We start from the raw sequence: 57,671 nt of genomic DNA, 5'->3' as shown, positions 1-57,671 counted from the left end.
TCACCGCCATCTTGAATACGGTGACATTGATACCAAGATAAGCGCCATGAAAGCATCCGAAGCAGATATCCTCATCGTTCCCGGTTACACCAATTCCGGGCCAGACCACTGGCAATCCCGCTGGCAACAGAAGCTTGGCAGCGCGCGTCGCGTTGAGCAGGCCGAATGGTCGAAGCCCGTGCGTGAAGACTGGATCAGCAGGCTGGTGGAAGACGTCAATGCCTGCACGAAACCGGTTGTGCTGGTGGCGCATTCGCTTGGCGTACCAACCGTGGTGCATGCCATTCCGGAAATTAGCCACAAGGTTGCCGGCGCATTTCTGGTGGCACCGCCAGATGTCACCAACCCGACCATCCGGCCAAAACATCTGATGACCTTTGGTCCCTACCCGCGCGAACCGTTCCCGTTTCCGGCAATGACCATTGCCAGCCGCAACGACCCGTTCGGCACCTATGAGCATGCTGACGAGATTGCCGCTGCATGGGGCTCATTGCTGGTCGATGCCGGCATGTCCGGCCACATCAACACCGAATCTGGCCACGGCCCATGGCCGGAAGGCACCATGGTTTTTGCCCAGTTTCTCAGCCGTTTGAAGAACCCTGAAACCAGCGAGCACTAAAAACCGGCATTTTTTCCTGAACCATTCGGCCATTCAAGCGTTTCTTCTATGTGTTTAATTAACTTGGAGGAAACGCAAATGGACTGGAACCGTGTTGAAGGAAACTGGAAACAGGTTAAGGGCAAGATCAAGGAACAGTGGGGCAAACTCACTGATGACGACCTCGATCAGATCGCCGGTAAACGTGACCAGCTTGAAGGCAAGTTGCAGGAACGTTACGGCCTCGCCAAGGATCGCGCCAAGACCGATGTAGATGATTGGTATGGCCGCCAGACCTGGCATTGAAAACCACAAGTCCGCAAAAGTTTTGGTTCAAACACCAAGACCATGCCGTCAAAGAGTTCAGCCCCCGTTTTCGGGCGGCGCGTAGTTGACGGTAAATAGACGGACACGTGCCTAGACATCAACGCTATGCCTTGAATAATAAAAGCCTAGACGATTGATGACACACTCAAAGCCCCGCTTATGCGGGGCTTTTTTTTATGAGGCGATCATATTGGCGGCCGGCAGGCGGTTTGCGGTGATATCCCGCATGGTGCCGATTGACCGTATCGGCACATTGTCTGTATCCATGATCATGCGTCCGGTCACATGGATCCAGCGCAGCGTGCCATCTGTATTGTTCAGCGGATACTCGGTTTCGAAGTAGTCACCGGCAATCAACGCATCATAAATCTCCTTGGCCACCCTCTCCCTGGTGTCCACATCGATCTTTTGCAAAATGCCCTCAATGGGTACCCCGGCCCTGCCATGGCAGGGTAAAAATTCAAAGAAATCTGCACAAACATAATCCAACGTGACGAGATTTTCGATTACATCCCACGTGTAATAACCGGTCTTCTCGTCCTGCATTTCAAGCCTTTGCGATGCCACGCCATCCTCCTGCGCGCATATTTCGATTCTAAGCCTACCGGACACAAATTGGTTGAGTAAGGACAGGCACTATAGTTTTTGACTATAATTTTAACGGACAACAATTTGTGGTAGTGGCGCTGGTAGGCTCGTAAGCGCGCCAATCACGAAATGGTTCCAATGTTTTTTTTAAAACGTCAGTTTTTTTGATGGGGCGGGAGATGGCAATTTTGAACGCGTCGCCCAAGTGCCGCTTGGCACAGGCGAAATTTAGTATGTTTAATAGATATCGTTTGGCTCAACCGCGTCGCAACTTACCGACGTGGCGCTCCGCTGCGTTTCTCCAGAGTTTAAAAAGACAGTCGTCCCATATTGTTCGCAACAGCAATCGCCAGCAGCACACCAACGTCTCAAAAATTTTCCAAAACCGGCGCGAAAATACAACCTAGCGAGAAAAATCAGCGCGAAAAATTAAAAAATCGAAAAATATTTCGATATTTTATCTCTATCCAATCAATGACTTCGGGGTGGTTTTGAACTAAATCGGGTAAGTTGATTGCATAACCTTAGATTTAATCCTATATTGTGTTATCGACCATTGCTTGTGACGCCGGTCCAGAGCTTTTGCTCCCGTCGGATTTCCTCTCAAAATATCGATCCAATCCTGCGAGGTTTCGCAGGAACAACAACGATTGCTATGAAAGGAAATCGTTATGAACACTGGCACCGTAAAGTGGTTCAACGCAACCAAGGGCTTCGGCTTCATTCAGCCTGACGATGGCGCGACCGACGTTTTCGTACACATCTCTGCCGTAGAGCGCGCTGGCCTCAGCTCGCTTACAGACGGTCAGAAGATCCGCTACGAACTGGTTCAGGACCGCCGTTCTGGCAAGAACTCTGCCGATAACCTTCAGGCGGCATAAATTTGTCATTTGCTCCGCCGACCACGGATGTACTGGCGGCATGAGTAGATGACAGTGAGAGGTCGGGTTTGCGCCCGGCCTTTATTTTTTTTAAGACATGGGAGATTCTCATGCTGAAAGTTCCCTATCGCTGCGGCGATAAAATCGTCCTCAAAACACGCACACGCGGCAGTGTCCAACCCCATGGGACTGGCGAAGTCGTTGCAGTGTTGCCCGAAACTCAGGGCGTCATCCGATACCGGATACGTATTGATGGCGAAAATTTTGACCGCAGTATTGGCCAGGACGACATCGACAACGACGCATCGTCCCGCGGCACTCCGAAGTCCAAGACCCCGACATCCCGCGGCGATACCAACGCCAGCTGGATTGATCTGACTGCGGTCAGAACAAAAAAATAGTCCACCACGTACAGATAAGGAGATATTTTGCAGGTCATCGTTAGAGAAAACAACGTCGAACAGGCACTTCGTGTCCTGAAGAAAAAATTGCAGCGCGAAGGCGTTTTCCGCGAAATGCGTGCCCGTAGCGCCTATGAAAAACCGTCCGAAAAAAGAAATCGGGAACAGGCCGAAGCCGTTCGCCGTCACCGCAAACTGCAGCGGAAAAAATTGCAGCGCGAGGGTTTGCTCCCCGCCCCTAAAAAAGCTGTGCACACACGCTGAGCATTGGTTGCCCCTTCACGAAAGGAGGTCGTCATGACGATTAATAAAGAACCAATCTTAAAAACCGGCAGAGCATCTGCACAGGATAAAGCCTCAGCAACCGATCAAGCCGCACGGCAGATCATTGCGACGGATGAAGCCAAACGGGCCAAAAAGACGGAACGCTTGCGCTTGTTGCGCGAGGCACAGGAATCCGCAACGCCTGTAGAGCTGCCCACAGCGACAAAGCGCAAATCGCGCGCAAAGGCCTGACAAGGTCCTTGATGTGTTGCCTGACGATTGGCGGCTCTAAAAAGACATGACGGGCGCAGCAACTGCGCCTGAACACACAGTAGCGCATCGGGTCACATCAGATACCCGGTCGCTTCTCTCCCCAGAACAAACTCCCCTGGAAAACACAACGCCTTTGACACAGCACGAACAGCCGTGTGCTCGAGAAGGTGCGGCTGCTGCTGGCAAATGCGAGTGTGATGCTGAGCATCACATCGTGTCGCAGTATCGCGTGCCTTCCCCTAAAAGTCGCGTGCATGCAGCGCCAAGGAACGGCGCCCTCCGTGCAGAGCACAGCTTGCTCCCTGACCAAGTCAGCCATCGCTCTTGCGAGCATCGCTGCTATTTTTAAGCTTGTGTGAGACCCACGCGCACGCGGGTGGGTCAGCGGCGCCCTGAAAACGTCACAGTTCATTCAGCGACCGTTCACGCGGATGGGCGCTAATCTCAATCACCACACAGGGAGTGTTTGAGATGCGTAAGTTACTTTTACGTGCAGGTATTATTCTCACCGCATTTATTGGCGGCGGCGCAAATGCGATGCCGATCATGCAGCCATCTGCGCCAGTGGCGTCAATTGTCCAAAAAGTCGACTATGCTTGCGGGCGAGGCTATTACCTGACGCCCCGCGGTTATTGCCGACCCTATGAACCGCGGCGTTACGAGCGCGAATGGGACCGTCGAAGCGATTGGAACCCTCGTCGCGAGTGGCGTGAACACCAAGCCCGTCGCGAATGGCGCGAGCATAGACGGTGGGAAGAGCGCGGTGATTGGCGCCGCGAACGCGAATATCGCCAGTGGCAATGGTAGACAGTGTTAGGCCCGCTTTTTCGGCGGGCCTTTTCTTCTTCCTGGGTAAAAAGAGCGCCTAGCCATCCATGTTCACAAGAACGAATTCGCGCTTATCTCCTCGCTTGATGGAAGCAGATCGGGAGGCTGCCATCCAAGCATTTGGCAATGCACGCGCGCAATCGAAACCAAATTTCTAATCGTCATTCCATTACAGCGCACAGAGCATACCAGCCAAAACCAAGACAAATCGAGGCTGCAGAAAACGGCAAATCTGCGCACAGGTTTTTGATTTAATTTAGAAATGGCGGAAGAGGTGGGATTCGAACCCACGGTAGGCTCGCACCTACGCCGGTTTTCAAGACCGGTGCCTTAAACCGCTCGGCCACTCTTCCTTAATTTCGATCTGGCGGTGGGCCGTCACGCAATGTGACAACAGCACCCAAATCAAGCGGTGGCTGGCTTTATAGCGGTTCGGTTCGCCGCGTCAACGTGCAGAAGCAACTAAAAACACCCACCCACATAAATAGCGTGCAAAAGCTGAATTGCAACTTTACGCCACCGGCCAATGTGCCATCATGCTGCGCCATGCGGGTGCACCGACACAGTTGATTTCAACCCAAGAGACACCCTGCCCCTGATTGTTATTATCTATAACGATTTCAGCACATTATTTAATTTTATGAAATTAAAAATTTAAATGATATTCAGCGTGCAGCCGTAAGACATCATCGATAAAATGACCGCGCGGCAATTAAGACAGAGTTAAACCAAAACTGGCAGATTGCCCGGATGCAATGATTGCATGAAGCCCAGGATATGAATTTCCAATATCGTTCACCTCCTGCAATGTCTTTGCATATGACTTTGATTGTAAAAGAAAAATCACACAGAGGCTGAAAATCCTTACGGAGCACATCATTCGGCGGTGTGAAAGTGGTGGCAGGTTCGGTTGACAATAAATCGTATGCTGAATGACATTCTGGATGCGCTTCCTCTACCGACCATTCGCGTTAAAACGAATGGAACCGTCCTCTTTTGCAACAAAGTCTGCGGCGATTTTCTGCAGGACCCGGCCACTCTGACAGGCAGCAGTCTCATTGCGCTTGTCCATGCCGACGACCAGGATGCCGTGCGTGATGCGCTGGTAAAGGCGGCCACCGGCAAGCCTACACAGATCGAAGTGCGCATTGAGCAGGACGGCAGCCCCCTGCACTACGCACTGCTTTCCTTTCGGGACGATCCGTTTCCCGAGGAACCGGCGATCCTCGTGCAGGCCACAGACATTACAGCCCAGAAGCTGCTGGAGCTTGATCTTGCCTCGCGTGAAAGCCGCTGGAACAGCGCGCTGATCAATTCAGAAAGCGGTGTATGGGACCAGGACATGTCGACCGGCGTGTTTTACGGGTCCGATACATGGCGGTCCATTCGCGGCATGGCGCCGGATGACCCGATCGAGACCAATCACGAACGTTGGCTTGAGCTTATTCACCCCGACGATCGTGACCGGGTGATCTTTTCCATTGAGCGGCAAAATGCCGGCGATCCGGAATTTGCGGTGTTCGAATACCGTGAGAAACACAAGGATGGTCACTGGGTGTGGATCGAGTGCCGTGGTGCGGCTGTCGACCGTGATGCCGATGGCAATCCGATCCGCATCGTCGGTATCGACAATGATATCTCCACCCGCAAGGCGGCTGAATTCGCGCTGGAGAAAATGTCCCGCCGTTTGAAGCTGGCGCTGGAAGCCTCGCACATCGGTGTGTTCGAGGTGGATTTCGAAACGCGACAGACCACCTGGGATGACCGCATGTATTCGATCTTCAATGTATCGAAGGATCAGGACATCGTCATTGATGGTGTCTGGGAAAAGATGGTGCATCCGGAAGACCTGCCGCGCGTGCAGAAAAACGTCGAGTTTCACGTTGCAAGATTGACGGCCTTTTCCGACGAATACCGCATCATCATGCCCGACGGAAAACTGCGCTACATCCGCGCAAGAACCTTGCCGTTCATCGACAATTCCGGTCACGCCCGCATGGTTGGCGCCAACTGGGATGTCACCGACGATATCGTTTTACAGCGGGAGCTGGAACGCGCCAAGAACCTGGCAGAAGCCAGAAACCTTGAATTAGAAGAAGCCAAAAACAGCATCGAATACAATGCGATGCATGATTATCTTACAGAGTTACCTAATCGGCGGTATCTGGATGACACCCTGCGTCGCATGGCGGCGGAATGTGCGCGTGATGGTCAGGGCATCGGCATTTTGCATATTGATCTTGACCGTTTCAAACAGGTCAACGACACATTTGGCCATCGGGCTGGCGATATGCTGTTGCAGAATGTGGCCCAGCTTCTGCGCAAGAATGTGCGCGGTGCAGATTTTGTGGCCCGCATTGGCGGCGACGAATTTGTGTTCGTCTCTCGCTACACCGGCACCTCCAAGAAGTTCTCCGCCCTTGCCGACCGCCTGATCAAGGAACTGCGCAAACCCATGCACCATGACGGCCACGAATTTCGGTGTGGTGCCAGCATCGGCATTGCCTGTGAAAGCGGCCGGGATATCGACCCCAAGCAGTTGCTGCTCAACGCCGATATTGCGCTCTACAATGCCAAGAAACGTGGCCGTAACCGCTACGACTTCTTCTCGTCGGACACACAGGACATCCTCATCAACACCAAACGTGTGTCGGACGAGATCCTGCTGGGTCTGGAGCGCAGCGAGTTCATTCCCTATTACCAGCTGCAGTTTGACGCCAAGACACTCGACATCATCGGTGCCGAGACACTGGCGCGCTGGAAGCACCCGACCGAAGGCATTTTAACACCGGACCGTTTCCTGGCCATTGCCGAGGATCTGGATGCCGTTACCGCCATTGACGAGATGATGCTGGAAAAGGCAGTCAGCGATTTCAACATCTGGCAGAAGACGGGTTTGCCGATCCCCAAAGTGTCGGTCAACGTGTCCTCACGGCGTCTGCATGATCCGTTGCTGACCAAATCGCTGAAGTCGCTGGATATCAAACCAGGCACAGTGTCATTCGAACTTCTCGAATCCATCTTCCTGGATGACAGCGACCAGACGGTACTGGACAACCTCGCCCGCCTGCGCAAGCTGGGCATTGCCATTGAGGTGGATGACTTTGGAACCGGCCACGCGTCTATCATCAGCCTGTTGCGCATCGGCCCTGATGCACTGAAAATCGATCGGGAGCTGGTGAGGCTTTTGCCGCAGTCCAACGAGCAGCGCAAATTGCTGAGTTCCATCCTGGAAATCGGCCGCTCGCTTAACATCAGAGTCATTGCCGAAGGTGTTGAAACACAAGCACATATTCGCATCCTGCGCGATCTTGGCTGCGATTACCTGCAAGGTTATGCACTGTGCCGTCCGATACCTGCGGAAATGGTCGAAGCCTTTGTAACCGGCCAGTCCTGGCGGCAAGACAACGGCAATGGCAGCGTCCACAACAAGTTCAGTGAAATTCTGGCTGCCAATAAAAAGAAAGCCGGCGACTATCGCTAAGAGCGTTATAGGCGAAACATGTTCGCCCTAAACGCTCTAGCTTTTTGACCTTAGCGCAATTCCGGACGCGAAACCGGGGTCCACTTTCTCTGGAATTGCTTTAGTCGCCGGCCCAATGTTTCAATCAATCAACTTGAGGATCAGGCCTGGCTGATCTGCTCGGCTGCTTCAATCAGCAGGCTCTGCATCTTTGCAGTCAATTCGCTGTCGCTGACCTTCACGCCTGCCGCGTCGAAATCACCACGCACCTTGCGGAACACGTCTGCGTCGCCTGCCTCTTCAAAATCGGCAGCGACAACTTCCTTTGCGTAAGCATCAGCATCAGCCTTGCCAAGCAGGCCAGCGGCCCACAGGCCCAGCAGCTTGTTTCTGCGAGCTTCAGCCTTGAATCTCAGTTCCTCATCATGAGCGAACTTGTTTTCGAATGCCTTATCGCGATCACCGAGGGCCATGTCATAATCTCCCAAATCTATTCACATTTACCGAAAGCTGAAAGTTCAGCCTGTTGTCCATAAATCAAAAGCATTGCCGGACTGCAATGCAAAGTTTCACGACAGACCGCGATGAAACGAAAAGGATGTATTGTTGCCTTTCGCCACACCATGCGGCCTTGCGCAACAGACATGGGAACGGCCAATCTGAAACGCCAGACCCCCACGTAAATTTATGTTTTTACCATCCGCACCTTACGTAAGAAAAACAGAGTCAACAAAATGGAATTACGCTTTGATTCAACATCAATAGTCATTTTTTCTAATTTATGTTAAATTGGCGAAATGGCTTTCGACGCGATAATTCACAACACACAAATGTGTCGTTTAAAAACAGCTGCGCTGTCGTGAACACGCTTTGCGGCGGCGCCGGCCTTGCCTCATTCACGCGGCAATAACATATATGTATGCCGGACGTGACTATTGCTATATTCATTGAACCAACACAGGACACAGGAGGTTTCATTCACAAGCGACAACGAATTGACGCGGAGAACCCATCCTACAGATTGTTAAAGTCCATCTTTTCCGATATGGGACCGCTTCAAAGAATGAAACACAACGCCATGCGCATGGCGCCAACACGAGATCTCATATTATGAACCGTCGCCGCCGTATTTACGAAGGCAAGGCAAAGATCCTTTATGAAGGACCAGAGCCAGGTACGCTGATTCAGTTCTTTAAGGACGATGCAACCGCCTTTAACAAGAAAAAACACGAAGTTATCGACGGTAAGGGTGTTCTAAACAACCGTATCTCCGAATACGTGTTTACGCATCTGAACAAGATCGGCATCCCCACCCACTTCATCCGCCGCCTCAACATGCGCGAACAGCTGATCAAGGAAGTGGAAATGATTCCACTCGAGATCGTTGTACGCAACGTTGCTGCCGGTTCTCTGTCCAAGCGTCTGGGCATTGATGAAGGCATCGTGCTGCCACGCTCGATCATCGAATTCTATTACAAGTCGGATGAGCTTGAAGACCCGATGGTGTCTGAAGAGCACATCACCGCTTTTGGCTGGGCCAACCCTGCCGAGCTTGATGACATCATGGCTCTTGCCATTCGCGTCAACGACTTCCTGTCGGGCCTGTTCCTGGGCGTCGGCATCCAGCTCGTCGATTTCAAGATCGAATGCGGTCGCCTTTATGAAGGCGACATGATGCGCATTATCCTGGCCGATGAAATCTCGCCGGACAGCTGCCGTTTGTGGGATATCGAAACCCAGGAAAAAATGGACAAGGACCGGTTCCGTCGCGATATGGGCGGCCTTCTCGAAGCCTATTCCGAAGTGGCTCGCCGCTTGGGCATCATCAATGAAAACGAACCGATCCGCGGCACCGGCCCGGTCCTCGTAAAATAAGCACATCAGGAGAACTATCAGGTGATCAAGGCACGGGTGACTGTTACGCTGAAAAATGGCGTTCTCGATCCACAGGGCAAGGCAATTGAAGGCGCACTGGGAAGCCTCGGCTTCGAAGGCGTTGGACAGGTTCGTCAGGGCAAGGTTTTCGATCTGGAGATCGACAGCACTGATGGAGCCAAGGCAGAGGCCGATATCAAGGCTATGTGCGAAAAGCTCCTCGCAAACACAGTGATCGAAAACTACTCTATCGCTATCCTCTGACAGCAGGAGCCGCTCAATGAAATCGGCAGTCGTTCAGCTTCCCGGCCTCAATCGTGATCGTGACATGATTGCGGCCCTGACAAAAATCTCCGGCAAGGAGCCGATCACCATCTGGCAGACGGAAACGGAAATTCCCGATGTCGACCTGATCGTTATCCCCGGCGGTTTCTCCTATGGTGACTATCTGCGCTGTGGCGCCATCGCGGCCCGTATGCCAGTGATGCGCGCCATTCGCGAAAAGGCAGAACAAGGCGTCAAGGTTCTTGGCGTGTGCAACGGCTTCCAGATTCTGGTTGAAGCCGAAATGCTGCCGGGCGCGTTGATGCGCAATTCCTCGCTGAAGTTCGTTTGCCGCGAAGTGAAGCTGGAAGTCGTCAACAGCGACACGGATTTCACCCGCGCCTATTCGCAGGGCCAGATCCTGCGTTGCCCGGTTGCCCACCATGATGGCAACTACTTCGCGGAAGCATCCGAGATCGCGTCCATGGAAGACAAGGGCCAGATCGTGTTCCGTTATGCCGAGGGTACCAACCCCAACGGTTCGCTGAACGACATTGCCGGCATCATCAACGAGCGTGGCAATGTTCTCGGCATGATGCCTCATCCGGAAAACCTGATTGAAGCGGCCCATGGCGGCAATGATGGCAGAGGCCTGTTTGCTTCCGCCCTCAACGTTATCGCGGCCTGATCATATCCAGACCATCAAACCGGCACTGAGTGCCGGTTTTTTTCTCTTCTCATCAAGGTTGCACCCATGACCCGCCTGCCCCTTCGCTATGCTCTGAGTTTTGCCAGCGTTACGGCAGCCATGGTCGCATTAAGCGCCTGCCAGTCTGAACGAAGCACTCCGGCCCCTGCAAGCCAAGCAGCCCTGCCGACCATGGAGCGCGTTGCGCTTGGTGCCAATGCCTGCTGGTTCAAAAGCGGTGATCCGGCGTTCAAGGCGTATCGCCTTGCACCGGAGCTGAATTCCTTCTCCGGCCGTCCACGCATTTTGCTGGTACCACGCAACAGCCCGGAATCCCGGCCAATGCTGGTTGTCGAAGCTGAAGGCTCGCCCGCCAAGCTTCAGGCCTATGGCCCCGTCATGAACGAGGCCCATGCTTCGCGTGTTGCCACAGACGTCAAGCGCTGGGCAGCGGGCGGCAAAGGCTGCTCATAATAAGAAAACCCAGCTGCACAGGTTGGGAAAAAGGATGCAGTGGGCCTGCCCATTGGCTTATCGTCCATATGTATTGGCTTCCGGGACGAAAAACCGATTGATGGCAGTAAACGTGTTGCATGCCTCCCGAAGACTAGCCCGGGCGACATGCGTGGATAATGCTGTTCACGGAAAATACGGCGCTGCGTGCAGCGGCTTGATGCTGCTGGCGTCCACATTCCTGTACTTGTCACAAAAATCCGATAAGTCGCGCTGAACCTGGCGCGTCACAGGCTGATCAGTCAGATGACATGAGCCCTAGGGAATTCTGTGAAAAGCACAGGAATGAGAGACCAGATTGTACCGATTGTTGACCTGTAATGTGTATATCCATTCAATGACAATCACACCAGAAAGCGGGATTTTGCGCTTTCATTGCGCGCCTGCGACCGGCTGATGCCAATATCAAGCAACTGCTCATCGGTCAGTTCTCTCAAAGCAAGGCGGCCGGCCCGCTTGATGTGCCATGTGCGGATGGCAGCCAGAAAACGGCCAAATACATGGTTTGGCGCAGCAATTGTCAGTGGTGCGGGATCAACCATGTCGCCATCGTCACGGAAGACATATTCCCGCGTATAGCTGTCAGGGTACATTGTATCTATTGTTGATAGGTATTGATCCATCTTGCGCATAATTGCACCTGTTCACCTTTAATTGTTCGGGGTCATTCTCTGCGACAATAAATACAATTGACTCACACACAGGTACAATGTTTAAATTGTCACCATGACAAATTGGCTCCCCAATCTCTCCACAGGCACCGGCCCGCTTTACATGCGTCTGGCCGACCATATCGAAACCGCCATTTCGAATGGCGAGCTGGCGGCGGGCACAAAACTGCCACCGCAAAGAAATCTCGCTTATGATCTGGGCGTTACCATTGGCACCGTCAGCCGCGCCTATTCTCTGGTGCATGAGCGTGGTCTCGTCAGTGGCGAGGTTGGGCGTGGGACCTATGTGAACAGCCGCCACACCCCGACACCGTCTGTCCATATTGGGCAGGCCGCCAACACATCAAATGCTGCCGTCTCGGCTGCCGAGACGAAACAACTTTCCAAGCTGGACACCACGGCAGCGCCGACGGTTGGGCAAGGTGTGCTGATTGAGCGCCATCTATCCGACATCATGGCGGAGCGTTCCGCGCAGGTTGCCAGTTATGCCCGCGACTTTCCGGAGGAATGGTCGGTCGCCGGTGCACGCTGGTTGGCGCAAAATGGCTGGACCCCAAGCCCTGAGAACATCGTGCCGACGATTGGCGCACATGCCGCGGTGATGGGTATCATCGGTGCCGTCACCTCCCCGGGCGATCGTATTGCCTTTGAGCACCTGACCTACTCGCAGATCAGCCGCAGCGCCGCGCTTGCCGGACGACGTATTGCGCTGGTGGACTCTGACGAAAACGGCATCATACCCGAAGATTTCGAACGGGTCTGTGCGCAGCAGCACCCGAAGATGATCTTCCTGATGTCGTCGGGCCAGAACCCGACCTCCACCACGTTGCCGTTGGAGCGCCGCAAGGCCATTGCCGACATTGCCCACAGGCACAATGTCTGGATCATTGAAGACAATCTTTATGGCGCCATGTGCCGTGATGACATTCCGCTGATTGCCCAACTGGCGCCGGAACAGACATTTCTGGTGGGCAGCCTGTCCAAGTCGGTTGCCGCCGGTGTTCGCGGCGGCTGGGTTGCCTGTCCGCCGCACTTCGGCACACGGGTGCGCACCGCCCACAAGATGATGACGGGCGGCCTGCCCTTTCTACTGGCCGAGCTCTGCGCCCGGCTGGTGCTGAGCGGTGATGCCCATCGCATCCGCCAGGACTGTATTGCCGAGGTCAATGCGCGTGAGCAGATGGTTCGGCAGATCTTTTCCGGTCTGGAGTTCAACTCCAATCCCGACATTGCCTTTGTGTGGCTGAAATTGCCCGAACCCTGGCTTTCCGGCACGTTCCGTAACGCAGCCCGCAAGGAAGGCATTCTCATTGACGATGAGGACGAGTTCAAAGCCGGACGATCGGAGAAGGTCTACCACCGGGTGCGCATCAGCTTTTCTGCGCCCAATACCCGCGAAGAGCTGGCCCGCCACCTGCACACCCTGCGTCGCCTGCTGGACAATGGTTCTGTGAGTTATGACAGTATGGCCTGAGGCCGGATGACGGGTGCTGCCCTGCAGTACAAACTTGGGTATTTCGAGCCCTTTGCGCTTCACGACCGTTTGCTGAAAATCCGCTCATCCCAAGGGGCAAATACCCCGGGTGAAGCGAAGCTGGCGTGTGCATGGCTGGAAGAACTTTTACAAAACTCAGAGGTCTGAAACGGGTATTTGGGCTTGAGAGTCTTTTCGGCAACAGTACCGAGAATTAGAAATTCGCTCCCTTTACCTTCCGTTAAAATATGTCACGTTCCCGTGAAACCTTGTCTGGGAACGATTCGTATGGGCAGTCAGCAATTTGCAGATGCCAAGGCAATGATTGCCAAGGTTCTTACCTCCTGTGCTCTTCTTCTGCCTCTGGCTTCCATTGCCGATGCCGCTGAGGGCAACATTTTCGATGAATTGCGCTTTGGTGCAACGACATCAGTGTCCAGCAGCCATAATGGTGAAGACGGCGTCTTTCCGGCCCTGACCGTCTATTTCGACCCGTTTGACAGTGCGACGGCCGCCACATTTTCTGACAAGCTGCTGCGCCCACGTGTGCATTTGGGCGGTGAAATCGGCACTGAAGGGTCTGCCAACACCGTTTATGGCGGCATCAACTGGACGCTGGACCTAAATGAAAAGATCTTTCTCGACCTAGGCTTTGGCGGCCTCTGGCACGATGGCAACTTAAGAAACACCGGCTCTGAAACCGGCGCGCAGCTTGGCTGTCGTTTCCTGTTCCGCGAATATGCGGCCGTCGGTTACCGCATCAATCAGAACTGGAACATCTCCACGCAGATTGAACATGCCTCCCATGCCAATCTCTGCGACGGCCCGAATGACGGCATTACCCGCGCCGGCCTGATGCTGGGTTACAGATTTTAACAACAGCGGCCATAGTAGAAGGCCACCTTCTTTCTCAACGTCATCCTAGGGCTTGTCCCTAGGATCTGATCACGTTGCGATCGTCGTTGAGGGCGTGGATTGTCGGGACAAGCCCTGACATGACGAAGGTCGATTGAAAACGCTGTCTTTCAGACGCAGACACGCCCTGCGGGCGGCTGCCATCTATAATTGCCCTGTCCAAAACTCTGCATTTGGTGGCTAATCGATACATTTTCCTGTCGCACCAGACTGTATCTTGCGCTAAAGAACCGGAAACTTCCTACCGGCTCGAACCTCGTGAGACCTATGGCTATTCCTAATCACATCCAGATCACCCCGGAACTCGTTGCATCGCATGGCCTCAAGCCCGATGAATACCAGCGCATCCTCGAATTGATCGGACGCGAACCAACCTTTACCGAGCTTGGCATTTTCTCGGCAATGTGGAACGAGCACTGCTCTTACAAGTCCTCCAAGAAGTGGTTGAAGACGCTGCCAACCACAGGCCCGCGCGTTATTCAGGGTCCGGGCGAAAACGCCGGCGTTGTCGACATTGATGATGGCGACTGTGTTGTCTTCAAGATGGAAAGCCACAACCACCCATCTTACATCGAGCCTTATCAGGGTGCAGCCACCGGTGTTGGCGGCATTCTGCGTGACGTGTTCACCATGGGTGCTCGTCCGGTTGCCGCCATGAACGCGCTGCGTTTTGGTGCCCCTGACCATCCCAAGACCCGCCATCTGGTGTCCGGCGTTGTTGCCGGCGTTGGTGGTTACGGTAACTCCTTCGGCGTGCCAACGGTTGGCGGCGAAGTCGAGTTTGACGCCCGTTACAACGGCAACATTCTGGTCAACGCTTTTGCGGCTGGCCTTGCCAAGTCTGATGCCATCTTCCTGTCGGAAGCCAAGGGCGTTGGCCTGCCTGTCGTTTACCTCGGTGCCAAGACCGGCCGTGACGGCGTGGGTGGTGCGACCATGGCATCGGCAGAGTTTGACGAATCCATCGAAGAAAAGCGCCCGACCGTTCAGGTTGGCGACCCCTTCACTGAAAAGTGCCTGCTGGAAGCCTGCCTTGAGCTGATGAAGACCGGCGCGGTTATCGCCATTCAGGACATGGGTGCTGCGGGTCTGACCTGCTCGGCCGTGGAAATGGGTGCCAAGGGCAATCTGGGCATCGAGCTCATTCTCGACCAGGTGCCTGTGCGCGAAGAAAACATGACCGCCTATGAGATGATGCTGTCCGAAAGCCAGGAACGCATGTTGATGGTTCTGGAGCCTTCCAAGGAAGAAGTTGCCAAGGCAATCTTCATCAAGTGGGGTCTGGACTTTGCCATCGTTGGCAAGACCACTGATGACCTGCGTTTCCGCATCATTCACAGCGGCGAAGAAGTGGCCAACCTGCCGATCAAGGAACTGGGCGATGAGGCTCCGGAATATGATCGTCCATGGACACCGGCCAAGGTTCCGGCTCCACTTGCTGCCAATGACGTGCCACAGGCCGATATTGCCGATGCGCTGGTCAAGCTGGTCGGTTCGCCAAACGGCTCTTCCCGTCGCTGGGTTTACGAGCAGTATGACACACTGATCCAGGGCAACTCGCTGCAGCTTCCTGGCGGTGACGCTGGCGTTGTGCGCGTGGAAGGCCATTACAGCAAGGCACTGGCCTTCTCGTCTGACGTAACGCCACGTTACGTTGAGGCAGATCCGTTTGAAGGCGGCAAGCAGGCTGTTGCAGAATGCTGGCGCAACATCACCGCCACTGGCGCTTTGCCACTGGCCGCCACCGACAACCTGAACTTCGGCAACCCGGAAAAGCCTGAAATCATGAGTCAGCTGGTTCATGCCATCAAGGGCATTGGCGAAGCCTGCACCGTGCTGGAGTTTCCGATCGTTTCCGGTAACGTGTCGCTTTATAACGAGACCAACGGTCAGGCGATCCTGCCAACCCCGACCATCGGTGGCGTTGGCCTGCTCAGCGACTGGGCAAAGATGGCCCGCATCCGTTTTGCCGCGGAAGGCGAAGCCATTCTGCTGGCCGGCGCACCAAAGGGCTGGGGCACGCATATTGCGCAGTCCACCTACATGCGCGACATTCATGACCGTATTGACGGCCCTGCTCCGCATGTTGATCTGGCCAAGGAAAAGAAGGTCGGCGATTTCGTTCGCGCGCTGATCAACGATGGTCTTGCCACCGCCGTTCACGATTGCTCTTCGGGCGGTCTCGGTGTTGCCGTTGCCGAAATGGCAATTTCTTCCGGCATTGGTGCGATTGTAAACCAGCCTGAAAACAACGATCCGGTTCTTGCCTTCTACGGCGAAGACCAGGGCCGTTATGTTTTGACCATCGCTCAGGATAACGCTGAAACAGTTGCACAGCGTGCAAAGGAAGCGGGCGTTGAGTGCCCGGTTATCGGCAAGACCGGTGGTAGCGAAGTATCACTTGGAAGTGCAAAGCCTGTGGCGATTAAGCAATTGCTTTCCGCCCATGAATCATGGTTCCCTGACTTTATGGATGGGCCATCACTGGCCGCAGCAGAATAAGAAAAGGGAGCTGACACCATGCCAATGAACCCCGGCGATATTGAAGACATGATTAAAGCCGGAATTCCCGGCGCAAAGGTGACGATCCGCGATCTGGCTGGTGACGGCGATCACTACGCCGCTGAAGTCGTGGCGGAAGCCTTCAAGGGAAAAAGCCGTGTGCAGCAGCACCAGATGGTCTATGATGCCCTGAAGGGCAACATGGGCGGCGTGCTGCATGCCCTTGCCCTGCAAACTTCGGCCCCGGATTGAGAAAACCATGGCAAGCCTGATTGAAGAGGTCATTTCCGGCGTGGTGAAAAGCGCCATGTCGGAAATTCTTAAAAAGACAGGTGTGAAAACAACAAAACGGACCCGCCGGAAAACCCGCAGCAAATCTGTTGCGGGCAGTCTGGCGGAGACGATACTGGAGAGTGCGTTGGGCGGCGCGAAAAAAACCGCCAAGCCCAAACGCCAGCCAGCCCGCAAACAAACCAGCAAACGACGCACCGCTGCATCACGCAGCAAACAGCGCAGTGTTTGATTTTACGCAAACCTGCTCTCGCGCATGTTGGTATGCACCCCAGGCATAAGAGGCCTTTGCATTTTTTCAGCTTCCACGCTGGAAAAACGACACCAAAGTGTTATCTAGTCGGAATATCAAAGCAGCGGCTTTTGAACCGCGTGTGAAAGGAAATGGCCATGAGCGATATTAACGCAGTGATCGACAACGAAGTGAAGAGCAACGATATCGTTCTGTTCATGAAGGGTACACCGCAGTTTCCACAGTGTGGTTTCTCCGGTCAGGTCGTTCAGATTCTTGACTATATCGGCGTAGAATACAAAGGCATCAACGTGCTTGCCGATGCTGACCTGCGTCAGGGTATCAAGGATTACTCCAACTGGCCGACCATTCCTCAGCTTTACGTCAAAGGTGAATTCATCGGCGGCTGTGACATCATCAGAGAGATGTTCCAGTCGGGTGAACTTCAAAGCCAATTACAAGAACAGGGTATCGAGGTCCGCGGCGCGGCCTGATTTTTGCCGGGGTTCTCCACCCCGACACCCGATTGTTATGAAGTAGCAAGGCGTTGCATTCTGCAACGCCTTTGCCGTTCTTTTGGGAATATTTCTGTGACAAATCCTTCACAATCCGGCAATCCGGTTTTGAAATCCATGGGCAAAGTGGAGTTCATCGGGCTTGCTGCCATGTTGATGGCACTCAACGCACTTGCCATCGACATCATGCTTCCGGGCCTGCAGGAAATCGGTGCAGCGCTTGGCGTGATCAATGAGAACCACCGCCAATATGTCATTTCGGCCTATCTTCTGGGCTTTGGCATTGCACAGCTGGGCTATGGCCCGATCTCGGACCGCTATGGCCGTCGCAAGCCAATGCTGTTTGGTCTTGGCATCTATGTCGTTTCGTCGATTGCGGTGGTGTTCGTGCCGTCCTTTGCCGGCGTGCTGGCACTGCGCTTCATTCAGGGCATCGGTTCTGCCGCCACCCGCGTCATCACCATCTCCATCGTTCGCGACGTCTACGGCGGCCGTCAGATGGCGGAAGTCATGTCGTTGATCATGATGGTGTTCATGGTTGTTCCGGTTATTGCACCGGGTACCGGCCAGATCGTTCTGCTGTTTGGTGACTGGCACCTGATTTTCGTGTTCATGGCTGTCATCGCTGTGATCGTCGGCGCATGGATGTATTACCGCCTGCCGGAAACCCTGCATCCGGAAGACGTACGTCCCTTCACGGTCAAGTCGGTTCTCAACGGTTTCAAGATCGTTCTGACCAACCGCATTGCGCTCTGTTACACCCTGTCCAGCACCTTCATCTTCGGTGCGCTGTTCGGCTTCATCAACTCGGCTGAACAGGTCTACAAGGGCGTGTATGAGCTTGGTCAGTGGTTTGCAGTGGCCTTTGCTGGCGTTGCGCTGTTCATGGCGCTGTCGTCCTTCATCAATGCCCGTCTGGTTGGCCGTTTTGGCATGCGCAGACTGTCGCATGGTTCGTTGATCGGCTTTATCGTCATCACCTTTGTGTGGCTGCTCATTCAGATCTATGGCCCGCAGCCAATGCCGTTTGCGCTGTTCATCGTGTTGTTTGCCTTGGCGATGTTCCAGTTCGGCTGGATCGGCTCCAACTTCAACTCGCTGGCCATGGAACCACTTGGCCACGTTGCCGGTACAGCATCGTCCGTCATCGGCTTCATGGGCACGGTTGGCGGTTCGCTGATCGGTGCATTGATCGGCCAGTCCTTCGATGGCACTGCCCTGCCAATGGTCGCCGGCTTCTTTATCGTCTCGCTTATTGGTCTGGTGTTCGTGCTGATCGGTGAAAAGGGTCAGCTGTTCCATCCGCACAACAAGCCGATCTGATACGGCTTCCCCTTACCCCCGTGCCCGCCACGGGGTAAGGAAAACAGACATACCGCACAAGAAAAAGGCGCCGCTGTCATCTAGCGGCGCCTTTTTTTGCGACCATTGATATTTGAATGTGATGTTTTCCGGGACGTGTGTTTTCTCGCGTCTATCCACCCTCGCGGACCTCATTCCTGTGCTCGTCACAGGAATCCAGGCCAGCCCAAGTCATTGGGCTGAAAAGACTCTTTCGTCGCGCAGACGCGCGACAGCTGGATGCCTGTGAGAGATCATCGGGTCAGGCCCGAGGACGAGGCATGAGGGTCGAAAGCAAAAGGCGCCGCGGTCATCCAGCGGCGCCTTTTTTGATCCATACGTCCCGTCAATCAAACCGTGAAGATGTGGTTCTTGAGCAGGTTCCAGGAGTCCCTGTCCGGTGCCAGCAGCAAGCCGCCATCCACATGGCTTGGCAGGTACGGCGAACCATCCAGGCGCGCCGCATAGGCGCCAGATTCCTGCGAGATCAGCGTACCGGCAAGGTGGTCCCATGGCATCAGCTTGTTGTACATCAGGAAGTGCATGTGACCGCCGCAGAACACGCGGTATTCATGGGCCGCACAACGATAGCTGGTGAACAGCCGCACATCGGCCAGATTAACGAGGATCTTGCGGCGGGTCTCAATGTCGAAATAGCCTGTATTGGCAATGCCGACCATCTGCGACAGTTCCAGTGCCGGAGACACGTGCATCTGCGTCTGGTTGCCATCCGGTGCGCACAGCCATGCGCCAGAGCCCTTTTCGGCGATCAGCCAGTCATTGCCCAATGGATCGAAGATGATGCCAGCAACAGTCTCGCCCTTGGAGATGACGCTCATCATCACGCCGAACAACGGCAGGCCGGAGGCAAAGTTGAAGGTGCCGTCAATCGGATCCACCACCACGGCCAGATCGGCCTCACCCAGCTTGCCCAGCAGCGACGGATCGGCCGCCACGGCTTCCTCGCCCACGAACAGTGCGTTGGGCATGATTTCCGCCACGCGGTCCCGGATCAGGCGCTCGGCTGCTTCGTCCGCTTCGGTGACGAGGTCAATGGCCTCGGTCTTCATGCGAACGTCGCCCTCACCGAGATTGCGGAACCGCGGCATGATTTCCACGGCTGCGGCTTCCTGAAGCGTGTTTGCAAGCGACGCTATGTCGAGTTCGAGGGACATTGCCATTCCTTTCAGCTACCAGATACCTAAAATCTCGCGCCGTATCATCTTCCAGCTTTCCTTGTCAGGAGCGGACAGAATACCGCCGGAAATCTCTCCGGGGCGATAGGGCGTACCATCCAGCTTTACCGTGTAACCGCCAGCTTCCTGATGTACGAGAACACCGGCAAGGTGGTCCCATGGCATCAGCTTTTCGTGGCCGATAAAGTGGATCTTGCCTGTCGAGGCAAGCCAATATTCATGTGCAGAACAATTGAGCGACAGCGCCATGCGGATCTTGGCCATGTTGGCGGCAATGACCGGGCGGCGCTCCAGCGTGGCGTGTCCCCAGGCGTAAATGCCAACCATCTCGTCCAGCGCCACAGGAGCTGCCACGCGGATCGGTGTCACCTCGCCGCTGCGGCGGTGGAAATGCGCGCCTGCGCCTTTTACCGCCACCAGCGTGTCACCCATAACCGGATCATGGATGATACCGGCGACCGTCTCACCCTTGACGGTGACGGCCAGCAGAGAACCGAAAGCGGCAAGACCGGAGGCAAAGTTGAACGTGCCGTCGACGGGATCAATTACGAAGGCCAGATCCGCATCGGCCAATGCCGGCACAACGGAAGGATCGGCATCATAAGTTTCTTCGCCGACGATATGGGCGTCCGGATAAAGCCTGCGAATGGCTGCGGTAATGCGCTTTTCCGTCTCAATATCCGCTTCTGTCACCAGATCGATGGACGAGGTTTTTTCGGCGACCGACTGGCTGTCAGGATTTCTGAAACGGGGAAGGATTTCGGTTGCTGCGGCATCGCGCACCGTTGCAACCAGGAATTCAATGTCTTTATCAAGCAGGGACATAAAGCGACGTTTCTTTAAACAGGTGGGTTCGTTTCCCTATCCGCGTTAGATGACGCTTCCGTGACACCCAGCATCGAAAAATCAAACAGTTTGGTATCCAGCAAATGCGAGGGATTGACGTGGGCCAGCGCCCGCAACATCGTGTCCTTGCGGCCTGGCATGCGCCGTTCGATATCTGCCAGCATGTCCTTCATGGCATTGCGCTGCAGACCATCCTGTGAGCCGCACAGGTCGCATGGAATGATCGGGAACTGCATGGCGGTGGCAAACTTGGCCATATCGTCTTCGGCGCAATAGGCCAATGGCCGCAAGAGCATCAGATCGCCTTCGTCATTCAAGAGCTTTGCCGGCATGCCCGCTAGGCGTCCGCCATGGAAAAAGTTCATGAAGAAGGTTTCGAGAATGTCTTCGCGGTGGTGGCCAAGCACCAGCGCATCACAGCCCTCTTCGCGCGCAATGCGGTAAAGATTGCCGCGACGCAGACGCGAACAGAGCGAACAGTAGGTGCCGCCATTCGGCATCTTTTCCTTCACCACCGAATAAGTGTCGCGGTATTCGATGCGGTGTTCCACGCCAATCGATGCCAGATATTCCGGCAGAATGTGTTTGGGAAAGTTCGGCTGGCCCTGATCGAGGTTGCAGGCCACCAGATCGACCGGCAGCAGGCCGCGCCATTTCAGGTCCATCAGCAGCGCCAGCAGCCCGTAGCTGTCCTTGCCGCCCGACAGGCCAATCAGCCAGCGCTTCTGGCCCTTCAGCATGTCAAAGTCTTCAAATGCCTGGCGCACATTGCGCAACAGGCGCTTGCGCAGCTTGTTGAACGAGACCGACCGTGGCGCATGCGCAAACAGCGCGTGCGAGGAAATGTCCTCAGCACCATCCTCGACGTCATCGACGGAATTCATGTCTGTCGCAATATTCATGGGACGATTGCACTTTCGCTAATTCGGGCGCTAATACGGGCTGTCCTCCAGCCAATGCCTGCATATTCCGGCAAGATCAAGCCCCGAATACCGACCAGCCTGTCTGGTTGGCCAGCATTTCCAGCGCTGCGGAGCCAAGCGCGGAGTTGCCGACCTTGTTGAGGCCGGGTGACCACACCGCAATCGATGCCTTGCCCGGCGCAATGGCAAGAATGCCGCCGCCAACGCCGCTCTTGCCTGGCAGGCCGACAGAATAGGCAAAGTCGCCGGACCCATCATAATGGCCGCAGGTCAGCATCAGCGCGTTGATACGTTTTGCCCGTCGCGCCGATACGACCGTATGGCCGCTGAGCGGATTTCGGCCCTGATTGGCCAGAAACAGCCCCGCCCGTGACAACTGGTGACACGTCATGGCCAGTGCACATTGATGGAAATACACGCCCAGCACATTTTCGACTGGATGATGCAGATTGCCAAACGAGCGCATGAAATTGGCCAGCGCATAATTGCGGTAACCGGTGGCATTTTCCGACTTCGCGACCGCATTGTCGATAATGATGCTGTCATCATCGGCGACATATTGCACAAAGCGCAGCAACTCACCGATTGCTTCACGCGGCTGGTGGCCGGCCATTACGATATCACTGACGACGATCGCACCGGCATTAACGAAGGGATTGCGTGGAATGCCCGCCTCATGTTCCAGCTGTACGATGGAGTTGAAGGACGATCCTGATGGTTCGCGCCCTACCCGGTTCCACACGGTTTCACCAGCCTTGCCGAGCGCCAGCGTCAGCATGAAAACCTTGGAGATACTTTGAATGGAAAACGGCACCTCAGCATTGCCGGCGACGAATGTTTCGCCTTCAACGGTGGTGACGGCAATGCCAAACTGCTTGGGATCGACCTTGGCGAGCTCAGGAATGTAGTCGGCTACCTTCCCCTCACCCAATCTTGGCACCATCGCATCATAAATGCGGTCAATGATCAGCTGAATGTCCTGCATGCCCAAGCCTTTGTTCGCCAGTGTCACTACGGTTCTGTTGGCTACATCAAAAGCAAAATCAATGCCACTATCGCGTGAGGATGAATGCGGAATCATTGCTGCGCGAATTGGTGGCATAGCCAGGTCCGATACGGTTTCCGCCGTCATCCTCAGCCCTGAGCCGAGGATCTATCCACGTCGCATATCAGGAACCGGCTTAGATCCTTGGGACAAGCCCAAGGATGACGTCGAGAGAGATCGAAACGTGGAGACTAAACCCGCTTCGCCAACGCAAACGGCAGTTCCATCTCCAGCACACGCAGCTCTTCTGCGCGCGCACCTGTCAGCGGGTCGCGGGCTTGCAGCACATCATCAACATAACCGGGGTGGCACATCATGACGCTGCCATTACGAACACGACCGTTCAGCACCGACCTGAACTTTTCCGCCTGTTGCCAGTCATAAAAGCCGCAGAGCGGGCCGTGCACCAACAAACCGGCACTGCGCATCTCACCATCAAAACCACGCGCCAGCCCTGCCACGAAGCAGGTTTTCAGGCCAATCTTCACACCTTGCGAAAAATCGACCGCCGGTGCGCCCCGCAGCCATGGCTTCACACCAGCTTGGGCAAGAGTTTGAGCGCGGCTTGACAGCCATGACCTTACCGGCGGCAGGAAATGCACATGCTGATGGCCATCAAGATAATGCGGCAAATGCCCGATCTCTTTGGTGAAGGCTGCAAGCTGCGCGTCCAGCTCGGCGTGCACCTGCGCGGCAAACTCTTCCGTAGGCCGCAACGCGCCAAGGATCAGCTCTTTCAGCGGCAGTAACCTGCCATCTTTGCTGATGGCGGGTGCATCGGTCAGCGGTTTGAAATCGGTCAGCGTCAGGTGAATACCGGCAAAGACGTCGCTATACCCCTGACACTCTTTCAGCTTTATCGCCTCAGAGGGCCATTCCGGAAACAAAGTCATGCAGCCGGTGCCGGATAGATTGCCCTTTGATATCAGGTGGCGAATGCCATCGCTGACGGCCGGTGACAGGCCATAATCATCAGCAACCAAAAACACCTTAGTGTCCGCCATGCTCATGGCGTTTGTTTTTCAGCGGACTGCGCGGTCTTGTCCAGCGTCTTGATGTCGCCTGAACGGTGCACGCGTCGCACCAGATACAGCGGGCGATCCTTGGTTTCAGCAATACCGACCCAGATATATTCGCCGAGCAGGCCAAGCAGCGCCAGATTGAAGCCGCCGAGCACCGACACCGCCACCATAAGGCTTGGATAACCGGGAACCGACACGCCGTAAAACAGCACTTCAAAGACGATCTTCAGGCCATAGAAAATGCCGCAGAGACCAACCAGCGCACCAATGATCGACACCAGCCGCAAAGGCAGCGCCGAAAACGAGGTGATGCCCTCCAGCGACAAGGACAGCAGCGACAGGTTGGACCATTTGGTGGCACCATGCTGGCGCTCGTCCGGCACGTAACCAATGGCCTTCTGGCGGAAGCCTGCCCAGGCGTATAGCCCCTTGTTGAAACGGCGACGGTCGCGGATCTTCAGCATGGCCTCGACAACCGGGCGGCGCATGACGCGGAAATCGCCAGCATTTTCCGGCACGATAAAACGCTGGCGGAAATTGATCAGCCAGTAGAACAGATGTACGGCGGCGGCCTTTTTCATCGATTCCTGCAGGCGGTCATCACGTACCGCATAAACGGCGTCGAGATTTTCGTCGGCCATCAGCTGCGAGATCATGTCGAGAGCGACAGTCCATGGGTGCTGCATGTCGGCATCCATAATCATCACAAGATCGCCCCTGCACTCTTCCAGACCGGCAAACACGGCAACTTCCTTGCCGAAGTTGCGGCTGAGTTCGACAATGCGCCAGGTGCCCGGCATTGACGTAATGTAACGTGTCACACTGTCATCAGTGCTGCCGTCATCGACTAGCACCACTTCGAGATCGAGATCGAATTTTTCACGCAGTTCACCCGCCACCTTTTCAATGAAGGTGGTGAATGCCGGCACGTTATCCCGTTCATTCAAAAACGGTACGATGAGTGAAAAAAGAGCCATGCCCCGATCCCGTTACAAAATTCGCACTATCAGTTCTGCGGCTTGACCAGCCAGATCTGGAGATCCCAGCTGCCCTTGCCGTTTATACCGGTGACTTGAAGGTCCTGTGGCGCGGGCAACGGGCCAACCAGCTTGGTTGAGGCATCGGTGCATTTCGATTCGCCCTTGAAGCAAACCAGAACCAGCCCCTTCTGACGCGCTAGTTCCGGTGTCAGATAACCTTTGGCATATTCCGCCGAGTTGCCATCCACAATCAGCGGTGCGTAACGCGAGTAGAAGGACGTGCCATCAGCCAGACCACGGCTGCCCGCGACATAAAAGCCCTTGGCACCGCCACTTTCCGCCAGCCATAGCTCATCGATGCGGTCGGACACGGCCTCCAGGGGCACATTGCGGAATGATTCAAACTCACCGTAGTTACGGTCCAGCATGGCGATGACAGGCCCAGAAGCGATCATGCCCAGCAGGTAGATGACGGCAACTGTCACGGCGCGTCCGATATTGCGCTGCAGCCACTGCTGCGGCACCAGAAGCGCAATCAGAACGGCAATTGGCGTGAAGATCGGCAGTACCCAGACGGCGCTCAGTTCTGCCTGCGCGGCAAAGCCCAGAATGATCGTCAGGATAAATGGCAGGATGCTGAAGGCCAGCAGCGCGCGACCCTGAACGCTGTCTCTCAGACGGGCAATATTGCCAGGCGCAAAGGCCGGGCCCTTTTCGCTTTTGTCATGACGCACCAAAAGCGCAACCAGCAGAGCGCCAATCGTATAAAGCGGCACGCCCACCACGAATTTCAGCGCCTTGGTGAAAATGTGCAGCCATTCGCCATCACCCTGCTCTGCGGCATAAACGATGGGCAGGAAATCATGCTCGAACAGCCAAAGGACATGGCCGGCAATGGTGACGAAAAACACCACCAGCACGGTGAGACCGAAGGTGGACAGCAGCGCCGCACGGGCCTGCTTGTCGAAAGATGCATGCAGGAACAGCGCCAGCAGAACGACACCGGAGTGATATTTGGTCAGCATGGCCGCAGTGGCCAACAGGCCAATCATCACGGCATCAACAATCCGGCGTCCTTCAAGGCCGCGCAGATAGAATACGAACAGCCAGGCCCAGATTGGCGTCATTGCCGAATTGGCATTGTATTTGATGGCCAGGAACGACAGTGGCGGCATCAGCATGGCGCAAATGACCGCCATCAACTGCACATTGCCATCACCGAACCGCGCAGCAATGCGCCAGACGGCAGCAAAGGTCAGAGCGCAATTGACGGCGGAAAACAGGAAATAGGCCCAGTTCTCATGCGGGAAAACGGCAAACCATGCGGCCGTGGTCCACCCGAAGAATGGCGGATGTTTGTATGTGCCCCACTGCCACAGCGCGCCCCAGGCGTAGTTTTCAACCATGTCGCCATATTGGTCGAGGTTGAGCTTGGAGAATGCGGCATGCATGGTCAGCGCCAGAACGAACAGCAGAATGACGCCGACAATCGAGGCCGTCTTTCCCTGAGCAAACGCAATTTTGTCCGAACGTTCCATGGCCGATTTCCCAACAGCACGCCCTGCTTCAAGCGGCTTGATTTCATAACTTCACAAGGTCGAAGTCCCGATAGCACAACCAAAGGGGACAAGCATTACGCAGTTGTGCATTCCTGCGCTTTTACGCAGAAAATCAAGGCTGGATTAGGTGCGAAAATCCGGCAACCAGTGACGCATCTCTGAAATCATCACGCCATGCCATGAATGCAAAAAAGCCGCCCCGAAGGGCGGCTTTTTCAAAATCAACTTCGCAGCGATTAGCGCGAGTAGAATTCGACCACGAGGTGTGGTTCCATGACGACTGGGTATGGAACGTCAGACAGAGCTGGTACGCGAGCAAAGGTCGCAACCATCTTGTTGTGATCAACTTCGATGTAGTCAGGAACGTCACGCTCAGCGAGCGAAACAGCTTCCAGAACAACGGTCAGCTGCTTGGACTTCTGACGAACTTCAACAACGTCGCCTGGCTTGCAACGGTAAGAACCAACGTTAACGCGAACCCCATTAACCGTGACGTGGCCATGGTTGATGAACTGACGCGATGCGAAAACGGTTGGAACGAACTTTGCGCGGTATACGATCGCGTCCAGACGGGACTCGAGCAGACCGATCAGGTTCTCGGAAGTGTCACCCTTGCGACGGTTAGCTTCGTCGTAGGTTGCGCGGAACTGCTTTTCACGCAGTTCACCGTAGTAGCCCTTGAGCTTCTGCTTGGCGCGCAGCTGCGTGCCGAAGTCGCTCATCTTGCCCTTGCGGCGCTGACCGTGCTGACCAGGACCGTATTCGCGGCGGTTTACTGGGGACTTAGGACGACCCCAGATGTTTTCGCCCATGCGGCGGTCAATTTTATACTTAGACGATTCGCGCTTGCTCATCGTATTTCCTTCTCAACATATTATACCGGTTTGTTGCCAAACCGGATTAAGGAAACACGCCCTCCTCTGAGTTCTGTTGATGAACTCTGACAGGTCTCTCACATTTGCGAATGGAGAAGCCACGGGACATGTCGGTGATGTTGACTACCGAACGTCAGTTATTAAAACTGCAAGGCAGTCAACGAAACACACCGGGCTTTGCGGCCCGGCGTTGATGGGGCTTCTAGGTGGCCTTCATAAAATTGTCAACGAGAAAAAAATTGCATCCCGCCCTTGAAAGCGCATTTTCCTGCACTATTTCGTTTGTCGTGATCAGGACTCGGGCCCCTCTGGCGTATTACCGGACAATACGTGATGTCGAGTCTCTTTAGGTTGGGGCCCACGTTTATTTCTGTCACACGTTCCCCAGCCATATAGCCAACCTGTCCGGCAAAGGTTGACTGATGGACTTTCTGTTCTCGGATTTTCTCGGCACCCCCACATGGATGTGGGCGGTCTTCATTTCTCTCGTTCTTGGCCTTTTGGCCCTGGACCTTGGTGTTCTGCATAAGAATTCCAAGGAAATCGGCATTCGCGAAAGCTTGCTGATGTCCGCTTTCTATATTGTCATCGGTTTGTCCTTCGGTGGCTGGATCTGGTACCAGTCGGGCCAGCAGCCTGCCATGGAATATATCACCGGCTTCGTGGTGGAAAAAAGCCTGGCGATGGACAACATCTTCATCATCGCCATGATCTTCTCCTATTTCGCCATTCCGCGCCAATACCAGCACCGCGTGCTGCTGTGGGGTATTCTGGGTGTGATCGTGCTGCGTGGCATCATGATTGCCGCTGGCGCTGCCATCGTCGAAAACTTCCACTGGGTGCTGTACCTCTTTGCGGCCTTCCTGGTGTTTACCGGCCTCAAGATGCTGTTTTCGGCCGATCATGATGAGAACGATCTCGACAACAACCGCATCCTTAAGTTCCTCAAGCGCCACCTGCCGCTGACAAACCGCCTCCATGGCGAAAAGTTCTTCGTCAAGGAAACCGACGAGAAGACCGGCAAGCTGAAAACCTTTGTCACCCCGCTGTTTCTGGCGCTGGTGATGGTGGAAATTGCCGACCTGATCTTTGCGGTTGATTCGATCCCGGCGATCTTTGCGATCACCACCGACCCGTTCATTGTCTATACGTCGAACATTTTCGCGATCCTTGGCCTGCGTGCACTCTACTTTGCGCTGGCAGCCCTGATCCACCGCTTCGCGTATCTGAAATATGCGCTGGCTGCGGTTCTGGTGTTCGTTGGCTCGAAAATCTTCGTGGCTGACATGCTGGGTCTGGCAAAAATCCCGCCTGCCGTCTCGCTTGGTGTGACCGTCGCAATTCTGGTGACCGGTGTTGTCGGTTCGCTGTTTGCCACACGCAAGCAAGCAAAGGCTGTCGAATAATGTCCCGCTTCACAACATCCCGAAACTCCACCATCCTCGGCGCCACGCCGAGGATGGGCACCACCAGATGGCCGGTAACATCAGTCCATGTCTACGATTTCAGCACGATGATTCTCGGACGTGATCCGAGAATGAACAACAGCAGATGGTCGGGACGCACCAGACCATAACGCTGAGGGAGCGCCAGCTCACGTGATATATTGAGAAACAGCAGCCTTATTCGGCCGCCAGCGTCGCCTCATCATCAGCCGCATCCGCATCACCGGGTGCGGTTTTTGCATCAAGGTCCGGAAACGCCACGATACGCTTGCCGGAGAAATCGGCATGCACCACGACCAATTCCTTCTCCTCGAAATAACCGAGCAGACGGCGTGCACGGCGTGCAGAATGCGTGCCATAGGCGCGAGCAATACGGGCATCAGACGGGCAAGGCTCCTCGCCCAGCGCGGCTTTAACCAGCATCAGGAATACGCCCTGCAGATCGTCGGAGACGTTTTTCGACAGATCGAGTGCCGTTTGCCAGCTTTCACTTGCCGCCATTTCGGCATCAACGCCGGAACGGGTAATTGCCACCTGACGGCGGAATTCCGACAGCGCCATCGGCGTGCCGGGAATGCGGCGCATGCGGGCACGCACCAGAAAGTCCTGATAGAGCACAGCGTCCGTGCGATAGGCCGACTGCGGATCATCCAGAATTTCGTAGAGAACGCCTGAGATCTTCTCTTCGCGCTCTTCCGGCGTCATGTCCGAGGCGCTGCTGCGCTGCGGCTGTTCGGAGGCTGGCGTTATCGCGGCTGGTGTCGAGCGGGACAGCTCGGCCAGAATGTCTGTTGTCGGGCGCGGTGCCGGTGGCGTGCGGCGCACAGGCGCGCGCGTAAATTCTTCCGGGTCCGGCGTGAAGATCAGGTCTTCCACGTCCTGCGGCGCATCGGGCAGCGGCATCAGCTTGGGCGATGACGACCGAGCCGAGGTTTCCACAGCACCAATCACGATAGGCAGTGGGCGGCGCGACAGAGCCGGGCCAAGCGCCACGAAATTACCACGCTGCAAATCGCGGAACATTTCCGCCTGACGGCGGTCCATGCCGAGCAGGTCGGCTGCGCGTGCCATGTCGATATCAAGGAAAGTACGGCCCATCAAGAAGTTGGAGGCTTCCGCCGCCACGTTCTTGGCAAGTTTTGCCAGACGCTGCGTGGCGATAACGCCGGCCAGACCGCGCTTACGACCACGACACATCAGGTTGGTCATGGCGCCAAGCGATGCCTTGCGGGCATCTTCGGTTACTTCACCAGCCACGGACGGCGCAAACATCTGCGCTTCGTCGACCACCACCAGCACCGGGTACCAGTATTCACGGTCGGCATCGAACATGCCGTTGAGGAATGCAGCTGCGGCCCGCATCTGCTGTTCGACATCAAGACCTTCAAGCGTCAGGACGCAGGATACGCGGTGCTGGCGAATACGGTTGGCAATACCGGCCAACTCACCTTCTGTGCGCTCGCCATCCACAACGATATGACCGAACTTGTCAGCCAGCGTCACGAAGTCCCCTTCAGGGTCAATAATGACCTGCTGAACCCAAGGGGCGGATTGTTCCAGAAGCCTGCGCAGCAGATGCGACTTTCCGGAACCGGAATTGCCTTGCACCAGCAGACGCGTGGCGAGCAATTCCTCAATGTCGAGTTTGGCAGCCTGCCCACCCGATAGCGTTCCCATGTCGATGCCGACCTGCAATGCCCTAAAACCTTATACTGTCAAAATTGATGTTGAATGCCGACTCCGAACGAGCAGCGAACCCTCCCCATAACAGAGATTTCAACGCAATGCTTCCTCGTGAAGGTAAAAATGCACAGGGAATATGCGCTGCCAACCCAATCTGGTGGAGAGAATCAAACGAACCGAATCACAGCGCCTTACGATATCAGATTGATAATCGTGCCGGTTGGCCGGCTATCGGGCGGTGGTGCGCGCCTCAGCTTTCTGACGGATCGTTTTGTGATGAATTGACGTGAAATCGATTAAAAAACAGCGAGATAGGCAGCGATTACACGTCTTGGCTGTTTTGAAAGAAAATTCACCGGCGCGGCGATTACGAAATATTAAAGCCTTGCGGAACACATATGGAACATATAGTGTATGTTCTGCATTTGTTTCGATTTTCATCAACGGTTGGGGTGCGACTTCATGCTCACACGCAAACAGCAGGAACTGCTTCTTTTCATTCACGAAAGAATGAAGGAATCCGGTGTTCCTCCCTCATTTGATGAGATGAAGGATGCGCTTGATCTCGCTTCCAAATCCGGCATTCACCGGTTGATCACAGCGCTTGAAGAACGTGGCTTCATTCGCCGCCTGCCAAACCGGGCACGCGCACTGGAAGTCATCAAACTTCCAGAGGCCTATTCGCCAAGCCTCAAACCACAGCGTGGCTTCTCGCCGAGTGTGATTGAAGGCAGCCTTGGCAAACCAAAACCGGTTGTCGCCCCTGCTCCGACCCCCGCCCCTGTCAGCGCCAATGATGGTGGTAGCTCGGTATCGGTGCCGATGATGGGACGGATCGCGGCCGGTGTGCCGATCTCCGCCATCCAGAACAACACACATGATGTGTCCGTACCGGCTGACATGCTGGGTTCTGGTGAACATTACGCACTGGAAGTGCGCGGTGACTCGATGATTGATGCCGGCATCTTTGACGGCGACACGGTCATCATCCGCAACGCCAAGACCGCCAATCCCGGTGACATCATCGTGGCGCTGGTCGATGATGAAGAAGCGACCTTGAAGCGTTTTCGCCGCAAAGGTGCATCGATTGCGCTTGAAGCTGCAAACCCGGCCTATGAAACCCGTATCTTTGGACCTGACCGCGTCAAGATCCAGGGCAAGCTGGTCGGCCTGATCCGCAGATACCACTAAGCGGTCATCAACAGACCCATATCACTGTCAGGTGACGCGCCAGCGCGTCATCGCTACTGTCGCCGGAAACCACCCGACAAAAGTGGCCTTCAAATCCCTTTAGTCTAGTGACGGTCCAGCAGTTTCGAGACATACGGCGGGACTGCCGTTTCAAATGTCCTGCTGCGCCAGTTATAATAACGATGCATGGTCCATGGACGGTAGGAACCATAAATGGCAGCCGTCATCCTCTCTATCGGCAAATCCTGATTTGCGGCGGTTGTTGCCTCAGTTGAAAATGTGATCTCCAGCGATCCGGTGCGCCGCAATGTCTGGGCACTGAGCAAAAAGGCGCCGGAGCGGCAGGTTTCAAATGATGTGGGACGCGTGGTGATAACCACAGAACCGATGTCGCAAGCGAGACCAAGATATCTGTTATCCAGCACGGAAATCACCACCTGCCCCTTCGCTGATCTGGCGATGCACCAGCTATCGCGGCGGCAGGTAAAGGCATCGGTTGCATTTGTAACGGCGGCAGACATCACCTGCCTTTCAGCCTGAATGATGTGTTCGTCCAGCATCGGCCGTCGTGATCGTGGTGGCGCGGCATCAGTATTGCCAGTCGTTGTGTCATTGGCATCGTCAGGCGGTGGTTCTGGGGCTGGCAGTTCCTGCAGCATGTTTGGCCGAATATATTTGTCAGGTAAGAACAAAGCCCGCGCCCATTGGTCATAGATAAAGCCGGATGGGCGTTGGCTGGTGCTGGCAACCTGATCCTCGCCAACCAGTGCCATCAGTTTCCCGTCCTCAAAAACCACCAGATCGGGATTGTCCTGTTGCCGTGACAGCACAAACAGCACAAGGCCTGCCAGCAGGAACACAGCACTTACCCAAGCCAGTCGGGTGCGAAACAGTGTCAGCGCCAATAGGCCAAGCGTTCCGGCGCCCAGAAACCATTGATGTTGTCGTCCGACTCCGGCATCGCCTCCCCATGAGGCCACATAGGTGGCAATATCAATTGTCATCGCCATGCCGTAACCCATGACGGTCAGAAACGGACCATCCAGCCCGAAAGGCATCAGCAGCATGGCGATCAAGGCAAAGGGCATGACGATGAAAGACATCACCGGCATGGCGGCGAGATTTGCCGCTAGTCCATAGGTGGTGACACGATGAAAATGTTCCATCGAATAGATGGCCGTGGATACCCCACCAATCAGCGAGGTCACGACAATACCGGCGCAGAAGCTGCCAAGGATGGACAGGCCCTTCAGGGCGATTGGCATATGTGTCGGCCGGAATGTTGCGCTGTCTTGTGCGGCGCGCCGCCGTGTCCAGAAACCATACGCGGCGACCAGCGCAATCGTTGCGGCAAAGGACATCTGGAAACTTGGCCCCATGACCTCCGACGGCGAAACGCAGATAATAATGATGGCGGAAATAGCAACATTTCTGAGGCTGATCGAGGGACGGTCAAACAGCACGGCGATCAGCATGATCGACATCATCAGCCAGGCCCGTTCGGCAGACACTGCAAACCCTGAAATCAGGTAATAGGCGAGCGTCATGATAAGGGCGGCAAAAGCAGCGATCTTCTTGACCGGCCGCCTCTCGGCAAAACCCGGAAAACAGCTGAGTGCCGTGCGCAAGCCAACGAAGAATATGCCCGATGCCAGCGCCATGTTGAGGCCCGAAATGGCAACGATATGGGCAAGGCCGGACACACGCAGTGCTTCCATGGTGGTTTCTGATATTGCCCGCCGTTCATCGGTTATGATCGAGGCGGCAAAAGCGCCGGCGTCGCCGCCGATCGTGCTGCGGATGCGCTCGGCAATGGCGCTGCGCAATTGATAAAGTCCTGTATCAGTCACGCTGAGCCAGTGGCCGCGTTCCGCAATGCGGCGTTTGATCGCCTCGCTCACCGCAGGCTGTGGCGCTCCATAAAAGAAACCGGTTGCACCTATGCCGTTAAAATAGCCGGAAAAGGCAAAGTCATTCAGACCGGGCAAGGCCGGTCCTGAGGGTGGAGACAGGCGTGCGCGCCCGGTAATGCCCTGCCCGATTTCCATCGGCTGATGGCGACTTCTCGATAGTGCCGTGATCTTTTGCGGCGGGCGCGACAGCACAGGATTTTCAGTTCCGGTGACCGATATGATGTAGCGCCAGTAACCGCGCGCATCCACCTCGCGTCGCTCGACAACACCTGACACGACTGTGGTGACGGGCGTATCAATAATGACGGTATCCTGCCGCCAGCTTTCCAATTGCGCCAGCAGCATGCCTGCCAGACACAGCGCAACAAGGTTAAGCAATCCTGCCAGTTGTGCCGCGCGGTACCGAAGCGTGAGCGCCAGTGTGCCGGCTAAACAAAAGCCGCCAGCAAGCAGGGAGGGTGACGGTGTCTGAAGGCTTGAAAACCAGATGATGGCACCGACTGCCAGAAAAACCGGAATGCAAAGAAAGCCGTGGCCATAGGCCTTTTCGATGTCCAGCATTTGCGACAGCGACGATATCCGGCCGGATAAATTCCCTGCCGTTGCAGACTGTTCATAAACCTCTGCTACCCCGCCCTGATATCGTTGCAGAGCAAAGGAATCACCCTCACCGGGGAGATCCAGTCTCAACGGTTCCTGCTGTCGCAATTCTTGCGATGGTCTTACAGTCAAACCCGCAGCTCCCCGCCGGACAGGGGGTAATTTGCAACCGGCACAACAACAATGCAACCACTTATATTTTAAGGAAGCATTGACCTAATATGAAACAGTCAAACGCCAAAAGCCTAGTTTTTGGCACAAGTTGATACCGCAACGCACAATTTGCCTTTTGGATAGCTTGGCATATGGCGCAGGATCAGATAGCTATCCTGAACGCTTAACGCCTAGATGCCTCACGGCATCCAAAACGCATGTTCTCGGAGGATTATGATGACGGAAAAAAGCGCTTCTATTACGCTCGGCGACAAGACAGTAGAACTTCCCATTCGAGAGGGAGCGATAGGCCCAGACGTCATCGACATCGCTGCTTTGTACAAGCACACCGGCAATTTCACCTACGATCCCGGCTTCACATCGACTGCATCTTGCGAATCCAAGATCACCTATATCGATGGTGACGAAGGCGTCCTTCTGCACCGTGGTTACCCGATCGAGCAGCTTGCCGAAAAGGGCGATTTCCTTGAAACCTGCTACCTGCTTCTGTATGGCGACCTGCCTACAGCAGAACAGAAAAAGGATTTCGACAACCGCGTAACGCGCCACACCATGGTGCATGAGCAGATGACGAAGTTCTTCAGCGGTTACCGTCGTGACGCACATCCGATGGCTGTGATGGTTGGCACCGTTGGCGCCCTGTCTGCCTTCTACCACGACTCGACCGACATTACCGATCCGCACCAGCGCATGGTCGCTAGCCTTCGCATGATCGCCAAGATGCCGACAATCGCGGCGATGGCTTACAAGTATCACGTTGGCCAGCCATTTGTTTACCCGAAGAACGACCTCGACTACGCGTCGAACTTCCTCAACATGTGCTTTGCCGTTCCATGCGAAGAGTACAAGGTGAACCCGGTTCTGGCCCGCGCCATGGACCGTATCTTCATCCTGCATGCTGACCATGAGCAGAACGCTTCGACCTCGACTGTTCGTCTGGCTGGTTCTTCCGGTGCAAACCCGTTCGCCTGTATCGCAGCTGGTATTGCCTGCCTTTGGGGCCCTGCCCATGGCGGCGCCAACGAAGCAGCGCTCAACATGCTCAACGAAATCGGCTCTGTTGACCGTATTCCTGAGTATATTGCCCGCGCCAAGGACAAGAACGATCCGTTCCGCCTGATGGGCTTTGGTCACCGCGTGTACAAGAACTACGACCCGCGCGCCAAGATCATGCAGAAGACCATGTATGAAGTGCTCGAAGCAACGGGCAACGGCGACGACCCAATCATGCAGGTTGCTCTTGAGCTTGAAAAGATCGCCCTGTCCGATCCGTACTTCGTCGAAAAGAAGCTGTACCCGAACGTCGACTTCTACTCCGGCATCACGCTAAAGGCTCTCGGCTTCCCCACAACCATGTTCACGGTTCTGTTTGCTCTGGCACGTACCGTCGGCTGGATTGCCCAGTGGAACGAGATGATCGAAGATCCGCAGCAGCGTATCGGCCGTCCGCGCCAGCTCTACACCGGCGCACCACAGCGCGATTACGTACCAGTCTCCAAGCGTTGATTGGTTATTGAATGACAAAAAACACCGGCGCTCTCGCCGGTGTTTTTTTGTGCGCGGGATTCCGGTGGCATCATGTGGTGTGACGACACTCGCTGACAGACAGTACCTCGCGTACTTATTCCCGTGCTTGTCACGGGCATGATGAGGAGAGCTTGTTGAGATGTTGGAGCCAGACAATGAGCGTGGTGCAAGCACATAACCCCTCACCTGAAAAATCTATGACTTAGCGTTGCTAAGGCCATGATTTTTCTTCCTCTCCCACAAGGGTAGAGGTAGGGGCGCAAGTGGCACGCCACCCACCCCTCTTTTCTGTACTTGTTACAGAAATCCAGTCGGCGCGCGTCTGCGCGGCCGGGGAAACTTATATCAGCCCAAAGACTTGGGCTGGGACTGGATCCCTGTGACACGCACAGGGAAGAGGGAGATTGTGGTGACAGTCTTCGCGTCACAGCCAGCGATAGTCGGAGCGGCTGACATTTCCTGGCGTCATCCTCACCCTTGTGGCGAGGATCTAACCACGCCAACCGCATCAGTTTCGCTCAATGATAGGTGATTGGATCCTCGGGACAGGCCCTGACATGACGGAAGAGTGCGGGACACCGATCGCCCCAATCGACCGTTTGTGCGCTCCACAAACGTGCCAGCACAAAACAAAAGGCCGAAGCATCACGCCCCGGCCTTTTCACATTTAATCACCACGACCGAGCGGCATGTCGCCGCCCTGCTCTACGGTTCTGTTATTCGATATCGAAGGACACGCCCTGCGCCAGTGGCAAGGCCTTGGAGTAGTTGATGGTGTTGGTTGCGCGGCGCATATAGGCCTTCCACGCATCCGAGCCGGACTCACGGCCGCCGCCGGTTTCCTTTTCGCCACCAAAGGCGCCACCGATTTCTGCACCTGACGTGCCGATATTGACGTTGGCAATACCGCAATCCGAACCATCAGCAGACAAGAAGCGTTCCGATTCCTGCAGGTCGCGGGTGAAGATCGACGACGACAGGCCAGCGGAAACGGCATTGTGATCATCGATCACAGCGTCAAAATCGCTGTACTTCATCACGTAGAGAATAGGTGCGAAGGTTTCTTCCAGAACTGGGCCGTCCTGCTTTGGCATTTCCACCAGAGCAGGCTTGACGTAATAGCCGTCAGCGGCGCCCGTATCGACACGTTCACCACCAAGAACCGTACCACCGTGGTTCTTGGCTTCACTGAGCGCCTTCTGCATGCCGTCAAAGGCCGCCTTATCGATCAGCGGACCAACCAGCGAGGATGTTTCCAGCGGGTTGCCGACGGAGACCGAGCTGTAGGCCTTCTTGAGGCGTGGAACGAGCTGGTCGTACACGCTGTCATGCACAAACAGACGACGCAGGGTCGTGCAGCGCTGGCCAGCGGTGCCCATGGCGCCAAAAGCGATGGCGCGCAGTGCCATGTCTAGATCGGCCGATGGGCAAACGATACCGGCATTGTTGCCGCCAAGCTCCAGAATGGATCGGGCAAAACGCTTGGCAAGGCGCGGACCAACCTCGCGCCCCATGCGGGTGGAACCGGTGGCAGACACCAGCGGCACCTTCGGGTGGTCAACCAGTGCTTCACCAACAAAACGATCGCCGATCAGCACCTGGCTCAGCCCCTCTGGCGCATCGCCAAAACGAGCAGCGGCACGCTCGAAAATGCCCTGAACGGCAAGCGCCGTCAGCGGCGTCTTTTCAGACGGCTTCCACACGACCGTGTTGCCGCAGACCAGTGCCAGCGCCGCATTCCACGACCAGACAGCGACCGGGAAGTTGAAGGCGGAGATAACGCCGACAACGCCGAGGGGATGCCAGGTTTCCATCATGCGGTGGCCGGGACGTTCCGTGGCAATGGTCAGGCCGTAAAGCTGGCGGGACAGACCAACTGCGAAATCGCAGATGTCGATCATTTCCTGGACTTCGCCCAGACCTTCGGACGGGATCTTGCCGGCCTCCAATGACACGAGACGACCAAGATCGGTCTTGAAGGCGCGCAGTTCTTCACCCAGCAGGCGAATAAGTTCGCCACGGCGTGGTGCCGGCACCAGACGCCATGCCTTGAAGGCAGCATCGGCCTTTTCAACCACTTTTGCCACTTCAGCGACCGACACGGTCTTGAGGTCTGCAACCTTCTGGCCGGTCACCGGGCTGAAGGATGGCATGTTACCGCCAGTGTAAAGGCTGGACGAAACGCCCATCTTTTCCAGCAGGCTTGCTGCTTCCTTTACCACATCGATTTTCTGGGTTGCTGCGTCCATTTTAAGCTCCATTTTCCCCGCAGTGGCGGCGCTTCATCCATACTGGAGAAAAACACTCTGCCCTGCACTTCAATTTTCGGTCTTCTTTACCGTGTCGCGGGCCTGAACAGGCCAAAGCCTGTTATCTGCAATGGGCCTTGGCTGTTTGTTTTACGCATGTCGTTATTGCAAAACCCATGGATTTTGCACGACATGCTGTCGTTTCCCACTTGACGAAAAGTGCCAGTTTATTCTTTCTCGTAATCATATACGCTAGGATTGACCGGTTTCAAATGACGAAACCAATTATGTTGATGCGAGATCGGAATAATGGACCCCAGACGCCGCCTGATACCTGACATCGTGACCTTACAGGCTTTCGAGTGTGCGGCACGGCATGGCAACTTCACACGGGCCGCCGAAGAACTGAACCTGACACAGAGTGCCATCAGCCGCCAGATCCGTGATCTGGAAGCGCAAACCGGCATGCAGTTGTTTGAGCGTATCAGGCGACGCGTGGTACTGTCACAGGCCGGACGCAAGTTTTTGCCCGATGTGCAGCGCCTTTTGCAGCAGTCCGAACAGTTGATGGTGCGCGCTGTTGCATCAGGCGAGTCCGGCTCTGCCCTGTCGATTGCCTCCCTGCCGACCTTTGGTAGTCGCTGGCTGATGCCGCGTCTCAACAAGTTCATCGAGAGCCACCCCGATACGGTCATCACCGTTGCGTCGCGTTCGCACCCGTTTGATTTTGACGAGGAAGGGTTTGACCTTGCCATTCATTACGGACAGCCGGTCTGGGCGCATGGCACCTGCACCTTTCTGTGCAATGAGGTGATCCTGCCTGTGGCCAGCCCTTCGCTGTTGGCGAAGGCGACCATCGCCAACCCCACTGATCTGCAGACCATGCCGCTGCTGCACCTGACCACCCGGCCCAAACTGTGGTCGGAATGGTTCGAGATGAGCAAGGTCACGGCCGACAATGCCTTTCGCGGCAACCGTTTTGACCAGTTCTCCATGGTGATAGAAGCGGCGGCCAGCGGTATGGGCATCGCCCTTCTGCCGCGGTACCTCATTGAGGCCGAGCTGGCATCCGGCCGGTTGCAGGTGCTATTTGACCTGCCTCTGACCACCGACAACAGCTATTACATCGCCACCCCCGAGGGTCGGCAGGACAACATGCTGGCGCGCGCCTTCCAGACATGGCTATTGAGTGAGGTCAGTCGCTAGGGGCTGCCACAGGCCGCCCCGCAGACACCCTATTGCTGGAAGGTTCAGGCCCTGGCGCCAAAGGCAGTCAGAAGGAAGTTGGCGGCAATCACCGCGCCGTCCTGCGAAATCGTGTGGCCAACACCGGGCAGCGTGTGCAACTCGGCACTGATGCCTGCCTTGGCCAGCGCTGCCTTTGCCTTTTCACTTTCGGCAAAGGGCATGACGTGATCGGCCGTGCCGTGAATGAGCGACAGGCGTGTGGTTTCCGACGGCGCATAGGGTTCCGGTGAGGCGAGCCTGCCGGAAAAGGCCACCACAGCCGCCACAGGCCATCTGCCTGATGCCACCGCATCCAGCGCCATGATGGAGCCTTGCGAAAACCCAACCAGCGCCACGCGGTCGAGGTTGCTCGTCAGCGCGTGGCGGGCAATAATATCGCCCAGCACCTGATCAAAGGCCGCACGCGCCTCCACGACGCGCTGAGGGCGGTTGGCTTCTGTCACGCCATCGATACTGAACCATTGCCGGCCCGGGCCATTGCCAAAGCTGAATGGCGCATCCGGGCTCTCAAAATCAATGTCACCCGCCGACTGGCGCAAAAACTGCCCCAATGGCGCAAGGTTTGCGCCATTGCTGCCAACGCCGTGCAGACCGATAACCAGTTTGCGTGTGGAATTGGATGTCATGACAACCTCCCTTAGGATAGCGAAACCGGTGCCAGACCCGGCAGATCAGGGCCAACAGGCACGATCTGCGTCGGGTTGAGCGCCTTGATCGAATAATAACCGCGCTTGATGTGGTCGATACTGACGGTTTCACGCACGCCCGGCACATCAAGCATCCCATTGAGGAAGCGGCTGAGGGCCGGATAATCGGCAATGCGCTTCAGATTGCATTTGAACAGGCCGTAATAGGCCGCATCAAACCGCACCAGCGTTACAAACAGGCGGATGTCGGTTTCGGTGACCGTGTCACCGAACAGGAACGGACCCTTACGCTCAAGGCGGGTTTCCAGCTCTTCCAGCGTTTTGAACACATCGGCAAAGGCCTCGTCATAAGCACCTTGTGTGGTGGCAAAACCGGCGCGGTACACACCATTGTTGAGGTTGGGGTAAATGCGCTCGTTCAGCGCATCGATCTCGGCGCGCAAATGCGTCGGGTACAGATCAAACGAATTGTCGGCCAGATCTCCAAAACCGGAATTCAGCATACGCAGAATATCCGCAGATTCATTGTTGACGATGGCGTCTGTCTGTTTGTCCCACAACACGGGCACGGTGGCGCGACCGGTGTAATGCGGGTCTGCGCTGGTATAGATCTGATGCATGTAGGACTTGCCATTGATCTCGTCGCGGTTTGCACCGGGATAGTCACCAAAACGCCAGCCTTCATCCGAGATGGACGGCTCGACGACTGAAACGGAAATCACGTCCTGCAGTTTCTTGAGATTGCGGCCAATCAACGTGCGTGATGCCCAGGGGCAGATCAGCGCGACATAGAGATGGTAACGACCCGCTTCTGCATTGAAACCACCCTCACCTGTCGGTCCCGCCGAACCATCCGCTGTGACCCAATGACGGAACCCGGATGTCTGGCGCACGAAACCGCCCTTGGCATCCGTCGCCTGAACAGGGTGCCAATCTGAAGTCCATTTTCCGTCGACAAGCATGTTAAGATCCTCATTCGGTCATCTGATGGGATCGTTATGAAGCCATAGGCTTAATGGCCACAAGCCACGCATTTGTTGACGCACTGTAACCGATCAGAACGTTTTCAGGAATAACGATTGAGACTGTCGCCGGTTCACAGCCGATTGCGGAAAAACGGGTTCCAGCGCACGGTGCCCAGGCGGATTTTTTCACGGAACATCGTCAGCAGGCCAGCACCGGCAATAACCACCAGACCGGCGACCGCCAGACGGTCCGGATATTCGCCGAAAAACAGCGATCCAATCGCCACCGCCCAGAGGATTTGCGAATAATGCGAGGGCGCAATCTGGCTGGCTGGCGCAATCTTGGTGGCAATCAGCAGGGTAATCTGGCCGATGGCCGTAAAGGTGCCGATCAACGCGAACACGCCGAAATATTTCAATTCCGGCATCTGGAAGGTCGGAACGGAGGCAAGGCCGTTAAACAACAGGCCGTAGATCAACAGCACGCCCATGATCGAGGTGCGTTTTTCCTTACCCGCCAGTGAGCGCAGAAGCACGATGGTCAGGCCCGCCAGAAAGGCCACCGCAACCGCTGCGGCGTGGCCAAGATGCAGTTCACGAAAACCGGGACGCACCACCATCATCACCCCGACAATGCCGGCACAAACGGCGGCCCAGCGCCAGATGCCAATATCCTCCTTCAGCACCAGCGCCGAGAGAATGGTAACGAACAGCGGCGACAGGAAGATCAGCGCATAGGCTTCGGCAAGCGGAATGGTAGTGAAGGCATAAATGCCGAGAATACCGGCCAGCAAGCCGGAAATCGCACGGCCATGCACCGCCCATGGGCGGCTGATACGCCAGAATTCACGCCAGCGCTCGTCCTTCGGCTTGGTGAAAAAGATGATCGAGGCGGAAAACAAAATGCTGAAAAAGCCGATCTCAAACACACTGACCTTGCCGCCCAGCGATTTGATCAGGGCGTCTCCCCCCGAAAAGCTGGCGTAAGCAAGCAATCCCAGAAGAAAACCCGTATTCATTGGCAGACTTTCGACAGTGTCAGAGCGTGATGAAGGCGAAAAATGGGGGCAGAATTGTATGCGCAGAGAAGATGTGCGGCCGGAGCAGGCACAGATATGTCGTTCTGCGGTACTCCCAACAGCCAGCAACCGCAAGGCTACCGGCGGCCGCTTTCGTTCGTTTATGAGATATTTTGCGGAAATGCCGAGGGAATGGTGAACCAAGCCTCAAAGAGATGGTTTTTGAGGTTAATTCTGTACCGGCTTGCGGGCATTCACAACATTCAGCAGGATTTCGGCGGCGCGTTCACCCGGTGAACGTTCGGTGTGCAGGCGCTGCTGTACCAGCGCGTAACCTTCCAGCATGGCGCGGCGCTGCGTCGTGTCGGAGGATAAGCGCTCCAGCCAGCGCACCATGGAACCGGGACGCACCACCTCGTTGATATATTCCGGCACAACCACGTAATCGGCGATCAGGTTCGGAAGCGCGCCTGTCCAGGTTTTGATGCGTTTGCTGAGCATCGTAAACAACCAATCGGTCTTGTAGACCGAAACGGTTGGCACACCGGCCAGTGCCAGTTCCAGAATGACCGTGCCGGATGCGGCAATGGCGGCATCTGCCTTGGCAAAGGACGACCATTTGAAATCGCTCTCGGCACTGATGGTCAGCTTGATGTTTTGCGGCCAGCTGGCGGCAAACTGCCGGACCAGCGCTTCGCGTCTCTTCACGGTCGGCAGTACAAATTCCGTATCGCCGTTGCGCTCGACATAGGACTGCGCAGCCTGCGCAAACGCAGGCATCAGCTTGGAAATCTCGGCAGATCGTGAGCCGGGTAACAAAAGCACGGTTCTTGTCTGTTCCGCACCTGTCTCTAGCCTCTGATTGCGCTCATTGCGCACGGCGAGCAGGTTGGGTTCAACGCTCAGGCGGTGGCCGACAAAGGTGGTTTTGGGGCCACCAAGACGCTGCATAACCTCAGGCTCAAACGGCAATACCGCCAGCACATGGTCGACATAGGCCAACATGGCCTGCGCGCGGTATTCCTTCCACGCCCAGACGCTTGGGCAGACGTAATTGACCACAGGCAGCGATGGTAGAGCGGCACGCACGCGTTTTGCCACGCGGTGGGTAAAATCGGGACTGTCGATGATCAGCAGAACATCGGGTTTTGCCGCGATAATTGCATTGGCCGTCTGCTTGATGCGCGACAGAAGTTTTGGCAGCTTGGCCAGGACCTGCGTGAAACCCATGATCGACAGTTCGGAAAAGTCGAACAGCGAGTTCAGGCCTTCCGCCTCAAGTGCGTCACCGCCAACACCCACCAGTTCAACCGTGCCGGGATATTGTAATTTGAGGGCGCGGATCAGGTCGGCGCCCAACAGGTCGCCCGAAACTTCACCGGCAATGACGCCAACCTTGAGTGTATCGCTCATCCCCTAAAGTCTCCGCCCAGCGACATATCGATGCCGCATACAAATATGCCTGCCTGATCGGCATCTCTCAACATGGTTTCGCGGTCGAGAACCAGCGAGCGTCCCGCTTCTACCGCAATGCCAGCAAGGCCGGCCTTGGCAGCATTGGCAATGGTTGAGGGACCAATGGTTGGCAGATCGGCGCGTACGTCCTGCTGCGGTTTGCACAGCTTGACCAGCACGCCCTTGCGACGCTGCGAAATACGGCCATTGGCACGCAAGTGCGCCACACGCTCCAGCATGGCATCCGTGCCTTCAACACCCTCCAGCGCGACGATACGGCCACCAACGGAGACAGCACCCTGCCCCACATCCAACAGACCAATGGTCTTGGCGGCATGCATGGCTTTACGAATATCGTCCTGATCGGCCTTGTCAGGCGCCCTCGCACCCATTGGGCCAGTCACGGCCAGCAGGCCGGGCACGATCTCATGGGCGCCCAGCACCCGGCAGCCCTGCGCCTCGATGAGTTTCATCACCATTTGCAGCACGGCGTCATCGCCCTTCGCCAGAAGGGTTTTGATGACGGACGGAATTTTTAAGAGAGATTTGAGGTTGGGATGGATTTCCCGCCATTCCGGACGACGTTTTACGCCGCCCGACAGCACGACGCGGCCGATGCCGTTGTTTTTGAAAATCCGTTCAAGGCCTGCGAGATCACCGACGCCGATAATCTCGCTTTCATAGCCATCCCAGTTCAGATCGGCTTCATTCTTCAGGCGCACGATGAAGGGGCTTTCCCCTTCATCGACGGCTGCCTTTGCCACATAATGGGGCAGCAGACCGCTTCCTGCGATAATGGCCAGCCGATCACCGCTTGCCACGGTTATTTGCCTCTGAATGGCGACGACAGGGCCCGGTCGCTATCCGCGCCGATAAAATCAAGAATTTCGATGACCTGCGGGCAATCCAGATATTCATCACGGATGGCGGCAGCATTGGCACGTGCCGAGCCCTCGCCTTCGAAGATCGCCTTGTAGGCGCGACGAACGCGGTGCACTTCGGAACGTTCAACGCCTGAGCGGGTCATGCCAACGACGTTGAGGCCGCTGAGCACGCCGGGGTTGCCGTTCAACATGCCATAGGGAATGACATCATAGCTGACCGCCGAGAGACCGCCGATAAACGCCTGTCTGCCAATGCGGGTAAACTGGTGCACAGCGCTGCCGCCGCCCAGAATGGCACGGTCACCAACGGTGACGTGGCCAGCCAGCATGACGTTGTTGGACAGGATGATGTTGTTGCCCAGGCGGCAATCATGCGCGACGTGCGAGTAGGCCAGGAACAGATTGTTGTCGCCAACAATCGTGGTGCCGCCATGTTCCACCGTGCCGGTGTTCATGGTCACGCCTTCGCGGATCGTGCAGTTCTCGCCAATCACCAGCGTCGTATCAACGGCGCTGTGATGGGCACTTTGCGAATCGCCGCCAATCACCGCCGACGGCCAAATAATGGTACCCTTGCCAACCGTGGTTCTGCCGAGAACCACGACATGGCTCACCAGCTGCACGTTATCACCCAGCACAACTTTCGGGCCTACATGGCAAAATGGTCCGATGGACACATTTTCACCGATGACGGCTCCATCTTCGATGAATGACATCGGATGAATTTTGGCTGAAGCGGCAATAACACTCATTGCTGGCCCTCTGGCACCATCATCGCGCCGATATCGGCTTCAGCAACCAGAACGCCATCAACCTTGGCATCGCAATGGAACTTCCAGACATTGCCGCGCTGCTTCTGCTTGACGACGTGGAACTCCACGCGGTCACCCGGCACAACCGGCTTGCGGAAACGGGCATTGTCGATGGTCATGAAATAAACCAGGTTGCCGCCGCCGCCCTGCTTGCGCGAGCAGATCGCGCCTGCAGTCTGGGCCATGGCTTCCACCAGAAGAACGCCTGGCATGATCGGCTGGTCAGGGAAGTGACCGGTAAAATGTGGCTCGTTGACCGTCACGTTCTTGATGCCGATGGCGGAGTTGTCGCCATCAATCTGCACAATACGGTCAATCAGCAAAAACGGATAACGGTGCGGCAAAAGCCGCATGATTTCCTTGATATCCGCGGATCCAAGCGTAATCCCCTCGCCATCAGCCATTTTTTTCTCCTGTTTTTTTATCTCTTTCATCCGCACGGGCCAAAAGCTCGGCCATATCACGCAGATATTGTTTCATAGGACGTGCGGGTGCGCCGCCGTAACGAGCACCGGCCGGGACATCAGCCATAACACCGCTCATCGCAGCAATCTGCACACCGTCTCCAATAGAAATATGACCATTGATGCCAGCGGCACCACCGATCATCACGCCGTCACCGATACGGGTGCTGCCGGCAATGCCAACCTTACTGACGATGCCGCAATGGCGGCCGATACGCACGTTGTGGCCAATCTGGACCTGATTGTCGATCTTGGTGCCTTCACCAATCACCGTGTCGTCCATTGTGCCACGGTCGATCGTGGTGTTGGCGCCCACTTCAACATGGTCCTGAATGATAACGCGGCCAACCTGCACGATCTTCAACATGCCGCGCGGGCCCGGTGCGTAACCGAAACCGTCCTGGCCGATACGCGCACCATTGTGCAAAATGACATTGTTGCCAATCAGGGCGGCCAGAACGCTGGCGCCGGCTGCAATCGTGCAGTTGCGACCGATTTTGACATCAGAGCCGATGATCGCGCCTGCACCGATTCGGGTACCGGCACCAATATTGGCGCGCGCACCGATAACGGCCATTGGCTCAACAATCACGCCCTCTTCCAATCGTGCGGTCGGATCGACATGCGCGGCAGGAGAAATATCGCCCGCAACGTCGACAACCGGCGAAGGCTGCATGGCAATGGGATGCAGGATTGCACCGGCATTGGCAAAGGCCGTGTGGGGCACCTTGGTCAAAAGAGCAGGAATATGTGCGGGAATGAGGCTTGTCAGCGCGACATCACAAATGATGGCTGCAGCATTGCATGTTTCAAGCTCGGCCCGGTTCTTGCGAGACAGGATGTAACAGACCTGATCAGGCGCAGCACGATAAACCGGAGCTACCGAACGAACGATACGTTCACCCTCGTTCGGTTCCGAGAGTTCCGCCCCAAGCATTTCAGCCAGTTTGGCCAGCTTAATCCCATCATGGGGCGGAAAAAATTCATTATAGTCCATCAACAGGGAACTCCAGAACAGTTCAAACTCGCAGTTCTGGACTGCCGATATCAGAAGTTGTTCGAGATTCCAAACCGGAAACGCTGTTCCTGGTCATAGTCTTCCTTCATGAACGGTACTGCGTAGTCAACACGCAGTGGTCCAAAAGGCGATGCCCAGATCACACCGATGCCGGCAGATGCACGCAGCGAGCTGCTTTCACCTTCGGAAGCGTAACCAGTCTTGTTGCCGTACAGTGTACCAGCGTCGGCATAAACCGCGCCGCGCAGACCGACGTCTTCAGGAATACCCGGCATTGGGAACGTTGCTTCAGCCGAAACGGTGAAGTAGGTCGTGCCGCCAATCGAGTCGCCATCGATACGTGGACCGATACCGTCGTTTTCGAAGCCGCGGATCTGGCGTCCACCGATCTTGAACTGGTCGAAGACGTACAGATTGTCGCCGGTTGGAACAACGTAACCAGCAGCCGCGGTCAGAGAGCCGATGATGTCGAACTCGTCCGAAAGCGTGTGGTAATAACGCGCCTTACCGTAGATCTTGTAGTATTCGGAGTCACCGCCGATACCCGCGAACTCGTTGGTCAACAGAGCCTGCCAGCCGGAGCGTGGCGTCTGGCGGTCGTCCAGCGTGTTGTAGTTGATCGTGTTGGAGATAACGGACTGGGTCCATTTCTCGCCAGTGATCAGGTCCTTGTATGGCTGTGCCAGGTTGGTACCAGACTGCCAATCGCCATCACCCGTGTACTTGAAGTCCTTGTAGGTGTAGCGGAAGGTTGTTGCCAACTCTTCGGTGATTGGAGCTGTTACGCGAAGCGTGAAGCCCTGCTCCTGGTAATCATAGTAGTCTTCGCTCGAGCTCTGGCTGCGGAACACGTCGAAACCAGCTGCCAGACGGTAACCGAGGAAATAAGGCTCGGTGAACGAAAGGTTGTAGGTACGAGCGTTGTCTTCACCAGCGCCGACTGCCAGACGAATGAACTGGCCGCGACCGAGGAAGTTCTTTTCTTCAACAGACGCTTCGAGCAGAACGCCATCCGATTCGGAGTAACCTGCACCGATACCGAACGAACCTGTTGGCTGATCTTCAACATCAACAACGATCACAACGCGGTCAGCGGCGCTGCCCGGAGCTGTGGAAATGTTGACGTTGGCGAAGTAACCAAGAGCTTCAAGACGACGCTTGGCAGCGGTTACAACCTGCTGGTTGAACGCATCGCCTTCGCTGATGTCGAATTCGCGACGGATAACGTAGTCACGTGTACGGGTGTTGCCGCGGATTTCGATACGCTCAACGTAAGCGCGCTCGCCCTGGTCAACGATGTAGGTCACACCAATCGTGTTGTTGCCGAAGTTACGGTCACCACGTGGGGTCACGCGTGCAAACGGATAACCGGCTGCAGCAACACGCTTGGAAATGGATTCCATGCTCTTCTGAACATTGGTGGCGCTGTAATGATTGCCTTCGCGGCTTTCCAGCAGACCCTGCAGTTCACCGGAGTCAACGCCGTCAACTGTCGATTCGACAGCAACAGGACCGAAGTCGTAACGTGGGCCTTCTTCAACCGTAACGGTGATTGTGTATTCGTTGGACTGCTCGTCCAGAACGGCTTCAGACGAAACAACGCGGAAGTCAGCATAACCACGGTCGTAGTAGAACTGACGCAGTGTTTCTTCGTCGGCGCGCAACTTGTCTTCGCTGTAAACGTCCTTACGGGTCAGGAACGACAGCATGTTGGACTTCTTGGTCGACAGAACGGCTGCGAGGCGGCCGTCGCTGTAAGCCTTGTTACCAACAAAATCGATGCGTGCAATCTTGGTGCGCTCGCCTTCGTTGATCACGAATGCGAGGTTAACGCGGCCTTCGCCGACTGTTACCGTCTGCGTCGTGACTTCAACGTCGCTACGACCGATTGCAGAATAAGCCTGCTTGATACGCTCGATATCAGCGGTTACCAGCGAAGGATCGTAAGGGCCGAGCGGCTGGGTCTGCACGACGCCAGACAGCTTGTCATCCTTGATCTTGCGGTTACCGTTGAAAACAACCTGGTTGACCAGCTGGTTTTCGCTGACAGTCACAACCAGTGTGCTGCCGGAAACGCTCATGCTGACGCCAGAGAAGTAACCCGTCGCGTAAAGACGCTTTACGGATTCGTCGATATCAGCGTTGGAGAAGTTCTTGCCGGGTTGGATCGTGATGTTGGAACGAACGGCATCAGCCCCTGCCCGTTCAGCGCCACGCACATCCACTCTGTTAATAACAGCAGCGTTAGCAACACCCGAAGAAGCAAGCACTCCCACGCCCACAACCGAAGCAACACCAGCAGATAGCGCAACCGCCGATACCGCGTTCAAAAATCTTGAACCAGCCTTCATTTTCACTTCTTACCTTTTCCCGTTGTCCCTCAGCGGGCAGAACCCGACTCCGGCCATCTGCGTCGTTTTACCTGCTTTTCCTCTACAAGCAAGCGCCAACGTTAATTTCTGTTTACTTCGTCGCTTCGCGTGACCAAATCGCCACGACGGCGTGAAAACATAGTAAACAATCGACTAACAAAACTACTTAAATACGCACCTTACCCGAGCAAGCTGCTGATATCATTCCATGTCGCGAATACCATAAGGCTGAAAATCATGGCAAGCCCTATCCTAAACGCAACTTCCTGTGCGCCAGCACCCAATGGCCGCCCCCGCACTGCCTCGACCGCATAGAATACTAAGTGGCCGCCGTCCAGAACCGGAACAGGCATAAGGTTAAGCAAGCCTATCGAAACCGACAGGACCGCCGCCAACTGGATAACTGCAGAAACACCTAGAGTTGCCATCTGGCCCGAAGCTTGAGCGACCCGCACAGGGCCACCCAATTGATCGGGTTTCATGCGACCCATGACAAGATTACCGATATAGCGGAAGGTACCGGTGACAATCTGTCCGGTCTCGCGCACACCCTCACCCAATGCCTCGATTGGCGTATAGGTAATATGGCGGAAATTGCCGCTATCCTGGTTGGTTACGATGCCAATAATGCCCAATTCGATCTTGTTGCCGAACTGGTCAGTCGTGTCGGTGCGTTCCGGCACCATCTTCAAAACCTGCTGCTGGCCACCACGCTCGATCGTCACATCGACCTGCGAACCCGGACGAATGCTGATGTAGCGACGCACATCCTCAAAGGTTGCAACGCGGGTGCCATCAAGCGCGATCAGGCGGTCGCCCGGCAAGACACCGGCGACGGCCGCAGCACTGTTTTCGCGCACTTCAGCCACGACAGGATCGGCAACCATGCGACCGTAAATGCCGAACATGACGGCAAAGATCGCGATTGCGAGAATGAAGTTGGCGATGGGACCAGCGGCAACAGTGGCCGCTCTTTTCCACAGTTTTGCGCCAGCCAGCGTCTGGCCGCGCTCTTCCAGCGACATTCTGGACAGGCCATCGCTGTCCGGTTTGCTGGCTGCGTCTTCATCGCCGAAGAATTTTACATAGCCGCCAAGCGGAATTGCGCAGAGTTTCCAGCGCGTGCCGTGCTTGTCGGTATAACCGAGAAGTTCTGGGCCGAAACCGACGGCAAAGGCGGTTACACGCACACCAGACCAGCGACCGACGAGGTAGTGGCCCATCTCATGCACGAACACCAGAACCGTGAGCACGAGGATGAACGGAACAATATAGCCCCCGAGGAAACCCAGCACCGACATCAGCACACTCATCATAACTTCCGTTCTTCACACGATTGCGAAATATCTGCGAATCAAAAGCCCAGCAGAAGCCCACCAGTCGAACCGGGTGCGTAACCGGTGTAGGCGGCATGGACAACCGCGATTACAAATACGGTAAAGCAGGCGAAAACAAGTCCGTCAACCCGGTCCATAACCCCGCCATGGCCAGGGATCAAATGGCTGGAATCCTTCACGCCGAAACGACGCTTGATAAATGATTCGAACAGGTCACCGATCTGACTGAAGGCAGACAAGACCACGGCCAGCAAAATGACGCTGAAACTCAGCTCACCCTTATAGGCAAAGGCCACGATACCACCGGCAATAACGGCAGAAACCGTACCGCCAATCGCACCTGACCAAGTCTTGCCGGGAGAGATGGATGGGGCAAGCTTTGGACCACCAATCGCCCTGCCCACGAAGTAGGCCAGGATGTCAGTCCCCCAGACAACCGCGAAGATGAACAGCATCGATACGAGGCCGGGGAAGTCATCGCCACGGATGGCTGCCAGCGAAATGCCGCTGAGGCCGGCGTAAACGATGCCGCCAACCAGCCACCAGTTCTTGCCGCGCAGAATGGGGAAAATCGTCGCTGTCAGCGTGAAACCGCACAACAATGGCAGATCGAGCGACGGTTCACCAAACAGCGTATTGCCGGCAATGACAGCAATGGCAAACCAGCCCCAGGAATAACCGGCAGGGTTGGTTTCACCGAGCTTGGTGATCTTGGTCCACTCGTAATAGATCAACAAGGCAATAGCCGCCGCCACGAAACGGAAGATCATTCCGCCGTTCCATGTTGCGAACAGAATGACCGCAGCCATGACCAATGCGGAAACGATCCGCAGCTTGAGTTCACGGCTCATCAGGCACCAGCCACAGCAGCCTGCGCTGTCAACCCGCCAAAGCGGCGGTCACGCAATCTGTACTGCTCTAGGGCTGCCATGAAGTGATGGCGATCAAAGTCTGGCCAGAAGTCCGGCACAAACACCAGTTCGGAATAAGCGGCCTGCCACAGAAGGAAGTTGGACAGACGCTCCTCGCCGCTGGTACGAATAATCAGGTCCGGGTCTGGAATACCGGCCGTATCCAGCCGTGCAGAGATGCTGTCGGGGGTAATGTCGGCGGGAGACAGAAGTCCCGCAGCAACATCCCGCGCCATGCCAGCGACAGCACGCGCAATTTCATCGCGCGAGCCGTAATTAAACGCAATCACCAGCGTCAGTGCGGTGTTATTGCGTGTGGTTTCCTCAGCCTCCAGCAACAGAGACTTGATGTCCGAACCGAGATTTGTGCGCTCACCAATCACCCGAACGCGCACGTTCGAGCGATGCAGGTCAGCCAGGTCACGGCGGATGAACGCCTTCAGGAGGCCCAGGAGATCATTGATCTCGGCTTCCGGACGGCGCCAGTTTTCAGAGGAAAAGGCAAACAGGGTCAGATACCTGATGCCATAATCAGCAGATGCACGCACAACCTCGCGCACAGCCTCAACGCCTCGCTTGTGTCCCATGACACGAGGAAGGCCACGTTGCTTTGCCCAGCGTCCATTACCATCCATAATGATGGCAACATGCTCGGGAATAGAAGAACTATCAACGTTTGGCATGGGGATCCAAGTCAACAAAAACGGACACGAAAAGCATTAAGACTGCAGTGTAACGAGGCTGTAAATACGCCATCAAACCTGCATGATTTCCTTTTCCTTTTCAGAAAGCAAGCGGTCGATATCCGTAATGGTATCATCCGTCATTTTCTGCACCTTTTCAGAAAGCGAACGGCTCTCGTCCTGGCCGATGTCGCCATCCTTTTCGGCTTTTTTCAGGTCATCCATGCCGTCACGACGAACGTGGCGAATAGCGACCTTGGACTTTTCGGCATAATCATGCGCGACCTTGACGAGCGACTTGCGGCGCTCTTCGTTCAGTTCAGGCAGAGGAATACGCAGGTTCTGACCGTCAACAATCGGGTTCAGGCCGAGGTTGGATTCGCGGATGGCGCGGTCAACAGCACCAACCATGGTCTTGTCCCAGATGGACACGCCAAGCATGCGTGATTCTGGAACGGTAATGTTGGCCACCTGATTGAGCGGAACACGCGAACCATAGGCATCAACTGTTACCGGATCAAGAATGTTGGCCGATGCACGGCCCGTCCGCAGGGACGCGATATCGCTCTTGAATGCGTTAATTGCGCCATCCATACGACGCTTGATGTCATTGAGGTCAACACCACTCATTTTTCACTCCATCTTTTTCAGGCAGCAAAGGCAAAATTCCGGGAAACGGAATCGCCTCATACTGATTATTTATCGTGCACGATGGTCTTGCGGCCGCCGCCGGTCAATATCTGTGCAAAACCGCCCTTCTCGTGGATCGAGAAGACGATGATCGGAATATGGTTCTCACGGGCCAGTGCAACGGCTGCAACGTCCATGACTGCCAAGCCCTTGGCAAGAACCTCGGAATGCGTCAGCTCGTCAAAGCGGGTCGCATCCGGAACCTTCTTCGGATCGGCAGAATAGATGCCGTCCACCTGCGTGCCCTTGAAGATGGCCTGTGCGCCCATTTCCGCTGCACGCAGTGCGGCAGCCGAGTCGGTGGTGAAGAACGGGTTGCCCGTGCCACCGGCAAAGATCACAACGCGGCCAAGCGACAGATGGTAGAGCGTCGCACGCTGCGAGAAGCTCTCACAGATCTCAGGCATGGCAATGGCCGACAACACAACGGTGTCGATATCGAGCTTGCGCAGCGATGTCGCCAGTGCCAGCGCGTTGATGACGGTTGCCAGCATGCCCATATGGTCGCCGGTGACCCGGTCACCACCCTTGGACGCCACGGCGACGCCGCGGAAAATATTGCCGCCGCCGACCACGACGCCAACCTCGACACCCATAGCGCGGGCCTCGGCAATATCAGAAGCAATACGGTCGACGATATTCACGTCAATACCGAACCCCTGATCCCCCATCAGGGCTTCGCCAGACGCTTTGAGAAGAACACGGTTATAAAGCGGTTTGGGAGACATTGTTGATCCTTCGCAATCTATCCGAAACGCCGATACACGAAGGGCACCGCGTTGTCACGCGATGCCCTCAGCTTTTTCACTGTTTGGTGAAGAGGCAATCAGCCTTTTGCAGCCGCTGCAACTTCAGCAGCGAAGTCGCTTTCTTCCTTTTCGACGCCTTCGCCGAGCAGGAGACGAACCATGCCGGTTACTTCGATGGAAGCGCCAGCGAGCTTTTCAGCGTCCTTGACAGCCTGGCCAACGGTGATGTCCGGGTTGACAACGAAAGCCTGCGACAGAAGAGCAACTTCTTCGAAGAACTTGCGCATGCGGCCTTCAACCATCTTTTCGATGATGGCTTCTGGCTTGCCGGATTCACGGGCCTGCTCGATGAATACGTTGCGCTCGCGCTCTGCAACAGCAGCGTCAACTTCTTCAGAACGGATAGCAAGCGGGTTGGTTGCAGCAATGTGCATGGCAACCTGACGGCCAACAGAGTTCAGAACTTCCTTGTCGCCAACAGACTTCAGAGCAACCAGAACGCCCAGCTTGCCGATGCCGTCGCCAGCAGCGTTGTGGATGTAGGTTGCAACAACGCCGTGCTCAACTTCGAGAGCAGCCGAACGACGCAGGGTCATGTTTTCGCCGATGGTCGCGATAGCGTCCTTGAGCGAGTCGGAAACAGACTTGCCAGTTGCAGGGTAGTTGGCGGAAGCAACTGCCTCAACAGTGCCATCGGTTGTCAGAGCAACCTGCGCAATACCGCGAACGATGTCCTGGAAGGCATCGTTACGGGCAACGAAGTCGGTTTCAGAGTTAACTTCAACGACAACAGCCTTGTGGCCGATCGTTGCAATGCCAACGAGACCTTCAGCAGCGGTACGGCCAGACTTCTTGTCAGCCTTGGCGATACCCTTGGCGCGCAGCCAATCGATAGCGGCTTCCATGTCGCCATTGGTTTCGGCCAGAGCCTTTTTGCAATCCATCATGCCTGCGCCGGACTTCTCGCGCAGTTCCTTTACCATTGCGGCTGTGATTTCAGTCATTGTGTGCCTCTTGTCGCTTCAGTCGGTCAACCGGCGGAATCACGCGGCACCGACGCCAAGTTTTGGAACGAATGTCCCGGTATTATGACAGCGTGATGAAAAACCCATCACGAAACTTTATCAGCTCGCCCTGCCCCGAAAACTCAAAGGACAGAGCGGGCTTAAACAAACAAGGCCGTCGACCTGACGGTCAGAAACGGCCTTGCGCATCCTGATTGTGAAAGGCGACCCTAAGGTCGCCCAACGGCCTTAATATCAGGCGCCTGCTTCGTCTTCGAGAGCTGGCTCAACTGGCAGCTCCTCGGAAGCGCCGAGGTCACGGCCCGAAGCGCCCTGCTGGCGTGCGATGCCGTCGATGGCAGCGCGAGCGATCAGATCGCAGTACAGCGCGATTGCGCGGGAAGCGTCGTCGTTACCTGGGATCGGGAAGTCGATGCTATCCGGATCGCAGTTCGAGTCGATGATTGCAACAACCGGAATACCAAGACGCTTGGCTTCTTCGATTGCGATCTTTTCCTTGTTGGTGTCGATGATGAACATCAGGTCTGGGGTGCCGCCCATATCGCGGATACCGCCGAGAGCCTTGTCGAGCTTTTCGCGCTCGCGCTCAAGGGTCAGACGCTCTTTCTTGTTGTAGCCAGAGCCTTCCGAATTCAGAATCTCGTCGAGCTTGCGAAGACGCTGGATCGAGTTGGAGATCGTCTTCCAGTTGGTCATCATACCACCGAGCCAACGCGAGTTGACGTAGTACTGAGCCGAACGCTTTGCGCTATCTGCGATGATGTCGGAAGCCTGACGCTTCGTACCAACGAACAGAACGCGGCCGCCACGAGCAACGGTGTCGGACACGACCTGAAGGGCGCGCGACAGCATCGGAACGGTCTGAGCCAGGTCGATGATGTGAATGTTGTTACGATCGCCGAAGATGTACGGCTTCATTTTCGGGTTCCAGCGGTGTGTCTGGTGACCGAAGTGAATGCCTGCTTCCAAAAGCTGGCGCATAGAAAAATCTGGCAATGCCATGCCTGTAACTCCTTTTCCGGTTTAACCCCCGCGAAGCGAACAGCACTGTTTTAAAGAGTGCCACCGGGCGGAACGAACCGGATTTCTCCCGGAACATCCCAAGCTTCGCGTGTGGAATGGTGTGGCGCATACCGCTGCTTCACGAAAAAAGCAAGCGAATAAGAGAGAATTTTGACACAACAGGCGCCTGAACTGCGTTTGTTACGCGCTTTTCAGGCACGCCCATGTCATTTCTGGGTTTGCTTGTCGCAGGAAGCCGTTTCGAGAATATCGAGCTTTTTCAGCTTGCCGGTCAAAACAAAGTCACCGTAATCGAGAACCAGATCACGGGTGATGCCGTTTTCATAGAGCTTGAACGACATACGGTAGATCGGCAGCGCATCCGTGCCGCTTTTGTCGTTGAAATAAGCAATGGTCACAGGCCAGAACGGCGCCTTGGAAAACTGGCCCGCTTCTCCTGCTTCCTTGTCATCCGACACAGGTGTCTGCGATTTGCCAACCAGCGTCGAGGTGATCAGGCTTTCATCGCCATTGTCGGAACCGTCGAAAATGCGTGATTCGAACATGCGCTTGCCAGCGCGAGCATTGTCGATGACCTGCAGCATGTGTTCGGTCGGGAAGTCGCTGGCCACCAGATCGACCTTGCGGCTATCGGGCCGCACCAGATCGACAACCGTGCCGGCGTCCGATTCGGCAGCCGAGCCGCCGACTTCCTTGTCCAGCTTGTCGTCGGTGAACGACTTGGTGTCGAAGGTGAACTTTTTTGCGGCCGCGTCTTCAAACGTCGTCGTCTGCTGGTCGGTCATGCGCACGGCATCGCCGGTATTGATCTGGGTGACGAAACGGAAATCGGTTTTGTATCCCTGACATGCAGAGCCCGTAAATTCGTAGACCATGCGGCCGGACATATCTTCAATGCCGGAACGATCGGTGGAATCGCGCAGTTCGAGATCATAAACCGCACGGTGGGCAATCAGGCCTGTCGCAGCAGTGCCAGGCATTGCTTGCGCCGCGCCTGCAATGGAGCCTGAAAGGCTGGCGACGAAAACAAACGCAATGTTGCGAACTAACATTCAATATCTCCTGTTGGACTCATCGCCCATATTGTAGAAAGCATGCGCCCGTCGCTTGGGATCGTCCATCCTGAATGCCGGATTCTTGTTCGTTTTACAACAAAACCGCGAGTCAAAAATGTCTGATGTCATTGAAGGGCGCCTGAAAGAGCTTGGTTATACACTGCCAGTTGCTGCGGCACCTGCGGCAAACTACGTTCCTTTCGCCATCAGCGGCAATCTTCTTTATGTCTCCGGGCAATTGCCCATGGAATCAGGCAAGATTGCGGTGACCGGTCATGTGGGCCGAGATGTCGACGTGGCAGGCGCCCAACGCGCTGCAGAACTGTGCGCCGTCAACATCGTCGCCCAGGTCAAAGCCGCCCTTGATGGAGACCTTGCCAAAGTACGCCGCGTGGTCAAGCTGACCGGCTTCGTGGCCTCGGTTCCGGAATTTGTAGAACAGCACCTTGTCATCAACGGGGCTTCGAACCTCATTGGCCATGTTTTCGGTGAAGCGGGCCAACATGCCCGCGCCGCCGTTGGCGTTGCCTCCCTGCCCCTCAATGCTGCCGTCGAGATCGACGCAATCGTGGAAATAGACGTATGACCGTAAAGCTTGCCTTTCTGACAGCCCAGCCCGTTGCCCATCGCGGCTATCATGACATGAACCATCAGGTGTGGGAAAACACGCTGTCCGCCTTCAGCCGTGCCATAGAGGCCGGTTTCGCCATTGAGTGCGACGTGCAACTGGCAGCAGACAGCGTTCCCGTTGTTTTCCATGATGACGACATGGAGCGCCTGACCGGCATGAAGGGTGACGTGCGCGAAAAGACCTCCGCCGAGCTTGGCCTGTTGTCGGTCGGCCAGACAAAGGACCGTATTCCAACCCTGAAACAGTTGTTGAAGCTTTGCGCCGGCAAGGTGCCGCTGGTCATCGAACTGAAGGGGCGTGAAGGCGACGGCGTGGATGACGGTTTTGCCGAAGCCGTGCTGGAAGACCTTGAGGGTTATCAGGGCCCAGTTGCGCTGATGAGCTTTGACCACCACCTGCTGAAGGACCTTAAAAGGGCCGGTTCGCCATGGCCAATCGGCCTGACAGCAGAAGGTGACAAACCGGAAGAGTTTTTCCGTCATGACGAGGCGATGCAGATCGGTATCGATTTCATTTCCTATCACTACGGTCATTTGCCCAACAGCTTCATC

56 protein-coding genes and 1 tRNA gene (1 of these 57 cut by a window edge) are annotated in these 57,671 nt (G+C 55.7%); 25 read left to right on the top strand and 32 right to left on the bottom strand.

From position 1 onward, the window contains the following. Positions 1-46 precede the first annotated feature (46 nt). Together PYL13_RS09040 and PYL13_RS09035 are read left to right on the top strand one after the other, a co-directional pair. Complete coding sequence (locus tag PYL13_RS09040; protein ID WP_275641397.1) at positions 47-619, top strand: RBBP9/YdeN family alpha/beta hydrolase; 573 nt, start codon at positions 47-49, stop codon at positions 617-619. 78 nt (positions 620-697) lie between these two features. Then, positions 698-904 carry a CsbD family protein gene (locus PYL13_RS09035; protein ID WP_192491253.1) on the top strand — a complete coding sequence of 69 codons (207 nt, stop codon included), beginning with the start codon at positions 698-700 and terminating at the stop codon, positions 902-904. 195 nt (positions 905-1,099) lie between these two features. On the opposite strand, the gene PYL13_RS09030 is transcribed toward PYL13_RS09035, so the two are convergent. Continuing rightward, positions 1,100-1,492, bottom strand: a complete 393-nt coding sequence (locus PYL13_RS09030; RefSeq protein WP_275641057.1) for a PAS domain-containing protein — start codon at positions 1,490-1,492, stop codon at positions 1,100-1,102. Positions 1,493-2,184: 692 nt separating this feature from the next. Here PYL13_RS09030 and PYL13_RS09025 point away from each other — a divergent pair. From PYL13_RS09025 to PYL13_RS09005, 5 genes are all read left to right on the top strand, one after another. Further along, positions 2,185-2,394, top strand: a complete 210-nt coding sequence (locus PYL13_RS09025; protein WP_192491248.1) for a cold-shock protein — start codon at positions 2,185-2,187, stop codon at positions 2,392-2,394. A gap of 110 nt (positions 2,395-2,504) precedes the next feature. Then, a complete protein-coding gene (locus PYL13_RS09020) occupies positions 2,505-2,795 on the top strand; it encodes a cold-shock protein (RefSeq protein WP_250982593.1) in 291 nt (96 codons plus the stop codon). 27 nt (positions 2,796-2,822) lie between these two features. Then, on the top strand, positions 2,823-3,059 hold the full coding sequence (gene rpsU / locus PYL13_RS09015; protein WP_192491246.1) for a 30S ribosomal protein S21: 237 nt from the start codon (positions 2,823-2,825) through the stop codon (positions 3,057-3,059). A 33-nt stretch (positions 3,060-3,092) separates the two neighbouring features. Beyond that, positions 3,093-3,311, top strand: a complete 219-nt coding sequence (locus PYL13_RS09010) for a hypothetical protein (protein ID WP_275641056.1) — start codon at positions 3,093-3,095, stop codon at positions 3,309-3,311. A gap of 492 nt (positions 3,312-3,803) precedes the next feature. Continuing rightward, positions 3,804-4,139: a GCG_CRPN prefix-to-repeats domain-containing protein gene (locus tag PYL13_RS09005; protein ID WP_275641055.1), complete on the top strand. Its 336-nt coding sequence runs from the start codon at positions 3,804-3,806 to the stop codon at positions 4,137-4,139. A gap of 284 nt (positions 4,140-4,423) precedes the next feature. On the opposite strand, the gene PYL13_RS09000 is transcribed toward PYL13_RS09005, so the two are convergent. After that, a tRNA-Ser gene (locus PYL13_RS09000) sits at positions 4,424-4,513 on the bottom strand. 572 nt (positions 4,514-5,085) lie between these two features. Between PYL13_RS09000 and PYL13_RS08995 the strand changes: the two genes are divergently transcribed. Further along, on the top strand, positions 5,086-7,644 hold the full coding sequence (locus tag PYL13_RS08995) for a sensor domain-containing protein (protein ID WP_441296662.1): 2,559 nt from the start codon (positions 5,086-5,088) through the stop codon (positions 7,642-7,644). Between the two features lie 140 nt (positions 7,645-7,784). On the opposite strand, the gene PYL13_RS08990 is transcribed toward PYL13_RS08995, so the two are convergent. Continuing rightward, complete coding sequence (locus PYL13_RS08990; protein WP_250982602.1) at positions 7,785-8,096, bottom strand: DUF1476 domain-containing protein; 312 nt, start codon at positions 8,094-8,096, stop codon at positions 7,785-7,787. 637 nt (positions 8,097-8,733) lie between these two features. Here PYL13_RS08990 and purC point away from each other — a divergent pair. The 4 genes from purC to PYL13_RS08970 all read left to right on the top strand — a co-directional run bounded on the left by purC (position 8,734) and on the right by PYL13_RS08970 (position 10,924). Continuing rightward, the gene (purC, locus tag PYL13_RS08985) at positions 8,734-9,498 is read left to right on the top strand and encodes a phosphoribosylaminoimidazolesuccinocarboxamide synthase (RefSeq protein ID WP_192491236.1); all 765 of its coding nucleotides are present in this window, start codon (positions 8,734-8,736) and stop codon (positions 9,496-9,498) included. A 21-nt stretch (positions 9,499-9,519) separates the two neighbouring features. Further along, positions 9,520-9,762, top strand: a complete 243-nt coding sequence (gene purS / locus PYL13_RS08980; protein WP_192491235.1) for a phosphoribosylformylglycinamidine synthase subunit PurS — start codon at positions 9,520-9,522, stop codon at positions 9,760-9,762. Positions 9,763-9,778: 16 nt separating this feature from the next. Next, positions 9,779-10,450 carry a phosphoribosylformylglycinamidine synthase subunit PurQ gene (purQ, locus tag PYL13_RS08975; protein WP_275641053.1) on the top strand — a complete coding sequence of 224 codons (672 nt, stop codon included), beginning with the start codon at positions 9,779-9,781 and terminating at the stop codon, positions 10,448-10,450. A 66-nt stretch (positions 10,451-10,516) separates the two neighbouring features. Next, positions 10,517-10,924 carry a hypothetical protein gene (locus PYL13_RS08970; RefSeq protein WP_192491233.1) on the top strand — a complete coding sequence of 136 codons (408 nt, stop codon included), beginning with the start codon at positions 10,517-10,519 and terminating at the stop codon, positions 10,922-10,924. Positions 10,925-11,307: 383 nt separating this feature from the next. Here PYL13_RS08970 and PYL13_RS08965 read toward each other — a convergent pair whose 3' ends face one another. Then, positions 11,308-11,595 (bottom strand): DUF1127 domain-containing protein, encoded by a 288-nt coding sequence (locus PYL13_RS08965; RefSeq protein ID WP_275641052.1) that lies wholly within the window; start codon positions 11,593-11,595, stop codon positions 11,308-11,310. A gap of 94 nt (positions 11,596-11,689) precedes the next feature. Here PYL13_RS08965 and PYL13_RS08960 point away from each other — a divergent pair, with 94 nt between their 5' ends. The 7 genes from PYL13_RS08960 (at position 11,690) to PYL13_RS08930 (ending at position 18,886) form a co-directional block, all read left to right on the top strand. Beyond that, a complete protein-coding gene (locus PYL13_RS08960) occupies positions 11,690-13,108 on the top strand; it encodes an aminotransferase-like domain-containing protein (RefSeq protein WP_275641051.1) in 1,419 nt (472 codons plus the stop codon). A gap of 321 nt (positions 13,109-13,429) precedes the next feature. Beyond that, the gene (locus PYL13_RS08955) at positions 13,430-13,984 is read left to right on the top strand and encodes an acyloxyacyl hydrolase (RefSeq protein WP_259146682.1); all 555 of its coding nucleotides are present in this window, start codon (positions 13,430-13,432) and stop codon (positions 13,982-13,984) included. 306 nt (positions 13,985-14,290) lie between these two features. After that, positions 14,291-16,525: a phosphoribosylformylglycinamidine synthase subunit PurL gene (gene purL / locus PYL13_RS08950; protein ID WP_275641050.1), complete on the top strand. Its 2,235-nt coding sequence runs from the start codon at positions 14,291-14,293 to the stop codon at positions 16,523-16,525. Positions 16,526-16,543: 18 nt separating this feature from the next. Next, positions 16,544-16,777 (top strand): BolA family protein, encoded by a 234-nt coding sequence (locus PYL13_RS08945; protein ID WP_192491229.1) that lies wholly within the window; start codon positions 16,544-16,546, stop codon positions 16,775-16,777. Between the two features lie 7 nt (positions 16,778-16,784). Then, positions 16,785-17,048 (top strand): hypothetical protein, encoded by a 264-nt coding sequence (locus tag PYL13_RS08940; protein ID WP_250982608.1) that lies wholly within the window; start codon positions 16,785-16,787, stop codon positions 17,046-17,048. 158 nt (positions 17,049-17,206) lie between these two features. Beyond that, a complete protein-coding gene (gene grxD, locus PYL13_RS08935; protein ID WP_192491227.1) occupies positions 17,207-17,542 on the top strand; it encodes a Grx4 family monothiol glutaredoxin in 336 nt (111 codons plus the stop codon). Positions 17,543-17,680: 138 nt separating this feature from the next. Then, positions 17,681-18,886 (top strand): multidrug effflux MFS transporter, encoded by a 1,206-nt coding sequence (locus tag PYL13_RS08930; RefSeq protein WP_259146684.1) that lies wholly within the window; start codon positions 17,681-17,683, stop codon positions 18,884-18,886. A gap of 368 nt (positions 18,887-19,254) precedes the next feature. Here the strand turns inward: PYL13_RS08930 and PYL13_RS08925 are convergent, their stop codons facing one another. From PYL13_RS08925 to rpsD, 8 genes are all read right to left on the bottom strand, one after another. Continuing rightward, complete coding sequence (locus PYL13_RS08925) at positions 19,255-20,079, bottom strand: inositol monophosphatase family protein (RefSeq protein WP_275641049.1); 825 nt, start codon at positions 20,077-20,079, stop codon at positions 19,255-19,257. Between the two features lie 15 nt (positions 20,080-20,094). Continuing rightward, positions 20,095-20,925: an inositol monophosphatase family protein gene (locus tag PYL13_RS08920; protein WP_192491225.1), complete on the bottom strand. Its 831-nt coding sequence runs from the start codon at positions 20,923-20,925 to the stop codon at positions 20,095-20,097. A 14-nt stretch (positions 20,926-20,939) separates the two neighbouring features. After that, complete coding sequence (ttcA, locus tag PYL13_RS08915; RefSeq protein ID WP_250982610.1) at positions 20,940-21,848, bottom strand: tRNA 2-thiocytidine(32) synthetase TtcA; 909 nt, start codon at positions 21,846-21,848, stop codon at positions 20,940-20,942. Between the two features lie 76 nt (positions 21,849-21,924). Next, on the bottom strand, positions 21,925-22,854 hold the full coding sequence (locus tag PYL13_RS08910; RefSeq protein ID WP_250982611.1) for a glutaminase: 930 nt from the start codon (positions 22,852-22,854) through the stop codon (positions 21,925-21,927). 251 nt (positions 22,855-23,105) lie between these two features. Beyond that, positions 23,106-23,918: a ChbG/HpnK family deacetylase gene (locus tag PYL13_RS08905; protein WP_303298989.1), complete on the bottom strand. Its 813-nt coding sequence runs from the start codon at positions 23,916-23,918 to the stop codon at positions 23,106-23,108. Positions 23,919-23,920: 2 nt separating this feature from the next. Next, positions 23,921-24,913 carry a glycosyltransferase family 2 protein gene (locus PYL13_RS08900; RefSeq protein ID WP_275641047.1) on the bottom strand — a complete coding sequence of 331 codons (993 nt, stop codon included), beginning with the start codon at positions 24,911-24,913 and terminating at the stop codon, positions 23,921-23,923. A gap of 29 nt (positions 24,914-24,942) precedes the next feature. After that, positions 24,943-26,454, bottom strand: a complete 1,512-nt coding sequence (locus tag PYL13_RS08895) for a glycosyltransferase family 39 protein (protein WP_275641046.1) — start codon at positions 26,452-26,454, stop codon at positions 24,943-24,945. 257 nt (positions 26,455-26,711) lie between these two features. Next, positions 26,712-27,329 carry a 30S ribosomal protein S4 gene (gene rpsD / locus PYL13_RS08890; protein ID WP_192491219.1) on the bottom strand — a complete coding sequence of 206 codons (618 nt, stop codon included), beginning with the start codon at positions 27,327-27,329 and terminating at the stop codon, positions 26,712-26,714. 443 nt (positions 27,330-27,772) lie between these two features. Here rpsD and PYL13_RS08885 point away from each other — a divergent pair, with 443 nt between their 5' ends. Then, positions 27,773-28,756: a TerC family protein gene (locus tag PYL13_RS08885; protein ID WP_250982615.1), complete on the top strand. Its 984-nt coding sequence runs from the start codon at positions 27,773-27,775 to the stop codon at positions 28,754-28,756. 216 nt (positions 28,757-28,972) lie between these two features. On the opposite strand, the gene PYL13_RS08880 is transcribed toward PYL13_RS08885, so the two are convergent. Beyond that, a complete protein-coding gene (locus tag PYL13_RS08880) occupies positions 28,973-30,490 on the bottom strand; it encodes an ATP-binding protein (RefSeq protein ID WP_250982616.1) in 1,518 nt (505 codons plus the stop codon). Between the two features lie 450 nt (positions 30,491-30,940). Between PYL13_RS08880 and lexA the strand changes: the two genes are divergently transcribed. Further along, positions 30,941-31,669, top strand: a complete 729-nt coding sequence (lexA, locus tag PYL13_RS08875) for a transcriptional repressor LexA (protein ID WP_250982617.1) — start codon at positions 30,941-30,943, stop codon at positions 31,667-31,669. Between the two features lie 104 nt (positions 31,670-31,773). Here lexA and PYL13_RS08870 read toward each other — a convergent pair whose 3' ends face one another. Then, positions 31,774-34,272 (bottom strand): ComEC/Rec2 family competence protein, encoded by a 2,499-nt coding sequence (locus tag PYL13_RS08870; RefSeq protein ID WP_275641045.1) that lies wholly within the window; start codon positions 34,270-34,272, stop codon positions 31,774-31,776. Between the two features lie 300 nt (positions 34,273-34,572). On the opposite strand from PYL13_RS08870, the gene gltA reads away from it, so the two are divergent. Further along, positions 34,573-35,862 (top strand): citrate synthase, encoded by a 1,290-nt coding sequence (gltA, locus tag PYL13_RS08865; protein ID WP_192491214.1) that lies wholly within the window; start codon positions 34,573-34,575, stop codon positions 35,860-35,862. Positions 35,863-36,599: 737 nt separating this feature from the next. Here gltA and amaB read toward each other — a convergent pair. Next, a complete protein-coding gene (gene amaB, locus PYL13_RS08860) occupies positions 36,600-38,132 on the bottom strand; it encodes an L-piperidine-6-carboxylate dehydrogenase (RefSeq protein ID WP_275641044.1) in 1,533 nt (510 codons plus the stop codon). Positions 38,133-38,441: 309 nt separating this feature from the next. Here amaB and PYL13_RS08855 point away from each other — a divergent pair, with 309 nt between their 5' ends. Continuing rightward, on the top strand, positions 38,442-39,338 hold the full coding sequence (locus tag PYL13_RS08855) for a LysR family transcriptional regulator (protein ID WP_259146575.1): 897 nt from the start codon (positions 38,442-38,444) through the stop codon (positions 39,336-39,338). A 44-nt stretch (positions 39,339-39,382) separates the two neighbouring features. Here PYL13_RS08855 and PYL13_RS08850 read toward each other — a convergent pair whose 3' ends face one another. The 17 genes from PYL13_RS08850 to PYL13_RS08770 all read right to left on the bottom strand — a co-directional run bounded on the left by PYL13_RS08850 (position 39,383) and on the right by PYL13_RS08770 (position 56,486). Next, positions 39,383-40,006: an alpha/beta hydrolase gene (locus tag PYL13_RS08850; RefSeq protein ID WP_275641043.1), complete on the bottom strand. Its 624-nt coding sequence runs from the start codon at positions 40,004-40,006 to the stop codon at positions 39,383-39,385. Positions 40,007-40,017: 11 nt separating this feature from the next. Continuing rightward, entirely contained in the window at positions 40,018-40,989 is a 972-nt protein-coding gene (locus PYL13_RS08845; protein WP_275641042.1) for a glutathione S-transferase family protein, read from the bottom strand. A 134-nt stretch (positions 40,990-41,123) separates the two neighbouring features. After that, the gene (locus tag PYL13_RS08840) at positions 41,124-42,011 is read right to left on the bottom strand and encodes a DMT family transporter (protein WP_192487784.1); all 888 of its coding nucleotides are present in this window, start codon (positions 42,009-42,011) and stop codon (positions 41,124-41,126) included. A 228-nt stretch (positions 42,012-42,239) separates the two neighbouring features. Then, positions 42,240-43,424: a lipid-A-disaccharide synthase gene (gene lpxB / locus PYL13_RS08835; protein ID WP_275641041.1), complete on the bottom strand. Its 1,185-nt coding sequence runs from the start codon at positions 43,422-43,424 to the stop codon at positions 42,240-42,242. Further along, positions 43,421-44,287 (bottom strand): LpxI family protein, encoded by an 867-nt coding sequence (locus PYL13_RS08830; protein WP_275641040.1) that lies wholly within the window; start codon positions 44,285-44,287, stop codon positions 43,421-43,423. The genes lpxB and PYL13_RS08830 overlap by 4 nt, the downstream gene beginning before the upstream one ends. Positions 44,288-44,289: 2 nt before the next feature. Beyond that, complete coding sequence (gene lpxA, locus PYL13_RS08825; protein WP_275641039.1) at positions 44,290-45,102, bottom strand: acyl-ACP--UDP-N-acetylglucosamine O-acyltransferase; 813 nt, start codon at positions 45,100-45,102, stop codon at positions 44,290-44,292. After that, positions 45,099-45,566, bottom strand: coding sequence for a 3-hydroxyacyl-ACP dehydratase FabZ (gene fabZ / locus PYL13_RS08820; protein WP_192487780.1), 468 nt, complete (start codon positions 45,564-45,566; stop codon positions 45,099-45,101). Before fabZ ends, lpxA begins: the two co-directional genes overlap by 4 nt. Then, entirely contained in the window at positions 45,559-46,623 is a 1,065-nt protein-coding gene (gene lpxD, locus PYL13_RS08815; RefSeq protein WP_275641038.1) for a UDP-3-O-(3-hydroxymyristoyl)glucosamine N-acyltransferase, read from the bottom strand. The genes fabZ and lpxD overlap by 8 nt, the downstream gene beginning before the upstream one ends. A gap of 50 nt (positions 46,624-46,673) precedes the next feature. Further along, a complete protein-coding gene (bamA, locus tag PYL13_RS08810) occupies positions 46,674-48,995 on the bottom strand; it encodes an outer membrane protein assembly factor BamA (RefSeq protein ID WP_275641037.1) in 2,322 nt (773 codons plus the stop codon). A 200-nt stretch (positions 48,996-49,195) separates the two neighbouring features. After that, the gene (rseP, locus tag PYL13_RS08805) at positions 49,196-50,317 is read right to left on the bottom strand and encodes an RIP metalloprotease RseP (protein ID WP_275641396.1); all 1,122 of its coding nucleotides are present in this window, start codon (positions 50,315-50,317) and stop codon (positions 49,196-49,198) included. A gap of 53 nt (positions 50,318-50,370) precedes the next feature. Continuing rightward, on the bottom strand, positions 50,371-51,204 hold the full coding sequence (locus tag PYL13_RS08800) for a phosphatidate cytidylyltransferase (protein WP_192487777.1): 834 nt from the start codon (positions 51,202-51,204) through the stop codon (positions 50,371-50,373). Next, entirely contained in the window at positions 51,204-51,947 is a 744-nt protein-coding gene (locus PYL13_RS08795) for an isoprenyl transferase (RefSeq protein WP_250982629.1), read from the bottom strand. The genes PYL13_RS08800 and PYL13_RS08795 overlap by 1 nt, the downstream gene beginning before the upstream one ends. A 72-nt stretch (positions 51,948-52,019) precedes the next feature. Beyond that, entirely contained in the window at positions 52,020-52,577 is a 558-nt protein-coding gene (gene frr, locus PYL13_RS08790; RefSeq protein WP_192487775.1) for a ribosome recycling factor, read from the bottom strand. Positions 52,578-52,642: 65 nt separating this feature from the next. Further along, on the bottom strand, positions 52,643-53,365 hold the full coding sequence (pyrH, locus tag PYL13_RS08785) for a UMP kinase (RefSeq protein WP_192487774.1): 723 nt from the start codon (positions 53,363-53,365) through the stop codon (positions 52,643-52,645). Between the two features lie 98 nt (positions 53,366-53,463). Then, on the bottom strand, positions 53,464-54,390 hold the full coding sequence (gene tsf, locus PYL13_RS08780) for a translation elongation factor Ts (RefSeq protein WP_250982630.1): 927 nt from the start codon (positions 54,388-54,390) through the stop codon (positions 53,464-53,466). Positions 54,391-54,645: 255 nt separating this feature from the next. Then, complete coding sequence (rpsB, locus tag PYL13_RS08775; protein ID WP_259146593.1) at positions 54,646-55,413, bottom strand: 30S ribosomal protein S2; 768 nt, start codon at positions 55,411-55,413, stop codon at positions 54,646-54,648. Positions 55,414-55,640: 227 nt separating this feature from the next. Beyond that, positions 55,641-56,486, bottom strand: a complete 846-nt coding sequence (locus tag PYL13_RS08770) for a cell envelope integrity EipB family protein (protein ID WP_275641036.1) — start codon at positions 56,484-56,486, stop codon at positions 55,641-55,643. A gap of 118 nt (positions 56,487-56,604) precedes the next feature. Between PYL13_RS08770 and PYL13_RS08765 the strand changes: the two genes are divergently transcribed. Both PYL13_RS08765 and PYL13_RS08760 read left to right on the top strand, forming a co-directional pair. Beyond that, positions 56,605-57,075 (top strand): RidA family protein, encoded by a 471-nt coding sequence (locus tag PYL13_RS08765; RefSeq protein ID WP_275641035.1) that lies wholly within the window; start codon positions 56,605-56,607, stop codon positions 57,073-57,075. Then, positions 57,072-57,671 carry the 5' portion of a glycerophosphodiester phosphodiesterase gene (locus tag PYL13_RS08760; protein ID WP_192487769.1) on the top strand. The gene runs 156 nt beyond the window's last position, so only the first 600 of its 756 coding nucleotides appear in the window; its start codon is at positions 57,072-57,074; its stop codon lies off the right edge, out of view. The genes PYL13_RS08765 and PYL13_RS08760 overlap by 4 nt, the downstream gene beginning before the upstream one ends.

Origin of the sequence: Agrobacterium sp. Azo12 (genome assembly GCF_029193765.2) — a bacterium.
Taxonomy (GTDB): domain Bacteria; phylum Pseudomonadota; class Alphaproteobacteria; order Rhizobiales; family Rhizobiaceae; genus Agrobacterium.
The sequence above is the reverse complement of the archived record's forward strand: the minus strand, read 5'-3'. Positions and strand labels throughout refer to the sequence as shown.

Coding starts and splice junctions, on each gene's coding strand:
- PYL13_RS08765 (WP_275641035.1), top strand. CDS start 56,605: ATGTCTGATGTCATTGAAGGGCGCCTGAAAGAGCTTGGTTATACACTG.
- PYL13_RS08910 (WP_250982611.1), bottom strand. CDS start 22,854: ATGCAGGACATTCAGCTGATCATTGACCGCATTTATGATGCGATGGTG.
- frr (WP_192487775.1), bottom strand. CDS start 52,577: ATGAGTGGTGTTGACCTCAATGACATCAAGCGTCGTATGGATGGCGCA.
- PYL13_RS08995 (WP_441296662.1), top strand. CDS start 5,086: ATGCTGAATGACATTCTGGATGCGCTTCCTCTACCGACCATTCGCGTT.
- ttcA (WP_250982610.1), bottom strand. CDS start 21,848: ATGAATATTGCGACAGACATGAATTCCGTCGATGACGTCGAGGATGGT.
- PYL13_RS08940 (WP_250982608.1), top strand. CDS start 16,785: ATGGCAAGCCTGATTGAAGAGGTCATTTCCGGCGTGGTGAAAAGCGCC.
- lpxA (WP_275641039.1), bottom strand. CDS start 45,102: ATGAGTGTTATTGCCGCTTCAGCCAAAATTCATCCGATGTCATTCATC.
- fabZ (WP_192487780.1), bottom strand. CDS start 45,566: ATGGCTGATGGCGAGGGGATTACGCTTGGATCCGCGGATATCAAGGAA.
- PYL13_RS08885 (WP_250982615.1), top strand. CDS start 27,773: ATGGACTTTCTGTTCTCGGATTTTCTCGGCACCCCCACATGGATGTGG.
- purC (WP_192491236.1), top strand. CDS start 8,734: ATGAACCGTCGCCGCCGTATTTACGAAGGCAAGGCAAAGATCCTTTAT.
- lexA (WP_250982617.1), top strand. CDS start 30,941: ATGCTCACACGCAAACAGCAGGAACTGCTTCTTTTCATTCACGAAAGA.
- purL (WP_275641050.1), top strand. CDS start 14,291: ATGGCTATTCCTAATCACATCCAGATCACCCCGGAACTCGTTGCATCG.
- purQ (WP_275641053.1), top strand. CDS start 9,779: ATGAAATCGGCAGTCGTTCAGCTTCCCGGCCTCAATCGTGATCGTGAC.
- grxD (WP_192491227.1), top strand. CDS start 17,207: ATGAGCGATATTAACGCAGTGATCGACAACGAAGTGAAGAGCAACGAT.
- PYL13_RS08955 (WP_259146682.1), top strand. CDS start 13,430: ATGATTGCCAAGGTTCTTACCTCCTGTGCTCTTCTTCTGCCTCTGGCT.
- PYL13_RS08930 (WP_259146684.1), top strand. CDS start 17,681: ATGGGCAAAGTGGAGTTCATCGGGCTTGCTGCCATGTTGATGGCACTC.
- PYL13_RS08770 (WP_275641036.1), bottom strand. CDS start 56,486: ATGTTAGTTCGCAACATTGCGTTTGTTTTCGTCGCCAGCCTTTCAGGC.
- PYL13_RS09005 (WP_275641055.1), top strand. CDS start 3,804: ATGCGTAAGTTACTTTTACGTGCAGGTATTATTCTCACCGCATTTATT.
- PYL13_RS08970 (WP_192491233.1), top strand. CDS start 10,517: ATGACCCGCCTGCCCCTTCGCTATGCTCTGAGTTTTGCCAGCGTTACG.
- PYL13_RS09025 (WP_192491248.1), top strand. CDS start 2,185: ATGAACACTGGCACCGTAAAGTGGTTCAACGCAACCAAGGGCTTCGGC.
- PYL13_RS08990 (WP_250982602.1), bottom strand. CDS start 8,096: ATGGCCCTCGGTGATCGCGATAAGGCATTCGAAAACAAGTTCGCTCAT.
- PYL13_RS08840 (WP_192487784.1), bottom strand. CDS start 42,011: ATGAATACGGGTTTTCTTCTGGGATTGCTTGCTTACGCCAGCTTTTCG.
- gltA (WP_192491214.1), top strand. CDS start 34,573: ATGACGGAAAAAAGCGCTTCTATTACGCTCGGCGACAAGACAGTAGAA.
- PYL13_RS08905 (WP_303298989.1), bottom strand. CDS start 23,918: ATGGCGGACACTAAGGTGTTTTTGGTTGCTGATGATTATGGCCTGTCA.
- rseP (WP_275641396.1), bottom strand. CDS start 50,317: ATGTCGGTGCTGGGTTTCCTCGGGGGCTATATTGTTCCGTTCATCCTC.
- PYL13_RS09010 (WP_275641056.1), top strand. CDS start 3,093: ATGACGATTAATAAAGAACCAATCTTAAAAACCGGCAGAGCATCTGCA.
- bamA (WP_275641037.1), bottom strand. CDS start 48,995: ATGAAGGCTGGTTCAAGATTTTTGAACGCGGTATCGGCGGTTGCGCTA.
- pyrH (WP_192487774.1), bottom strand. CDS start 53,365: ATGTCTCCCAAACCGCTTTATAACCGTGTTCTTCTCAAAGCGTCTGGC.
- PYL13_RS08920 (WP_192491225.1), bottom strand. CDS start 20,925: ATGTCCCTGCTTGATAAAGACATTGAATTCCTGGTTGCAACGGTGCGC.
- PYL13_RS08960 (WP_275641051.1), top strand. CDS start 11,690: ATGACAAATTGGCTCCCCAATCTCTCCACAGGCACCGGCCCGCTTTAC.
- PYL13_RS08965 (WP_275641052.1), bottom strand. CDS start 11,595: ATGCGCAAGATGGATCAATACCTATCAACAATAGATACAATGTACCCT.
- PYL13_RS08795 (WP_250982629.1), bottom strand. CDS start 51,947: ATGCCAAACGTTGATAGTTCTTCTATTCCCGAGCATGTTGCCATCATT.
- PYL13_RS09035 (WP_192491253.1), top strand. CDS start 698: ATGGACTGGAACCGTGTTGAAGGAAACTGGAAACAGGTTAAGGGCAAG.
- PYL13_RS08850 (WP_275641043.1), bottom strand. CDS start 40,006: ATGACATCCAATTCCACACGCAAACTGGTTATCGGTCTGCACGGCGTT.
- PYL13_RS08800 (WP_192487777.1), bottom strand. CDS start 51,204: ATGAGCCGTGAACTCAAGCTGCGGATCGTTTCCGCATTGGTCATGGCT.
- PYL13_RS08895 (WP_275641046.1), bottom strand. CDS start 26,454: ATGGAACGTTCGGACAAAATTGCGTTTGCTCAGGGAAAGACGGCCTCG.
- rpsD (WP_192491219.1), bottom strand. CDS start 27,329: ATGAGCAAGCGCGAATCGTCTAAGTATAAAATTGACCGCCGCATGGGC.
- rpsB (WP_259146593.1), bottom strand. CDS start 55,413: ATGGCATTGCCAGATTTTTCTATGCGCCAGCTTTTGGAAGCAGGCATT.
- tsf (WP_250982630.1), bottom strand. CDS start 54,390: ATGACTGAAATCACAGCCGCAATGGTAAAGGAACTGCGCGAGAAGTCC.
- lpxB (WP_275641041.1), bottom strand. CDS start 43,424: ATGAGCGATACACTCAAGGTTGGCGTCATTGCCGGTGAAGTTTCGGGC.
- lpxD (WP_275641038.1), bottom strand. CDS start 46,623: ATGGACTATAATGAATTTTTTCCGCCCCATGATGGGATTAAGCTGGCC.
- PYL13_RS08945 (WP_192491229.1), top strand. CDS start 16,544: ATGCCAATGAACCCCGGCGATATTGAAGACATGATTAAAGCCGGAATT.
- amaB (WP_275641044.1), bottom strand. CDS start 38,132: ATGGACGCAGCAACCCAGAAAATCGATGTGGTAAAGGAAGCAGCAAGC.
- PYL13_RS09040 (WP_275641397.1), top strand. CDS start 47: ATGAAAGCATCCGAAGCAGATATCCTCATCGTTCCCGGTTACACCAAT.
- PYL13_RS08845 (WP_275641042.1), bottom strand. CDS start 40,989: ATGCTTGTCGACGGAAAATGGACTTCAGATTGGCACCCTGTTCAGGCG.
- PYL13_RS09020 (WP_250982593.1), top strand. CDS start 2,505: ATGCTGAAAGTTCCCTATCGCTGCGGCGATAAAATCGTCCTCAAAACA.
- PYL13_RS08925 (WP_275641049.1), bottom strand. CDS start 20,079: ATGTCCCTCGAACTCGACATAGCGTCGCTTGCAAACACGCTTCAGGAA.
- PYL13_RS08900 (WP_275641047.1), bottom strand. CDS start 24,913: ATGGCTCTTTTTTCACTCATCGTACCGTTTTTGAATGAACGGGATAAC.
- PYL13_RS08855 (WP_259146575.1), top strand. CDS start 38,442: ATGGACCCCAGACGCCGCCTGATACCTGACATCGTGACCTTACAGGCT.